Origin of the sequence: Nocardioides sp. Root151 (assembly GCF_001427925.1) — a bacterium.
Lineage (GTDB): Bacteria > Actinomycetota > Actinomycetes > Propionibacteriales > Nocardioidaceae > Nocardioides.
Genome location: NZ_LMGG01000005.1, coordinates 232452 through 290122, shown reverse-complemented (window position 1 = coordinate 290122; position 57671 = coordinate 232452). Strand labels below are relative to the sequence as shown.

The 57671-nt window shown below is 68.8% G+C and carries 49 protein-coding genes; 38 read left to right on the top strand and 11 right to left on the bottom strand.

The annotated features are described in order from the left end of the window. Positions 1–382: 382 nt before the first annotated feature. Together ASD66_RS16435 and ASD66_RS16430 are read right to left on the bottom strand one after the other, a co-directional pair. Entirely contained in the window at positions 383–2542 is a 2160-nt protein-coding gene (locus tag ASD66_RS16435) for an aryl-sulfate sulfotransferase (protein WP_156388749.1), read from the bottom strand. Positions 2543–2594: 52 nt separating this feature from the next. Further along, positions 2595–4112: an SDR family NAD(P)-dependent oxidoreductase gene (locus ASD66_RS16430; RefSeq protein ID WP_056683653.1), complete on the bottom strand. Its 1518-nt coding sequence runs from the start codon at positions 4110–4112 to the stop codon at positions 2595–2597. A gap of 150 nt (positions 4113–4262) precedes the next feature. On the opposite strand from ASD66_RS16430, the gene ASD66_RS16425 reads away from it, so the two are divergent. From ASD66_RS16425 to ASD66_RS16380, 10 genes are all read left to right on the top strand, one after another. Then, entirely contained in the window at positions 4263–5531 is a 1269-nt protein-coding gene (locus ASD66_RS16425; RefSeq protein ID WP_235530139.1) for an MFS transporter, read from the top strand. Positions 5532–5758: 227 nt separating this feature from the next. Beyond that, the gene (locus ASD66_RS16420; protein WP_056891617.1) at positions 5759–6970 is read left to right on the top strand and encodes an acetyl-CoA C-acetyltransferase; all 1212 of its coding nucleotides are present in this window, start codon (positions 5759–5761) and stop codon (positions 6968–6970) included. A 41-nt stretch (positions 6971–7011) separates the two neighbouring features. Next, positions 7012–9192: a 3-hydroxyacyl-CoA dehydrogenase NAD-binding domain-containing protein gene (locus ASD66_RS16415; protein WP_235530138.1), complete on the top strand. Its 2181-nt coding sequence runs from the start codon at positions 7012–7014 to the stop codon at positions 9190–9192. Continuing rightward, complete coding sequence (locus ASD66_RS16410) at positions 9189–10223, top strand: TIGR03617 family F420-dependent LLM class oxidoreductase (protein ID WP_056683642.1); 1035 nt, start codon at positions 9189–9191, stop codon at positions 10221–10223. Before ASD66_RS16415 ends, ASD66_RS16410 begins: the two co-directional genes overlap by 4 nt. Positions 10224–10239: 16 nt before the next feature. Next, complete coding sequence (locus ASD66_RS16405) at positions 10240–11394, top strand: acyl-CoA dehydrogenase family protein (protein WP_056891616.1); 1155 nt, start codon at positions 10240–10242, stop codon at positions 11392–11394. Between the two features lie 220 nt (positions 11395–11614). Further along, a complete protein-coding gene (locus ASD66_RS16400) occupies positions 11615–13159 on the top strand; it encodes an acyl-CoA synthetase (RefSeq protein WP_056683635.1) in 1545 nt (514 codons plus the stop codon). Then, complete coding sequence (locus ASD66_RS16395) at positions 13156–15393, top strand: glycerol-3-phosphate 1-O-acyltransferase (protein ID WP_056891615.1); 2238 nt, start codon at positions 13156–13158, stop codon at positions 15391–15393. The genes ASD66_RS16400 and ASD66_RS16395 overlap by 4 nt, the downstream gene beginning before the upstream one ends. Further along, entirely contained in the window at positions 15393–16883 is a 1491-nt protein-coding gene (locus ASD66_RS16390; RefSeq protein WP_156388748.1) for an HAD-IB family hydrolase, read from the top strand. The genes ASD66_RS16395 and ASD66_RS16390 overlap by 1 nt, the downstream gene beginning before the upstream one ends. After that, entirely contained in the window at positions 16880–18304 is a 1425-nt protein-coding gene (locus ASD66_RS16385; RefSeq protein WP_200950088.1) for a wax ester/triacylglycerol synthase domain-containing protein, read from the top strand. Before ASD66_RS16390 ends, ASD66_RS16385 begins: the two co-directional genes overlap by 4 nt. Further along, entirely contained in the window at positions 18301–19137 is an 837-nt protein-coding gene (locus ASD66_RS16380; protein WP_056683627.1) for an alpha/beta fold hydrolase, read from the top strand. The genes ASD66_RS16385 and ASD66_RS16380 overlap by 4 nt, the downstream gene beginning before the upstream one ends. An 11-nt stretch (positions 19138–19148) precedes the next feature. Here ASD66_RS16380 and ASD66_RS16375 read toward each other — a convergent pair whose 3' ends face one another. The 6 genes from ASD66_RS16375 to ASD66_RS16355 form a co-directional block, all read right to left on the bottom strand. Then, positions 19149–19532, bottom strand: coding sequence for a VOC family protein (locus ASD66_RS16375; protein ID WP_056891612.1), 384 nt, complete (start codon positions 19530–19532; stop codon positions 19149–19151). Between the two features lie 45 nt (positions 19533–19577). Then, on the bottom strand, positions 19578–19934 hold the full coding sequence (locus ASD66_RS16370) for a DMT family transporter (RefSeq protein ID WP_235530137.1): 357 nt from the start codon (positions 19932–19934) through the stop codon (positions 19578–19580). Beyond that, positions 19912–20076, bottom strand: a complete 165-nt coding sequence (locus ASD66_RS24515; RefSeq protein ID WP_156388747.1) for a hypothetical protein — start codon at positions 20074–20076, stop codon at positions 19912–19914. The genes ASD66_RS16370 and ASD66_RS24515 overlap by 23 nt, the downstream gene beginning before the upstream one ends. Next, entirely contained in the window at positions 20073–20279 is a 207-nt protein-coding gene (locus ASD66_RS16365) for a hypothetical protein (protein WP_156388746.1), read from the bottom strand. The genes ASD66_RS24515 and ASD66_RS16365 overlap by 4 nt, the downstream gene beginning before the upstream one ends. Positions 20280–20471: 192 nt before the next feature. Next, on the bottom strand, positions 20472–21707 hold the full coding sequence (locus ASD66_RS16360) for an acyl-CoA dehydrogenase family protein (RefSeq protein ID WP_056891611.1): 1236 nt from the start codon (positions 21705–21707) through the stop codon (positions 20472–20474). A gap of 50 nt (positions 21708–21757) precedes the next feature. Then, on the bottom strand, positions 21758–22234 hold the full coding sequence (locus ASD66_RS16355) for an SCP2 sterol-binding domain-containing protein (protein ID WP_235530136.1): 477 nt from the start codon (positions 22232–22234) through the stop codon (positions 21758–21760). A gap of 245 nt (positions 22235–22479) precedes the next feature. On the opposite strand from ASD66_RS16355, the gene ASD66_RS16350 reads away from it, so the two are divergent. From ASD66_RS16350 to ASD66_RS16230, 25 genes are all read left to right on the top strand, one after another. Further along, the gene (locus tag ASD66_RS16350) at positions 22480–22941 is read left to right on the top strand and encodes a nuclear transport factor 2 family protein (protein WP_056683609.1); all 462 of its coding nucleotides are present in this window, start codon (positions 22480–22482) and stop codon (positions 22939–22941) included. Positions 22942–22952: 11 nt separating this feature from the next. Then, positions 22953–23438: a hypothetical protein gene (locus ASD66_RS16345; RefSeq protein WP_056683606.1), complete on the top strand. Its 486-nt coding sequence runs from the start codon at positions 22953–22955 to the stop codon at positions 23436–23438. A 78-nt stretch (positions 23439–23516) separates the two neighbouring features. Beyond that, positions 23517–24356, top strand: a complete 840-nt coding sequence (locus ASD66_RS16340; RefSeq protein ID WP_056683603.1) for a hypothetical protein — start codon at positions 23517–23519, stop codon at positions 24354–24356. A gap of 185 nt (positions 24357–24541) precedes the next feature. After that, positions 24542–26089, top strand: coding sequence for an acyl-CoA synthetase (locus tag ASD66_RS16335; protein ID WP_235530135.1), 1548 nt, complete (start codon positions 24542–24544; stop codon positions 26087–26089). A gap of 43 nt (positions 26090–26132) precedes the next feature. Beyond that, positions 26133–27638, top strand: coding sequence for an aldehyde dehydrogenase family protein (locus ASD66_RS16330; protein WP_056683597.1), 1506 nt, complete (start codon positions 26133–26135; stop codon positions 27636–27638). 39 nt (positions 27639–27677) lie between these two features. Continuing rightward, the gene (locus tag ASD66_RS16325; RefSeq protein ID WP_056683594.1) at positions 27678–28973 is read left to right on the top strand and encodes a bifunctional 3,4-dihydroxy-2-butanone-4-phosphate synthase/GTP cyclohydrolase II; all 1296 of its coding nucleotides are present in this window, start codon (positions 27678–27680) and stop codon (positions 28971–28973) included. Then, positions 28970–29491 carry a flavin reductase family protein gene (locus ASD66_RS16320; protein ID WP_200950087.1) on the top strand — a complete coding sequence of 174 codons (522 nt, stop codon included), beginning with the start codon at positions 28970–28972 and terminating at the stop codon, positions 29489–29491. Before ASD66_RS16325 ends, ASD66_RS16320 begins: the two co-directional genes overlap by 4 nt. Further along, positions 29488–30360: an MlaE family ABC transporter permease gene (locus ASD66_RS16315; RefSeq protein ID WP_235530134.1), complete on the top strand. Its 873-nt coding sequence runs from the start codon at positions 29488–29490 to the stop codon at positions 30358–30360. The genes ASD66_RS16320 and ASD66_RS16315 overlap by 4 nt, the downstream gene beginning before the upstream one ends. An 8-nt stretch (positions 30361–30368) precedes the next feature. Next, positions 30369–31244 carry an ABC transporter permease gene (locus ASD66_RS16310; RefSeq protein WP_056683591.1) on the top strand — a complete coding sequence of 292 codons (876 nt, stop codon included), beginning with the start codon at positions 30369–30371 and terminating at the stop codon, positions 31242–31244. A gap of 44 nt (positions 31245–31288) precedes the next feature. Next, positions 31289–32134, top strand: coding sequence for an ABC transporter ATP-binding protein (locus ASD66_RS16305; RefSeq protein ID WP_082563881.1), 846 nt, complete (start codon positions 31289–31291; stop codon positions 32132–32134). 5 nt (positions 32135–32139) lie between these two features. After that, the gene (locus ASD66_RS16300) at positions 32140–33363 is read left to right on the top strand and encodes an MlaD family protein (protein ID WP_056683588.1); all 1224 of its coding nucleotides are present in this window, start codon (positions 32140–32142) and stop codon (positions 33361–33363) included. After that, the gene (locus ASD66_RS16295) at positions 33360–34739 is read left to right on the top strand and encodes an MlaD family protein (protein WP_056683585.1); all 1380 of its coding nucleotides are present in this window, start codon (positions 33360–33362) and stop codon (positions 34737–34739) included. Before ASD66_RS16300 ends, ASD66_RS16295 begins: the two co-directional genes overlap by 4 nt. Continuing rightward, the gene (locus ASD66_RS16290; protein WP_056683582.1) at positions 34736–36031 is read left to right on the top strand and encodes an MlaD family protein; all 1296 of its coding nucleotides are present in this window, start codon (positions 34736–34738) and stop codon (positions 36029–36031) included. The genes ASD66_RS16295 and ASD66_RS16290 overlap by 4 nt, the downstream gene beginning before the upstream one ends. After that, positions 36028–37476 (top strand): MlaD family protein, encoded by a 1449-nt coding sequence (locus tag ASD66_RS16285; RefSeq protein ID WP_056891610.1) that lies wholly within the window; start codon positions 36028–36030, stop codon positions 37474–37476. The genes ASD66_RS16290 and ASD66_RS16285 overlap by 4 nt, the downstream gene beginning before the upstream one ends. Beyond that, on the top strand, positions 37473–38726 hold the full coding sequence (locus ASD66_RS16280; protein WP_056891609.1) for an MlaD family protein: 1254 nt from the start codon (positions 37473–37475) through the stop codon (positions 38724–38726). The genes ASD66_RS16285 and ASD66_RS16280 overlap by 4 nt, the downstream gene beginning before the upstream one ends. Beyond that, positions 38726–40024 carry an MlaD family protein gene (locus ASD66_RS16275; RefSeq protein ID WP_056683572.1) on the top strand — a complete coding sequence of 433 codons (1299 nt, stop codon included), beginning with the start codon at positions 38726–38728 and terminating at the stop codon, positions 40022–40024. Before ASD66_RS16280 ends, ASD66_RS16275 begins: the two co-directional genes overlap by 1 nt. Positions 40025–40026: 2 nt before the next feature. Beyond that, on the top strand, positions 40027–42315 hold the full coding sequence (locus ASD66_RS16270; protein WP_082599564.1) for an RND transporter: 2289 nt from the start codon (positions 40027–40029) through the stop codon (positions 42313–42315). Next, positions 42312–43364 carry a peptidyl-prolyl cis-trans isomerase gene (locus ASD66_RS16265; RefSeq protein WP_056891608.1) on the top strand — a complete coding sequence of 351 codons (1053 nt, stop codon included), beginning with the start codon at positions 42312–42314 and terminating at the stop codon, positions 43362–43364. Before ASD66_RS16270 ends, ASD66_RS16265 begins: the two co-directional genes overlap by 4 nt. After that, positions 43361–43588: a hypothetical protein gene (locus tag ASD66_RS16260; protein ID WP_056683566.1), complete on the top strand. Its 228-nt coding sequence runs from the start codon at positions 43361–43363 to the stop codon at positions 43586–43588. Before ASD66_RS16265 ends, ASD66_RS16260 begins: the two co-directional genes overlap by 4 nt. A 121-nt stretch (positions 43589–43709) precedes the next feature. Beyond that, on the top strand, positions 43710–45308 hold the full coding sequence (locus ASD66_RS16255; RefSeq protein ID WP_056891607.1) for an acyl-CoA carboxylase subunit beta: 1599 nt from the start codon (positions 43710–43712) through the stop codon (positions 45306–45308). Between the two features lie 11 nt (positions 45309–45319). Further along, positions 45320–47317, top strand: a complete 1998-nt coding sequence (locus ASD66_RS16250) for a biotin carboxylase N-terminal domain-containing protein (RefSeq protein WP_056891606.1) — start codon at positions 45320–45322, stop codon at positions 47315–47317. After that, complete coding sequence (locus ASD66_RS16245) at positions 47314–48072, top strand: enoyl-CoA hydratase/isomerase family protein (protein ID WP_056891605.1); 759 nt, start codon at positions 47314–47316, stop codon at positions 48070–48072. The genes ASD66_RS16250 and ASD66_RS16245 overlap by 4 nt, the downstream gene beginning before the upstream one ends. Beyond that, positions 48069–48878 (top strand): TIGR03084 family metal-binding protein, encoded by an 810-nt coding sequence (locus ASD66_RS16240; protein WP_156388745.1) that lies wholly within the window; start codon positions 48069–48071, stop codon positions 48876–48878. Before ASD66_RS16245 ends, ASD66_RS16240 begins: the two co-directional genes overlap by 4 nt. Continuing rightward, on the top strand, positions 48875–50662 hold the full coding sequence (locus ASD66_RS16235; RefSeq protein WP_056891604.1) for an acyclic terpene utilization AtuA family protein: 1788 nt from the start codon (positions 48875–48877) through the stop codon (positions 50660–50662). The genes ASD66_RS16240 and ASD66_RS16235 overlap by 4 nt, the downstream gene beginning before the upstream one ends. Further along, on the top strand, positions 50659–51426 hold the full coding sequence (locus tag ASD66_RS16230) for an enoyl-CoA hydratase/isomerase family protein (protein ID WP_056683548.1): 768 nt from the start codon (positions 50659–50661) through the stop codon (positions 51424–51426). Before ASD66_RS16235 ends, ASD66_RS16230 begins: the two co-directional genes overlap by 4 nt. A gap of 32 nt (positions 51427–51458) precedes the next feature. Here the strand turns inward: ASD66_RS16230 and ASD66_RS16225 are convergent, their stop codons facing one another. Then, positions 51459–52655: a TetR/AcrR family transcriptional regulator gene (locus ASD66_RS16225; protein WP_056683544.1), complete on the bottom strand. Its 1197-nt coding sequence runs from the start codon at positions 52653–52655 to the stop codon at positions 51459–51461. Positions 52656–52810: 155 nt separating this feature from the next. Between ASD66_RS16225 and ASD66_RS16220 the strand changes: the two genes are divergently transcribed. After that, positions 52811–53737 (top strand): NAD(P)H-dependent flavin oxidoreductase, encoded by a 927-nt coding sequence (locus ASD66_RS16220; protein WP_056683541.1) that lies wholly within the window; start codon positions 52811–52813, stop codon positions 53735–53737. 5 nt (positions 53738–53742) lie between these two features. Here the strand turns inward: ASD66_RS16220 and ASD66_RS16215 are convergent, their stop codons facing one another. After that, positions 53743–54255, bottom strand: a complete 513-nt coding sequence (locus ASD66_RS16215) for a hypothetical protein (RefSeq protein ID WP_056683538.1) — start codon at positions 54253–54255, stop codon at positions 53743–53745. Next, positions 54252–54785, bottom strand: coding sequence for a hypothetical protein (locus ASD66_RS16210; RefSeq protein ID WP_156388744.1), 534 nt, complete (start codon positions 54783–54785; stop codon positions 54252–54254). The genes ASD66_RS16215 and ASD66_RS16210 overlap by 4 nt, the downstream gene beginning before the upstream one ends. Before the next feature lie 306 nt (positions 54786–55091). Here ASD66_RS16210 and ASD66_RS25645 point away from each other — a divergent pair, with 306 nt between their 5' ends. Together ASD66_RS25645 and ASD66_RS25355 are read left to right on the top strand one after the other, a co-directional pair. Further along, positions 55092–56198, top strand: a complete 1107-nt coding sequence (locus ASD66_RS25645) for a LuxR C-terminal-related transcriptional regulator (protein ID WP_082563877.1) — start codon at positions 55092–55094, stop codon at positions 56196–56198. Between the two features lie 23 nt (positions 56199–56221). Beyond that, the gene (locus tag ASD66_RS25355) at positions 56222–57358 is read left to right on the top strand and encodes a helix-turn-helix domain-containing protein (protein ID WP_235530133.1); all 1137 of its coding nucleotides are present in this window, start codon (positions 56222–56224) and stop codon (positions 57356–57358) included. The last annotated feature ends 313 nt before the right edge of the window (positions 57359–57671 follow it).

The following is a 57671-nucleotide window of genomic DNA, read 5'->3' as shown; positions in this document are numbered from 1 at the left end:
TCCTCGGCGCTTGGCGGCGGAGCGGGTCTCACGCGCGAACATCGTGCATACCTCACTGTCAAGGGGTGGGGGTCGGCGTGGTGCCGGCCCGCCATCCCGGGCTGAGAACACCTTTTCCATCCCCAAACCAGGCCGCAGGTCACAACCTGGTCGACTGCTTCAGTGAGGCCCTCGCAGCAATCTCGGGCGAGTCGCTCCTCTTCGAAAGCATTATGACTGCCGCAGACGGATGTCCTCGTCGCCAGGTGATTCATCATTCTCACCAGGGGCGGGGGCTTGAAGTCCTTCACGAAGTAGTCGAAGAGGTCCTCGCCCGACCCCGCCGAGCACGATCGGGTTGTAGACCCGCGCCGTCAACCAGGTCGAGCCGCGCGTGTCACCCTCAGCGAGTGGTCGCAATGACTCCGATCGTATCGCTTCGCGGGTACGGCGCCACCGAGGTGCCGCGCACCGTGAACGTGCGGTGGTCGCCGGGCCGGGCGTACGCCGTCCGCGTGATCCGGACCTTCACCACGAACCCCTGGCCCGGCCGCAGCCAGGGCGTCGTCAACGTGCCGGCCACTGCCGCGGGGGTGACCCGGCGCGAACCCACGTAGTAGTCCACGGCGAACCGCTTGCTGCCCGCGGTTCCGCGCAGCCGGAACCGGTAGGCCTTGGCACCGTCGTTGACCAGTCGCACCTGGCTGATGCCCGTCCGTCCCGCCTTGAGCAGCCGGTGGGTGATCGACTGCCGCTCCGCGCCGCCGTACACGTCGATGCCGGTGTAGCGGGCGGCGGTGCTCTTCTTCACCTGGGTGTCCGGTTGGGCGGCCTGCACGTCGTACCCGATGGTGCGGACGACGGTGTGCCCGGCGCCGTCGACCGCGGTGAGCCGCACGGTGTGGTGGCCGGCCGTGGAGGTCGCGAGCAGTACGTCCGAGGCCCCGGTGACCCGGCAGGTGACCAGCGACGAGCCGCCGCGGTCGGTGCAGTCGGTCGTGACCGGGACCCGCTGCCCCTGCACGTACGTCGACCCCTCGACCGGACCACGCAGGGTCGCCACGGGTGCCTCGGTGTCGGCGATCGTGGCCAGGTGCGCGCGATAGGTGAAGAGCCGGTCGTTCGGCACGGAGTTGGTGTCGCGGAGCTCCCAGATCTTCTGGCCGGTCGCGGAGAGCTCGGTGGCGGTCACCGCACGTGACGACGCCCAGCCGATCAGCCTGTTCCCGTTGGGAAGCTGGGCGACGCCGCCGGCGAAGAGCGCCCCGCGATCGGGCTCGGTGAAGGAGGAGATCAACCGGGCCGTCCCGGCGGTCTCGTCGATCTCGTACTCGGTGATCCGGGTGAAGGGCCGCGCGACCTCCGGGCCTGCGGGGTCGTCGGGGTTGATGCAGAAGTCGTCGAAGCCGCCGCCGTACGAGCCGTTGTCGAAGATCAGGATGTTCCCGTTCGGCAGCTCGCTCGCCGTGTGCTGGGCGCAGGGCCCGTAGTAGGGGTCATCGACGAAGTCGAGGTCGCTGCGGTGGCCGCCGAGCCGCCACAGCACGTCGCCCTGCGCGTGGCCGTCCTCGGTCTCGAGCGCGATCTTGAAGACCGAGCTGAAGTGCCGGAACGACGCCAGCAGGTTGCCGTCCGCGGTGAGCACGATCGAGTTGATGTGGGCGTAGTCGGCCTTCTCGCCGGCGTCGTGCTCGACGGTCTCGGCGGCGATGTCGACGTGGTCGGCGGAGTTCCAGTCGAACATCAGCTCGCCGTCGGGGGCGAAGCCCTGGATCACGGCGTCGGTCATCTGGGTGGCCGGGTTCTGCTCGTAGGCGAGCAGGTAGGTGCTGCCGTCGGCGGCCAGGATCGAGTCGTGCGGGTCGGTGTTGACCAGGCCCTCGGTCTCGTGGGTGCGCATCGGCTGCAGCGCCTCGTCGAGCTCGACCAGCGCCTGCCCGTTGCGGCCGGGGGAGACCGCCGAGGCCCGCGACGACGACAGGCTGCCGTTGGGCTGCCGCTTGAAGTCGATCGAGGAGGTGGTCTCGGTGTGCACGTGCACCGGGACGCCGTTGCGGTCGACCGCGGTCTCGAAGAAGGGCCCGCTGGTGAACCGGGAGAGCGTCAGCAGCACGTGCCCGGGAGTCACCTGGTCGCTGACCGGTGTGGTCCGCTCCAGCGTCGGGAAGCCCGCGGGGAGGTGGATGAGCGAGTGGACGGCGTGGCCGGCGGAGTCGTCGATGATCACCGAGATCTCGTCGCCCTCGGCCAGGCCGGTGATGGTGCGGCTGCCCGTGGTCGGACGGCCGTTCACCAGCACCGTTCCGCGCGGGTCGGAGGTGGTCGCGGTGACCGTGACCCGTCCCTCGGTGCCGGCGGTCGTGGTCACGCCGTAGCGCTCGACCGACGGATCGAACGCGGGATACATCGCCACGCCCGTGCCGTCGACGGACACCGAGTGGACGGGTGCCGCGGCAGGCGTCGTTGCGACTGCTGAAGCCGGTGCCGCGTGGCCGCCGGGCAACAATGGGCCGGCGCCCGAGAGGGCCACGGCCAGGGCGAGGACGACGCACGAACGGAGCACTCCCGAACCGTACGGGAGTCGGACTCGATCGTCAGGCGATCGAGCGGAAGCCTCACCAGGGGCTGGGCTTGAAGTCCTTCACGAAGCAGCCGTAGAGGTCCTCGCCGGACTCGCCCAGCACGATCGGGTCGTAGACCCGGGCCGCGCCGTCGACCAGGTCGAGCGGTGCGTGCCATCCCTCGGCGGCGATGCGCAGCTTCTCCTGGTGCGGCCGCTCATCGGTGATCCAGCCGGTGTCGACCGCGGTCATCAGGATCTTGTCCGTCTCGAACATCTCGCCCGCGCTGGTGCGGGTCATCATGTTCAGCGCCGCCTTGGCCATGTTGGTGTGCGGGTGACCGGCGCCCTTGTAGCGGCGGGAGAACTGCCCCTCCATCGCCGACACGTTGACGACGTACGCCCTCCGGGCACCGGCCTGTACGGCGGCACGCATCGCCGGCCGCAGCCGTGAGACCAGCAGGAACGGCGCGATCGAGTTGCAGAACTGCACCTCGAGCAGCTCCAGCGGGTCGACCTCGTCGACGACCTGGGTCCAGGAGTTGTTGGTCTGCGTGTCAGGCAGCAGCCCGCCGGCGTCGACCGCGGTGCCGGCCAGGTGCGCCTCGAGGGAGGCGTTCCCGGCGGAGAGGGCGAGCGACGTGAGGCTGGCCGCGGTGTGGGCGGCCCTCGCGTGCTCGAGGGTCTCGCCTTCGTGGTGCGCGACCGCGTCGCTGCTCAACGCGCCGGCGATGGCTGCCGGGTGCGCCTCGGAGATGTGGTCGAACCTGACCATCTCGGGCAGCTCGAGGTCGGTCGGGAGTGGTGCGGACTCCATCTCGACGAGTTGGCTGTAGGCGCCGGGCGAGCGGCGTACGGTCTGGCAGGCGTTGTTGATGATGATGTCGAGCGGACCGTCGGCGGCGACGTCGTCGGCCAGCGAGATCACCTGGGTGGGGTCGCGCAGGTCGATGCCGACGACCTTGAGCCGGTGCAGCCAGTCGCCACTGTCCTCGAGCGAGGCGAAGCGGCGTACGGCGTCCTTCGGGAAGCGGGTCGTGATCGTGGTGTGCGCGCCGTCGCGCAGCAGCCGCAAGGCGATGTACATGCCGATCTTGGCGCGGCCGCCGGTGAGCAGCGCGCGCTTGCCGGTCAGGTCCGTGCGCTGGTCGCGCTTGGCGTGCGACATGGCGGCGCAGGCGGGGCACAGCCAGTGGTAGAAGGCGTCGACCAGCGTGTAGTCGGTCTTGCAGATGTAGCAGCCGCGCGGCTTGAGCAGCTCGCCCGCGAAGGCGCCGGCGGCGTTCGAGACCAGCGGGATGCCCTGGGTCTCGTCGTCGATCCGCATCCGCGACCCGGTGGCGGTGGCCTCGATGACGGCCCGGTCGGCCGCGGCCTCGGCCTCGCGCTTGCGGAGTCGCCGGGCCTGCTTGAGCGCCTTGTACATGTGGGAGGCGGCGTGCTTGACCGTGGTCACGTCGGGGTGGTCCGTGGGCAGCTCGTGCAGCTGGCCGAGCACCTTCACCGCGGTCGCCAGCTCGTCCGGGTCGATCCGGTCGAGGGTGGGGTCGGAGGGAGCGGGCGGCTTGGTCACCGGCAGATTCTAGGCCCTGATCGACCTGTCGCTACTTTCGATCGACCTGTCGCCAGTTTCGGCTCTGGCGCAGAACTGGCGACGGGTCGCTCAAGACTGGCGACGGGTCGACAAGAACTGGCGACGGGTCGGCGGGTAGCGTCGTCACTCGTGCTGAGGGGACTGATGGCCGACACCGCGCCACTGCGCAACGACCACTTCCGTCGGCTCTGGATCGCCAACATCATCACCGTCATCGGTGCCCAGCTCACCGTGGTCGTCGTACCGGCCCAGATCTACGCGATCACCGGCTCCTCGGCGTACGTCGGCCTGACCGGAGTCTTCGGCCTCGTGCCCCTGGTCGTCTTCGGGCTCTGGGGTGGCGCGCTCGCCGACGCGATGGACCGGCGGACGCTCCTGCTCTGCACGACGATCGGGCTGATCGTCACCAGTGGGCTCTTCTGCGTGCAGGCCGCCCTCGGCAACGAGAACGTGTGGCTCCTGCTCGGCCTCTTCGCCGTGCAGCAGGCCTTCTTCGCGATCAACCAGCCGACCCGCAGCGCCGTGCTGCCCAAGATCCTGCCGATGCGGCTGCTCCCGGCGGCCAACTCCCTGAACATGACCGTGATGATGGCCGGCGCGATCGCCGGTCCGATGATCGGCGGCGCGCTGATCCCGGTGCTCGGCTACGCCTGGCTCTACCTGGCCGACACCATGACCCTCTTCGCCACCCTCTCGGCGGTGGTCGCCCTGCCGGCGCTGCCGATCGAGGGAGTGACCAGCACCCCGGGCCTGCGCTCGGTCATCGACGGGCTGGCCTACCTGCGCGGCCACCCGGTGCTGATGATGTCGTTCGTCGTCGACATCATCGCGATGGTCTTCGGCATGCCGCGCGCCCTCTTCCCCGAGATGGCGGACAGCGACTTCGGCGGCCCGAGCAACGGTGGCATCGCCTTCGCACTGCTCTTCGCGGCCATCCCCGCCGGCGCGGTGATCGGCGGCGTCTTCTCCGGCTGGGTCTCCCGCGTCGAACGGCAGGGGCGGGCAGTGATCATCGCGATTCTCGTGTGGGGGCTGGCGATTGCATTCTTCGGCCTCTTCGTCGGATTCGCCAACGGGAGCGGCGGCGTGATGCTCGGCGCCGCGGTCGCGATGCTGATGGTCGGAGGTGCCGCCGACATGGTCTCGGCGGCGTTCCGGCAGAGCATGCTGCAGAGCGCCGCCTCCGACGAGGTGCGCGGACGGCTCCAGGGCGTCTTCATCGTGGTGGTCGCCGGCGGCCCGCGCATCGCGGACGTCGCCCACGGGGGCGCCGCGGCCATGGCCGGTACGGCGACCGCGGCGGCAGGTGGGGGCGTACTCGTCGTGGTGCTGACCATCGCAGCGGCGATCGCCGCACCCGCGTTCATGCGCTACCGGCTGGCGAGGGCCGACGGATGAGGACCGACCCGCAGCTCCCCCCGGTTCCGGGGCACGGACGATCCGGTCGCCGCCGTCGGAGGTCGTGCTCCCCGCGCCCGCGGCCTGCCTGACCCGAGCTCGGTCGCTCTGGGCCCTCCTTCCGGCAAGCTCCCACCCGGCGGGTGCCGCAACCTCCCCCCGGAGGGTGATGCCGTCGCGCAGGCCGCCTTCTAGCGTCGTTCGGGCCGACCGACGAAGGAGCACGCATGACGCACGAGGCGATGATCTACGAGGCGATCCGGACGCCCCGTGGGCGTGGCAAGAAGGGCGCACTTCACGGAACGAAGCCGGTCGACCTGGTGGCCGGACTCGTCGATGAACTGCGGAGCCGTATGCCCGAGCTGGATCCTTCCGTGATCGACGACATCGTTCTTGGTGTCGTCACCCCGGTCGGCGAGCAGGGCGGTGACATCGCCAAGGCGGTTGCGCAGGTGTCGGGCCTTCCGGAGACCGTTGCTGGTGTCCAGATCAACCGTTATTGCGCCTCGGGCCTGGAGGCCACAAACATCGCTGCGGCGAAGGTTCGTTCCGGCTGGGACCGGATGGTCCTGGCGGGTGGAGTGGAGTCGATGTCGCGCGTGCCGATGATGTCGGACGGCGGGGCGCTCTTCACCGACCCGACCACGACCTACGACCACCACTTCGTGCCCCAGGGCATCGGCGCCGACCTGATCGCGACCCTCGAGGGCTTCAGCAGGGAAGACGTCGACGGTTTTGCGGTGACGTCCCAGCAGCGCGCCGAGGCGGCGTGGTCCCAAGGCCGGTTCAAGCGCTCCGTCGTACCCGTCGTGGATCAGAACGGTGTGCTCGTTCTCGATCACGACGAGCACCGGCGCCCGGAGTCGACGGTCGCCTCGCTCGGTGAACTGGCGCCGTCCTTCGAGGTCCCGGGGACCAAACTGGGGTTCGACGCGGTCGCCCTGCAGAAGTACCACACGGTGGATCGGATCAACCACGTGCACACAGGCGCCAACTCGTCAGGGATCGTCGACGGGGCCGCGCTGGTGCTCCTGGGCAGCGAGCAGGTCGGTCGGGATCTCGGCCTGGAGCCGCGGGGTCGTGTGGTGGCCACGGCGATCACTGCCGCCGACCCGACGATCATGCTGACCGGCCCGAAGCCGGCCACCGAGAAGGTCCTGGCGACCGCGGGCCTCACGCTCGCCGACATCGATCTCTTCGAGCTCAACGAGGCCTTCGCGTCGGTGGTGCTGAAGTGGATGAAGGACCTCAAGATCCCGGCCGAGAAGGTCAACGTCAATGGCGGTGCCATCGCGATGGGGCACCCCCTAGGGGCGACCGGAGCGATGCTCGTCTCGACCGTCCTCGACGAGCTCGAGCTTCGGCAGGAGCGACGTGCCCTGGTGACCCTGTGCGTGGGCGGCGGCATGGGGATCGCCACCATCATCGAGCGCCTGTGACCCGGCCGGACCCCACTCCAGAAACCACTGAGGAGAAGCACGTGACCAGCGTTCCGACATCCGGCGATCAGCCGATCTTCACCTGGCGCAAGGAGGACGACGGCATTGTCGTCCTCACCATCGACGACCCCACCCAGGGCGTGAACACCGTCCACGCGCGCTTCGTCGCGGAGCTGGCGGAGACGGTGGAGCGCCTGCGGGCGGAACGGGACTCGATCTCCGGAGTCGTCATCACCTCAGGCAAGTCCACCTTCGTGGCGGGAGGTGACCTCGAGGAGATCGTGGCCCTCGGGCCCGAGGACGCCACCCGATTCACCCAGCACCTCAACCACCTCAAGGGCCAGCTGAGATTGCTCGAAGGTCTCGGCCGCCCGGTCGTCGCTGCGATCAACGGATCCGCGCTCGGCGGAGGCCTCGAGCTGGCACTCGCGACCCACCACCGGGTGGTGCTGGACTCGCCGAGGGTGCAACTGGGTCTGCCGGAGGTGGGTCTGGGCCTCCTGCCCGCCAGCGGCGGCATCATTCGAACTGTGCGGCTCCTCGGAGTGCGCAAGGCGCTCGACGACGTCCTGCTGTCGGGCAGGCGGTTCCGTCCGCAGCAGGCGCAGGAGCTCGGTCTCGTCGACGAGCTGGTGAAGTCGGCGGACGAGCTGCTGTCGAGAGCCAGGCAATGGATCGTCGAGAACCCCGACGCCGCGCAACCGTGGGACGCCAAGGGTTTCGCCATCCCGGGCGGCACTCCGACCAGGGGCGCCCTGAGTGCGGATCTTCCCTTCCTCGCCTCCACGCTCCGGGCCAGGACCGGAGGTGCTCCGGCCCCCGCCCAGCGCGCCATCCTGGCCGCGGCGGTCGAGGGTGCCCAGGTCGACATCGACACGGCAGGCCTGATCGAGACCCGCTACTTCGTGGAGCTCGCCACGGCCCAGATCTCGAAGAACCTGATCAACCTGAACTTCTTCGACCTCCAGGCGATCAAGGGGGGTGCCAGCCGGCCGAACGATCAGCCGTCGTACCGGGCGAGGCGGATCGGCGTGGTCGGCGCCGGAATGATGGGCGCCGGAATCGCCTACGCATCGGCGAAGGTCGGCATCGACGTGGTCCTGGTCGACACGACACTGGCCGGCGCGCAGAAGGGGCGCGCCCATGCGGAGAAGGTCGAGGCCAAGGCCGTGAGTCGTGGACAGCGCACCCAGGCTGACCAGGACGCGCTGCTGAACCGGATCACCGTCTCTGACCGCGTGGAGGATCTCGCTGACGTGGACTTCGTCATCGAGGCAGTCTTCGAGAACGCGGAGCTGAAGGCCGAGGTCTTCGGCAGGGTCGAGGGCGTGGTCGGGCAGGACACGGTTCTCGGTTCGAACACGTCCACCCTCCCGATCACCTCACTCGCCGCCTCGGTGCGGCGCCCGGAGGACTTCGTAGGCGTGCACTTCTTCTCTCCCGTGGATCGCATGCCGCTGGTGGAGATCATTCGCGGGGAAGCCACCTCCGACGCCACTCTCGCCAAGGCCTTTGACCTGGTGCTGCAGCTGGGGAAGACGCCGATCGTGGTCAATGACACCCGTGGCTTCTTCACCAGCCGCGTGATCATCTCTCGACTCAACGAGGCCGTTGCCATGGTGGGTGAGGGGGTCGCCCCGGCCAGCATCGAGCAGGCCTCCCTGCAGGCGGGCTACCCCGCGGGGGCCCTCCAGCTCCTCGACGAGCTGACCCTGACGCTGCCGCGGGACGTACGCGAGGAGGCGCGGTCTGCTGCGACGGTCGCCGGTCAGGAATGGGAGGCCCATCCCGGCCACACGACCTTCGACCGGCTCATCGACCTCGGACGCGTGGGGCGCGCGGGCGGTGGTGGTTTCTACGACTACGACGAGAAGGGACGACGTACCGGGTTCTGGCCCGGCCTCACGGAGGCCTTCCCCCCGGGTGACGACATTCCGACGGTGGGGGACCTGGCCGACAGGCTTCTCTTCGCCGAGGTTCTCGAGGCGTGGGCCGCCCACTCCGAGGGCGTGATCGAGGCGCCGTCGGATGCCAACGTCGGTTCCCTTCTCGGCATCGGCTTCCCTGCGTGGACGGGTGGGGTCCTCCGGTTCCTCGACCAGTTCGACGGCGGACGTCCCGGGTTCGTGGCGCGCGCTGAGCAGTTGGCCGAGCAGTACGGCTCCCGCTTCCGCCCGCCGGCCTCCCTGGCCGAGACCGTCTCCGAGGGATCGGGAGCATGAAGGTCGACGCCAACATCGGCGGCCAGATCGACGGCTCCGAGGGTGGCGACCTGCCGACTCTCATCGACCAACTGTCCACTGCGGAGGCGTGCGGTTTCAACGGTGTCTGGAGCACCGAGGTCGGACGGGACCCGTTCTTTCCGCCGTTGATCGCTGCCGAGCACACCCGGGAGATGACGGTGGGGACCGCGGTGGCGGTCGCGTTCGGACGCAGCCCGATGACGGTTGCCTCGTCCGCCCACGACCTTCAGGGTTTCAGCGGTGGACGATTCGTCCTCGGGCTCGGCACACAGGTCAAGGCACACATCGAGCGGCGCTACGGAATGCCTTGGTCGAGGCCGACCGCGCGAATGGCCGAATTCATCGGCGCACTGCATGCGATCTGGGACAGCTGGGAGTCGGGTGACCGCCTCGACTTCCGCGGCGACTTCTACAACCACACGTTGATGACCCCGATGTTCACTCCGGCACACCACCCGTGGGGGAGACCGCCGGTGTTCCTGGCAGCCGTGGGCCCGCGGATGACTGAGGTCGCTGCTTCCGTCGCCGACGGGATCTTCATCCACGGCTTCACGACAGAGCGCTACCTGCGTGAGACCACGCTGCCCCTGATCGAGGGCACGCTCGATGCCAACCGGCGTGACCGGGCCTCCTTCGTGATCGCCTACCCGGGCATGGTGGCAACCGGCGCATCCGAGGAGGAGCTGCTCGCGGGGATCGCGGCGGTGCGGCACCAGATCGCGTTCTACGGTGCGACCCCGGCGTACCGATCGGTCCTCCAGCTGCACGGCTGGGAGGGGCTCCACGAGGAGCTGCACCAACTTTCCGTCGCGGGCAGGTGGGCCGAGATGGACGATCTGGTCGACGACGACGTGCTGAACGCCTTCGCCGTCGTCGGTGGTCCCAGTGAGGTCGCTGCCGAGATCAGCCGTCGCTTCGGAGAGGTCATCGACCGCTTCACCCTCTACACGCCGTACCCGCTCAGCGCGGCCGCCCGCGCGACCGTCGTGGCCGGCATCGCTGCCGGCTGAACCCCAGGAGCACTCGATGGACTTCCAGACCAGCGAAGAGCACCGTGCACTGCGGGCAGCAGTGGCGGGAATCAGTGGCAGCTTCGGCAACGACTACTACACGAAGAAGGCAGAGGCAAGGGAGTTCACCGAGGAGCTGTGGCTCGCGCTGGGTGAGCGCGGGTTCATCGGCATCAACATCCCGGAGGAGTACGGCGGGGGCGGGGCCGGTCTCGCCGAGTTGTCCGTCGTGGTGGAGGAGACCGCTGCGGCGGGGTGTCCACTGCTCCTGCTGCTCGTGGCCAGTGCCATCAGCGGGGAGGTGATCGCCGAGTTCGGCACACCACAGCAACGTCGTCAATGGTTGCCGCGGCTCGCCAGCGGCCAGGGCCGTGTCGTCTTCGCGATCACCGAGCCCGAGGCCGGTTCGAACGCGCATGACCTCGCCACCACGGCCCGACGCGACGGCGACGAGTACGTCCTCAGCGGAACGAAGCACTACATCTCCGGCATCGACGTCGCCGACGCCGTGCTGGTCGTGGCAAGCACCGGTACCGATCCGGAGACCGGTGCCGCGGAGCTCTCCCTCTTCGTGGTCGACACGGATGCTCCGGGTCTGGTGGCGCAACCGTTGCCGGTCGCGGTCAGCCTGCCCGAGCGTCAGTTCACCCTGTTCTTCGACGACGTGCGCGTCCCGGCCGATCGCCTCATCGGCGTCGAGGGCGCCGGATTCAAGCAGGTGTTCCACGGCCTCAATCCCGAACGGGTGACCGGTGCGGCACTCCTGGTCGGCATCGGTCGGTATGCGCTCGCCCGCGCCGCCGAGTATGCGAACAGCCGGTCCGTCTGGGGGGTGCCCATCGGCTCCCACCAGGCAGTGGCGCACGCGCTGGCCGCCGCCCGGATCGACATCGACGCTGCTGCCCTGATGACGGCACGGGCAGCCTGGCTCCATGACCAGAAGCTGCCCGCCGGTGAGGCGTCCAACATGGCGAAGTACCTCGCGGCCGAGGCGGCGCTGGCCGCGCTCGACGCGGCAATCCAGTGCCACGGGGGCAACGGGGTGGCGACCGAATACGGACTCATCCCGCTGTGGGGCCTGGCTCGCGTGTTGCGCATTGCCCCGGTGAACCGGGAGATGATTCTCAACTACGTCGCGCAGCACTCGCTGGGGCTGCCGAGGTCCTACTGACGCATTCCCGGCTGACGCGACCGACCGCCGCGATTCCGGTGAAGCCGACCCTGTCCCAGCCGTTCCTCGCCCGGCCCGGCGGGAGGAGGCATTTGCTTCCTGGGGGTGATCCGCCCGCCCCAGTCGGTGCTCCATCGTTGGTCTCGCTGCACCTGCCGGGAGGTCCGCGAGCGCCGGCCGAGGACCTCCCGGCAGCCTTGTCACCCAGGCAGGAGAGAGCGTGTACCCAGGAACCTTCGCCACGTCCACCCCGGACAAGACCGCCATCGTCGTCGCCGACACGGGTGCCTCACTCACCTACGCCGAGCTCGACGAGGCCACTGCGCGGTTGGCCCGGGTCTTCCACGACTCAGGCCTGCGACGAGGAGACCACGTCGCCTTCCTGACGCCGAACTCCCTCGAGCTCTTCGTGACCTACTGGGCCGCACTGCGCTCCGGGCTGTACGTGACCGGGGTCAACTACAACCTGTCGGCCGACGAGGCCGGCTACATCGTGCGGGACTGCGGTGCCCGTGCCCTCGTCGCATCGGCTGAGGTGTCCGACCTGGCCGAGGCGTTGGTCGCGCAGAGCCCGGGCATCGAGCTGCGGCTCGCGTTCGGCGGCGCCATCCGCGGACACGACTCCTTCGAGGACGCGCTGGCCAAGGTGTCTGCCGAGCCGCTCGCCGATCAGCGCCGCGGCGCCGACATGCTCTACTCCTCGGGCACGACCGGCCAGCCGAAGGGCGTCAAGCCACCGCTGCCGGAGCACCTCGTCAGCGAGCCCGGCGACCCCTTCGCCGGGGTCTTCGGTCCGATGTACGGCTTCGGCCCCGACACCGTCTACTACTCACCGGCACCCGGCTACCACGCGGCGCCGCTTCGCTTCGGCGGCATCGTCCACTACTTCGGCGGCACCCTGGTGCTCGGCAAGAAGTTCGACGCGGTGCGGTCCCTGGAGGCCGTCGAGAAGTACGGCGTCACCCACAGCCAATGGGTGCCCACCATGTTCGTGCGCATGTTGAAGCTCGACCCCGACGTGCGTGCGTCGTACGACGTCTCGACGCTGGCCTGCGCGATCCACGCGGCCGCGCCCTGCCCGGTGGACGTGAAGCAGCAGATGATCGACTGGTGGGGTCCGGTCCTGCACGAGTACTACGGCGGCACCGAGGGCAACGGCCTGACGCTGATCAACTCCGAGCAGTGGCTCGAGAGGCCCGGTTCGGTCGGCAAGGCGGGCCTGGGAACCCTGCGGATCTGCGGTGAGGACGGCGAGGTGCTGGACGCCGGCCGGGTCGGCTCCGTCTACTTCGAGCGCGACACGATGCCGTTCGCCTATCACAACGACCCCGACAAGACCCGGGCCTCCCAGCACCCTGACCACGAGACGTGGACGACCATCGGTGACATCGGCTACGTCGACGAGGACGGCTACCTGTTCCTCACCGATCGCAAGGCGTTCATGATCATCTCGGGTGGTGTGAACATCTACCCGCAAGAGGTCGAGGACTGCCTGGCCCTGCACCCGAAGGTGCTCGACCTCGCGGTCTTCGGCATTCCCGACGACGAGATGGGGGAGCAGGTCAAGGCCGTCGTCCAACCGGCTCCGGGTGTCGAGACCGGGCCCGCACTCGAGCAGGAGCTTCTCGCGTTCGTGCGTGACCGGATGGCGCACTTCAAGGTGCCGAGGAGCATCGACTTCTCCGAGAGCCTCCCGAGAACGCCAACAGGCAAGCTCGTCAAGGGGATCCTGCGCGATGCGTACGTGAAGGCGGCCAAGGGATGACCGTCACGACGCGGCCGGTCGTCGTGCTCCACGACGTGCGCTCACGCACCGAGCGACGACTCGTCACCGAGTGGGCACGGGAGACGCATCCCGGCTCGTGCGTCCGGGGAGTCGACGACGGGTGGCTGGCGGAGCAGTTCGACGAAGAGGCCCTGCTGGTGCCGGCGCGGGTGGCCTGGGTCGCCGCGCCGGGCAGCAGCACCCGCCGGGCCACCGACGTGCTCGGCCATCTCACACCGTTGCGACCCTGGCCCGTCGCCCAGCCGTTGCTGGCGCGACGTGTCCCCGGAGCGGTGACCATCGTCGTCGGGGAGGCGGCCACCCTGGCCGACCTGCGCAGGCGCTTCGCGGAGGAACACCAGGGCGGCGACTCGATGGAGGAATTCATCAGGCACGCGGCGATCCTGTCCAGCGATCGGGCCGAACGACGCCTGATCGGCGACCGCTACAAGGTGCCGCGTCGCGTCGCGGAGCAGATCGCCTCCTCGGCGCGACTGCGCGACAAGGTGCGCGCCTTCGCGGCCGAGACGGGCACGACGTACGACGCGGTCTTCGACGAGGTGCAGGACTGCCTGACCGAGTTGGTCGCCGTCCAGAGCCCGGCCGCCATCGACGCCTACCGAACGGTGCTCTCCCCGATGCACTCCCGTGCGTGGAAGGTCCACGTCGACCAGGACAGCCTCGAGCCGCTCCGGGCGCTGAACAAGAAGAGTGCCCTGATCTTCCTGCCCGCCCATCGTTCGTACGCCGACCCGCTGGTGCTCGGCGAGGTGCTGCACACCCACGACTTCCCGCGCAACCACACGCTGGGGGGCGCGAACATGGCGATCTGGCCGATCGGTCCGCTGGGCAAACGCGCCGGAATGGTCTTCATCCGCCGGGCCAACGCCAACGACGGCGCCTACAAGCTGGCGCTGCGTGAGTATCTGGCCCATCTGGCGGCCAAGCGGTTCAACCTCGAGTGGTACATCGAGGGCGGGCGGACCCGCACCGGGAAGCTGCGGCCGCCGAAGTTCGGGCTGCTCTCCTACCTGACCCGCGCGCTCCGGGAGAACCGGACCGACGACGTCCAGCTGGTCCCGGTGTCGATCGTCTACGACCACATGTCCGAGGTGGGCGCGCTCTCCGATGAGCAGGGTGGCGCCAAGAAGGCCGCCGAGGGCAGTCGTTGGCTGGCCCGCTACGTCCGTGGTCAGCTGAGGAACAGCGGCAATGCATGGGTGCAGTTCGGGGAACCGTTCTCACTGAGAGAGGCACTCGCCGACGCCGGCGAGGGAAATGCGCAGCTGGAGAAGGTGGCGTTCCGGATCTGCGACGGCATCAACCGCGCGACCCTGATGACTCCCACGGCCCTGGTCACGTTCGCACTTCTGGGTACGCATCACCGGGCCTTGACGCTGGCCGAGATCCGTCGGGTGGCACTCCCGCTCCTCGACTACCTGGACTCGCGCGGTCTCGCCGGGCCGGCCGACGTGCTCCGCTCGGACGACGCCGTCCTCGAGACGCTGGACAAGCTCGTGGAGTCGGGGGTCACCACGCTCTACTCGGGGGGCCCCGAGCCGGTCTGGTCGGTCTCGCCGGGTCAGCACCGGGTCGCCGCGTTCTACCGGAACGGGGCGATCCACCATCTCGTGACGCGGGCCATCGTCGAGCTCGCGCTGCTCCACGTGGGCGACGGCGAGGAAGGCACGAACCCGCGTGACGAGGCGTACGCCGAGGCGGTGCGGCTGCGCGACCTGCTGAAGTTCGAGTTCTTCTTCCCGACCACCAGGCAGTTCCGGGCTGACGTCGTCGCGGAGTGCGAGCTGTTCGATCCCGACTGGTTCGAGAGGGCCGGCACCGAGAGTGGGCTGGCGAACCTCCTAGCCTCCTCGAAGGTGCTGGTCGCCCACCGCGCGTTCCGTTCGTTCTTCGACGCCCAGCTCGTGGTCGCGGAGGCGCTGCTCAGCAAGGAGCCCGGCATCCCCCTGGACGAGGAGGCACTGCTGGTCGAGTGCCTCGGTCTCGGTCACCAGATGTGGCTGCAGGGGCGTCTGCACCGCGCCGACTCCGTTTCCCGAGAGCTCTACGCCACCGCGCTGAAACTGGCCAGGCACCGTGGCCTCGTCGAGGGCGACGCCGAGACTGTACGCCGGGCGCGGGTCGAGTTCGCCGCCACAGTGACGGACGTCCTCGCCCGGATGAGCCGGATCGCCGATCTCGAGGAAGAGATCCTGAAGGAGCGCGAGACGTGATGAGCCTCGACACCCTCCTCCGGAAGATCTACGCGGGCCCTGGAGGCCCCGAGATCGGCGCGTTCTTCGACTACGACGGCACCGTGATCACTGGATTCTCGGCGTCGGCGTTCTACGGACACCGGGTCCGTGGCCGCGAGATCGGCCTCAGCGAACTCGCCCAGACCGTGTGGGCCGGCTTCCGTGGCGTCAACACCGCTGCCGAGTTCCTCAGCCTGCTCGAGCTCAGCTGCCGGGCCTGGGCCGGCAAGACCGAGGTCGAGCTGATCGAGCTGGGCGAGACCCTGTTCAAGGAGAGCATTGCGGGTCGACTGCACCTCGAGGTGTGGGAGCTGGTGAAGGCGCACCACGACATGGGCCACACCGTCGTCCTTGCTTCCTCGGCGACCAGGTTCCAGGTGCAGCCGATGGCCGACGCACTCGACGCCCAGCACACCCTCTGCACCCGACTCGAGGTCGACGACGGGGTGATGACCGGGCGGGTCCTGGGCGCTCCGTTGTGGGGCAGGGGCAAGTCGGACGCCGTCACGGAACTGGCCGCCGTCGAGAACCTCGATCTGGCCCGCTCCCACGCCTACAGCAACGGAACCGAGGACATCCCCTTCCTCTCCGCCGTCGGCAACGCCGTCGCGGTCTCTCCCGAGCCGGGCCTGCACGCCGAGGCCGGCGAGCGCGGCTGGGCGGTCCTGGACTGCGTGCCCCGCACTGGTCGCCCGAGCGTGAAGGACATCGCACGGACCGCTGGCTTCTACGGCGCCTTCGCCACCGCGTTCGGGGCCGGCATCGGGCTGGGCTTGCTGAACCGGTCCCGCTCGCAGGTCTTCGACATCACCGGCAGCGTCGGGTCCGACGTCGGCCTCGCGCTGGCCGGCGTGACCGTCGACGTGATCGAGGGACACGAGCACCTCTGGGGCGCACGGCCCTGCGTGTTCGTCTTCAATCACCAGAGCAAGCTCGACCCGGTCATCGTGATGAAGCTGCTCCGCCAGCGCTGGACCGGGGTCGCCAAGGCGGAGGCGAGGAAGATCCCCGGCTTCGGCCAGCTGTTCCAGATCGCCGGCGTCGCGTTCGTCGAGCGCACGGGCGACGTCGAGAAGGCCAAGCGGGCGCTCGCCCCGGCGATTGCGAAGATCCGCGACGAGGGGGTCTCGTTGGCGCTCTCCCCCGAGGGCACGCGGTCGCCGACACCGCGCCTCGGTCCATTCAAGAAGGGCGCCTTCCACATCGCCATGCAGGCAGGGGTGCCGATGGTGCCGATCGTGTTGCGTGGTGCCGGCGACGTCATGTGGCGCGGAGCCCAGACGCTGCGCCCCGGGGTCGTCGAAGTCGTCGTACTCCCGCCGGTGCAGACGACCGACTGGAGAGTCGAGTCGATCGAGCGACACGTCAGCGACGTACGCGACCAGTTCGTCCAGACCCTCGCCCATTGGCCGGGTCGACCGGACCTGCCGGCCCTTCCGTCGGGCCGTGCACAAGGAGAGACCTCGTGAACGCCACGGCCATCGCCCAGGACGGATGGGGCCAGGACCCTGCGATGAACCCCATCGAGACAGTCATGTGGCGGGCCGAGGCGGATCCCGCATTGAAGTCCACCATGATCGCGCTCGAGGTGCTCGACCGGGCCCCCGACTGGGCCGACTTCGTGGCCACGCACCAGCACGCGCTCGTGGGGGTGCCGCGACTGCGGCACCGCGTGGTCGAACCGCCGTTCGGCCTGGCCGCACCGCGCTGGTCGCCGGATCCCCAGTTCGACCTGCACTTCCACCTGCGACGCTCGACCCTCCGCTCGGGTGCCACCTGGAAGGACCTGTTCTCCGCGGCCGAGCAGATCGCGATGAGCCCGTTCGACCGCAGTCGTCCGCCGTGGGAGGCAACGCTGTTCGAAGGCCTGCCCGACGGTCGGGCGGCGTACGTTCTGAAGCTGCACCACGCCTCGACCGACGGGGTCGGAACGCTGCAGCTGATGAAGATGCTGCACTCCTCTCTGCCGACTACCAAGCGCGCAGGTCCCCGCCCGGAACGGGGCGGGATGACCGCATGGGGCGCTCTCGGTGCACAGGCCCTCGACTCGGCCCGCTCCGCACCCTCGGTCGTACGCCGGGCCGGTGCCGCGGCACGACGGGTCGTCGCCGATCCGGGGAAGTCCCTGCTCGACGGCGTCCGCTACGGGCTCTCCCTGCAGCGGGTCCTCTCGCCGCCACCCGCCGCCCCCTCGCCCCTGCTGGCCGGGCGAAGCGTGAACTGGCGCTATGCCGCCCTGGACGTCGACCTGGCCTCCCTCCGGGCCGCGGCCAAGGCGGCAGGTGGCTCGCTGAACGATGCCTACATCGCCGCCCTCCTCGGCGGCTACCGCCGTTACCACGAGGGGTTCGGCGCACCGGTCGACGCGATCCCGATGGCGATCCCGATCTCGGTACGCCGCGACGGCGACGGCGGTGGCGGCAACCGCTTCGCCACCGCGCGCCTCGCCGGGCCGGTGGGCGTGACTGACCCCCGGGAGCGGATCGAGGCGATCGGTGAGCTGGTCCGGACCGCACGGCAGGAGCCAGCGCTCGACAACATCAGGGTGCTGGCCCCGCTGCTGGCCCGGCTGCCGGCCTCGGTGATCGCGCAGATCGCCGGTGACATGGCCAGGAGCAGCGACCTCCAGGCGAGCAACGTTCCCGGTGCCCGCGAGGAGGTCCACTTCGCAGGCACCAGGGTCGAACGCCTCTATCCCTTCGCGCCGCTGCCGGGCTGCCCCGCGATGATCACTCTCGTGTCGCACCTGGCGACCTGCTGCATCGGGGTCAACTACGACGCGGCCGCGTTCACCGACGGTGACTTGTTCCTGTCCTCCCTCGAGGACGGCTTCACCGAGGTGTTGGCCCTCGCCGGACCGGATGCCGGAGCCGCCAGGTGGCTGCGGTGACCGCGACGCCCGAGTCACCTGGGCTCGAGATGCACCGGGGCGGGGGCGGAAGCCCGTTGGTCCTGCTCCACGGCATCAACATGACCTGGAAGATCTGGCGACCGGTGGTGCCCGCCCTGGAGGAGCAGCACACCGTCCTCGCGCCAACCCTGGCCGGTCACCTCGGAGGCCCCGGCCTCGTCGCGGGAGCCCATGGGATCGGACCCGTCGCGGACGCGGTGGAGGAGATGCTCGACCGGCAGGGGATCGACCGTGCCCACCTGGTCGGGAACTCCCTGGGCGGCTGGGTCGCCTGTGAGCTGGCCCAGCGAGGCCGGGCCATGTCGGTGGTCGCGTTCTCGCCGGCGGGAGCCTGGGACACCCGGGCCGCCCAGCAGCGGATCGTCCGGCTGATGCGGTTGACCCGGCGGAGTGCGCAGTGGTCGTCGACCCGGAACCTCATGTCACGGCCCGGACTGCGACGTGCCGCCCTCGGCCTGGCACTCGAGCGAGGGGACCTGATCCCGAACGACGTCGCGTTGCAGATGGTGGAGGAGACGCGCGCCTGTCTGCTGCTCGAGGGGCTGCTCAGGTGGATCGACCAGCACGGATCGATCGACAGGTTCGACATCGACAGCGCCTGTCCGGTGCGACTGGTCTGGCCGGTGGCCGACCGGACCATTCCCTACGAACCTTACGGGCGCGTCTACAGGGACCTCATCCCGCACGCCGAGCTGGTGCCACTTCGCGGGGTCGGTCACGTGCCGATGTACGACGATCCCCGGCTGGTGAGCCGGACGATCCTCGAGTTCACCGCCCGCGTCCCGGCGGCGTCCGCGGGCACCACGACCTGACCGGTCGTCGGCTACCGGGTGTCCTTGCGAAGAGGATGGTCCGCCGGAACCTCGACCAGCACGAGGCGGACGCCGTCGGGGTCCTGGATCCACATCTCCTGCAGTCCCCAAGGCTCCCGACGGGATTCACGAACGATGCGAACTCCGGCGTCCCGCAACCGCCGCTGCTCGGCCTCGAGGTCGCGGACCTGGATCCAGACGGCGATGCCCTGCGGCGGCTCGTTTGCCTGGCCACTGACCTCGAGCAGGCCGTTGCCCAGGAAGAACACCACGCCGGGGTTGCCCGGAGTCCCGAACTCCCGGTGGATGGCCAGGCCGAGCGTGTCGCGATAGAACGCGTGGCTCCGTGGCGGGTTCGTGGGGTGCAGCAGGATCCGACTGCTCAGGACGTCCATGCGTTCAGCCTCGCACGCACGCCGTGACGGGCGCCCGGTCCGGACTCAGGCCTGGGCCGTGGTGGCGCCCAACTGCAACGCGATGATGCCGACCACGATCAGGGCGAGCCCGGCCACCTGGGTGAGGCTGAGCTGCTCCTTGAAGAGCAGGGTGCCGAGTGCGGCGATCACGAACATGCCCATCCCCGACCAGACGGCGTACGCCGTCGCGACGGTCATGCCGTTCGTGAGGGCCTTCGAGAGCGCGTAGAAGGCGATTGCGTAACCGATCGTCACGAAGACCGACGGCACCAAACGGGTGAAGGACTCCGAGGCCCGCAGCGACAGAGTCGCGGCGACCTCGCTCGCAATGGCCAGGGCCAACCACCACCACATCGCGTCACACCACGTACGTGAGGACATAGCCGTCCGCCGTACGGCGACTGCCGGTGATGACCGCGCCGTTCCGGCGCAGGCGTTCGACCTCGCGGGAGAGCCCCTCGACGGGCAGCGTGACCGTGTGCCAGACAGACCTCGTCCCACGCACGGTAGCGGTCGCACTCATGCGGCGGTCCCGCCGATCCGGCTCGCGTTCTCGCGAAGCAGGGTCGCCGCGGCGCGGTGCGCGATTGCGGAGAGCGGCGAGGGCTCCCAGTAGTGCACGTTCGCGGACTCGGAGAGAGCGATCTCCTCCTCGGCCTTGGCCAGACGAAGCAGCTCACGACGGAGCCGATCGAGCAGGACCTCCGGAGCGGTTTCTGTCTCCATCTTGATCACCACCTGTTGAGGATGTTTGGGCTTATGACGCTACGGATCCGGGGGGCCGGCCACATCGTCCCGGGGAGGTGGGTGTGTCCTCCCTTGGGGTTGAGCCGGCTTGGGACGGGGCCGGAAATGGAGAACGCCCGGCCGTCGCAGAGTCGGGAGCGGTTGCGACGGCCGGGCGGATCGGGGGGCGGATCAGTCCTCGAGCTCCTCCGGGGCGAGCAGCTGCTCACCGATGAACGTGCGCGACTGGTCCGCGTTCAGCGGCTGGAACATGGAGGCGGCCGAGTCGCGGTAGAGGCGCTCGAAGATGGCGCCCTTCTTGAAGGACGAGCCACCGACCATGCTCATGGCGTGCCGGCTCATGTGCATGACGTTGTCCGCGATGAAGGTCTTGGCCAAGCCGATGTAGGGGAACCGGAGCTCCATGGGCCAGTTGTCGTCGTACCCCTCGGTGACCTCGGTGCAGGTGCGGTAGAGCACTCGGCGGGACAGTTCATAGCGCGAGGCCATGTCACCGATGCCGTCGATGATGTGCCCGACACCGGCCACCTTGACGTCCGCGGCGACCGTGGCACCGAAGACGGCACCCAGGGTCTTCTTGGACAGGACCGCACGGGACTCCTCCAGGATGCGCGACTGCATGCCGAGGTAGATGCTGGCGAACATCAGCGACGCCCACTCGAGTACGCCGAACGCGCCGGAGCGCCACTCGCAGATGAAGCCGTCCTCGGGCACGTAGTAGCCGTCGAAGACGATGGTCTGGGTGCCCGTGGCGTGCATGCCCAGGGCGTCCCAGGTCTTCACGATGCTGATGCCGTCGCCCTGGCCGTTCTCGTCTACCTGGAACTCACCGATGAAGAAGGACTCGGCGTTGACCCGGTCCTCGAAGTTCTCCGGGAGGTTGCCGTCGGCGTCGGTGATGGTCGCGTTGGTGGTGATGATGTCGGCGGCCTCGCACAGCGTGCCCCAGACCTTCTTGCCGTAGAGCCTCCAGCCGCCGCCCTCCTGGGGGATGGCCTTCATGTCGGCCAGGCCGCTGAAGCCGGCGCGCTGCTCGGAGAACGGACCGAACATGATGTCGCCGTCGGCGACCCGGCCCAGCCAGTACTTGTTCTGGGTCTCGCTCATCAGGCCCATCGTCATGCCGACCATGATGTAGTGCATGTTGTAGGCGAGGGTGATCGCGGAGTCGCCCTTGGACAGTTCGCTGACCACCTTCGACGTGGCGAGCAGGTCGCCGCCCAGGCCGCCGTACTGCTTGGGCACGGGGAGGGCCCCGAGGCCGCTCTTCTTGAACGCCTCGATGGACGGGTAGGCGAACGTGTTCTCGGTGTCGTACTTCGGGCCGATCTCTCGGAAGAACTCCGAGAGCTTCTCGGCCTCTGCGAAGACCTTGTCGAACTCGGCTTCGGTGATTGATTCAGTCATGGTGGCTCCAGTCGTGTCGTTGCCGTGTGGCAGGGGGAGAGGAACGGCCGTCAGCCGACGAGCAGGTCCTCGCGGCCGGCCTCGGTGAGGATGGCCTTGTAGGTCTCGAAGATCGGCCCGGTCAGGGGCAGCAGGCCCATGGCGGTGGTGCGCTTGCCGTCGAGCTTGACCTTGCGCTGCGCCATGGCAAGGGTGAAGTTGAGCTTCCCCTGCCAGAACCGGTTCGCGTTGTCCGAGCTCATCCGCAGCTGCACGGTCGAGGACGCGGCTGCTGCCGCATCCCCCACGAGCACCTTCTGGCCGGGGAAGTCGACCAGGATGTAGGACTCCGGGTCGGTCTGCTTGATCAGGACGACGAGCGTGCCGTCCTTGGTTGCCTCGACGAATTTCGGGTCGGAGACACAGGCCTCCATGGCCTTGCCGATGTAGGCATAGACCTCGTCAGCGTCCTTGAACGTGCTCAACGTCGTACCTCCAGGTGTGGGCCCCAGCGGTGCTGCTCGGGCGGTGCCGGTGGGTCTGGTCACGACCCGGATCGACGGTAGGACGGCACGAGTGGCGGGCGCCTCACCCGCTAGTGGGGTCTTGCATCTCCCAAGGGGTGCAACCGCGCTGTCTCGTCGCTCTGCCGGACCGGGCGCCCCTCCGAAGAGCGGTAGGGATCCTCCCGCGGGGGGAAGTCCGCCAGCGCGGTCGCTCCTACGGTCGATGTCGTGTGGTTCGTCTCACATGGACCGACGGACCCAGCAGCTGGACCAGACAAGGAGAAACCATGAACTACGCATTTGCCGTCAAGTGGTTGAAGGCGTTCCGTGACAGCTCGGAGGCGATCTGTGCGATGTACGCCGACGACTTCGTGTTCGAGGACCCGATCCTCGACCAGTACCAGATCCGTGACAAGGGCGACCTCGGCCGGATCTTCACGCTGTACGCCAACAAGGACCGCACGAACGGTCTCGGTGTGCACAACTTCCGCATCCGCGGCTACATCGGTGACCACAAGAGCGGCCTGATCCGTTGGGAGTGGTCCCCGGAGGACTGCACCAACTTCATCGGCTTCGATGTCGAGGACAAGCCCTTCTTCGCCCAGGGCCACACCTTCCACCAGTACGACGACGACGGACGCATCGTCCGTGAGTCGTCGTGGTGGGACTCCGGTTCGATCCTGGCCGACGTCGGCGTACCGGGTGCGAGCAAGGTCGCATTCGCCGCCAAGACCCCCGCGAACGTCTGAGAGGCGCTGACATGACGAACCTTGAATTCGCCAAGAAGTGGGCCGAGACCCGCCACAACGACCTGAGCGCCCACCGCGAGCTGTACGCCGGTTCCGAGGAGTTCTGCATCGAGACCCGGATGGTCGTCGACCATCTGGGCGACACGATCTCCCAGGACTCGGAGTTCACCGAGCAGTTGGCGATCTTCACCAACAAGGACCTCGACAACGGTCTGGGCGTCCAGTCCGTCACCGTGACCGACGCCTTCGAGGGCAACGGTCACCTGTTCTTCCACTGGGACTGGAAGGTCGAGGGCGCCGACACCTACCGAGGGTTCCCCGTCGAGGGAAAGACGCTGACCAGCAAGGGCTCCACGTTCCTGGAGTTCAACGAGGACGGCAAGATCATCCTGGACTCGTCGTTCGTGAACGAGAACCCGGTCTTCCAGCAGCTGGGCCTTCCGTTGATCACCCCGCACTACTGGGAAGAGGGCTTCGACCCGGCTTCCCTCGGCTGACACCGCCGCCAGCCGACGGCCGGAGACATCTCTGTCTTCGGCCGTTCGGCATCCCCCGACCTGTCAGAAGGAAAGCCCATGCTCCTCTCCGTCAGCGTTCCCCAACCCCCCTCGCCGCCGTACGACCTGCCCCTGAACACGACCATGCAGACGGTCGCGACGCTGGTGCTCTGGGCCGGCACTGCGATCCTCCTGGCCTACGCGGTCAGGATCGCGCGTGACGAACGCTCCATCCTGCCGGTCGTCCTGGTCCTGGCCGTTGCCACGGGCAGCCTCATCGAGCCGATGTACGACATCGCCTACCACCTGCACTGGCTGGACAACGGCGACCAGTGGACGCTCTTCACCAGCTTCGGCCTGCCACAACCGGTCTGGGTCATGCCGGCGTACGTCATGGTGTTCGGCCTTCCGGCCCTCGTCCTCTACCGCTCGCTGAGCAGGGGAACGACCAGGGCGCGGATCTTCAGGATCGCGGCACTGACCACGTGCACGACCGCCGCTTTCGAGATCACCGCAATCAACCTCGACCTCTACGTCTACTACGGCGAGTCGCCGTGGCGAGTGCTGGACTACCCACTCTTCATCGCCTTCATGGAGGGAACCCAGATCACCGGGTTCGCGGTGCTGGCCGCGGTGCTGAGCCTCAAGGCCACCCGCCAGGTGCACCACCTTGCGCTGTTCGCGCTCTTCCCGTGCAACTTCGCATTCGACGTCCTGGGTGCGGGGTTCCCGACGGTGATCCTGCAGAACTCCTCGGCGAACCCGAGCGACTGGCTGCTCTTCCTCAGCGCATTCGCAAGCGTCGGGCTGGCGGCCACTGCCCTGTGGTGGGCCTCTCAGCTCCTGCTGACCCAGCAGCCGCGCATGGGCGCGCCCAAGGAGGCCGAGACGACCACCTCTCCCGGGGCAGTTCGGTAGCCCGTTCCGGGGAGGAGAGGGGCCTCACCCCAAGGGGGCAGGGGCTTCATCCTCGGGAAGGTCGTGACCGTCCTCACCCCCGTTTTAGGTTCGTGGCACACATCACAGAACCGCGGAGATTGCCGACACCGGATGCGCGTCGACCGCCCGCGAATCGCAGGAAAGCAGGAGTCATGTGGGGCACAATGCCGGACGTCCTTGACAGGGCGTGCACGAACTACCAGGACCGCACCGCCGTCGTCGACGGTGACCGCTCCGTCACCTACACCGAGTTGCGCGACCTCTCCGACAGGATCGGCTCGGCGCTCGTCTCGCTCGGCGTCGAGAAGGGCGACCGGGTCGGACTCCTGCTGCCCAACAGCCTGGAGTTCATCCCGTCGCAGCACGGCATCTGGAAGGCAGGCGCCGTGCTGGTGCAGATGCCGACCAGAGCCTCGGCATCGGTGCAGCAGGCCAACCTGGACCAGACCGAGGCGACCACGCTCATCTACCACGCCTCCTTCGACGACGTGGTGGCGCAGCTGCGGGACGACCTGCCGCAACTGACCACCTACGTCCGGGTCGGCGGAGACCCCTCCGACTCCGCCGACCACGACTTCGGCACGCTCGTCGAGAAGCAGCCCGCGGGCCGCCCCGACGTCGAGATCGACGAGCACGACGAGTGCTACGTGCTCTTCACCTCGGGCAGCACCGGTGAGCCCAAGGGTGTCGTGCAGTCGCACTTCACCTGGGCCCACTACAGCATCACCTCCAGCCTCGACATCGGCGACACCCGCTACGGCGAGGTGTTCGCGCACGGTGCGCCGCTGACCCACTTCACCCAGATCTTCGTGATGCCGACGTTCATCCGAGGTGGCACCAACGTGATGCTGCCGGGCCTCGAGGTGGACGGACTGCTGAAGGCGATCTCCACCCACCGGGTCACCGCCACCGCAGTGGTGCCCACGATCATCTACCTGCTGGTCGACCACCCGAACCGGGACGACTACGACCTGTCGTCGCTGAACACGATGATCTACGCGGGCTCCCCGATCGCACCCGAGCGGCTCAAGGATGCGCTGGAGGTCTTCGGGCAGATCTTCATCCAGACGTACGCCGGCACGGAGCCCGGCTACGTGTCGTGCATGCGCAAGGTCGACCACCGCGTCGACACCGAGGAAGACGTGCGCCGGCTCGCCTCCGGTGGACGCCCGATCCCGTTCGTCGACGTGAGCATCCAGGACGATGACGACAACCAGCTGCCCATCGGCGAGGTCGGCGAGGTCTGCTCGCGCCAGCTCGGACAGATGCTCGGGTACGTCGACTCCTCGCGCAACGCCGAGGCACTGCGCGACGGCTGGGTCCACACCGGCGACATCGGGCGGCTCGACGAGGACGGCTTCCTCTACATCGTCGACCGCAAGAAGGACCTGGTCGTCAGCGGCGGGTTCAACGTCTTCCCGCGGCAGGTCGAGGATGTCATCCTCGCCCACCCGGCGGTGGCCGGCTCGGCGGTCATCGGCGTGCCCCATCCCAAGTGGGGCGAGGCCGTCCACGCCTTCGTCGTGACCAAGCCCGGTCAGACCGTCACGACCGAGGAGATCCAGGCCCACGTGAAGGCCGAGCTCGGATCGATCCCGTCGCCCAAGACGGTCGACTTCATCGACCAGCTGCCGGTGAACCCGGCCGGCAAGGTCGACAAGAAGACGCTGCGCCTCCCGTTCTGGGAAGGCCGCGACCGCCAGGTCGGCTGACCCGCACGACAAACCCCGCAACTTCGAAAACAGGAGCAGTCCCATGAGCACTCCGCACTACAACCTCCACATCAACGGCGAGTGGGTCGACACCGCCGACAAGTACGAGATCCGCAGCCCCGCCACCGGCGAGCTGGTGGCCACGGTCGCCAAGGGCGGGGTGGCCGAGGTCGACGCCGCGGTCGCAGCAGCCAAGGCAGCGCACGCCGAGGGCACCTGGCGCAACACCCCGCCGGCAGAGCGGGCCGCGCTGATCAACGACACGGCGCTGCGCATGGGTGCCCGGCTGGAGGAGCTGGCCGCGCTGCAGACCCGTGAGAACGGGGCCACCATCCGCATCACCGGTGCCCTGCACATCGGCCTCTCCGTGGCGCAGATGCAGTACATCGCGGCCCAGGCGGCTGACTACGAGTTCGAGAAGGCCGGCCCGGCGATCGGCCCGGTCCCTGCGGAGGGCATCTTGCGGCGCGAGCCGCTCGGCGTCGTCGGCGCGATCGTGCCGTGGAACATCCCGATGCTCACCATTGTCTGGAAGGTCGCACCCGCGCTCCTGGCCGGCAACACCGTCGTACTCAAGCCCGACGAGCACGCACCGCTCATCGCGCTCGAGCTGATGAAGGAGTTCGAGGCGGCCGGTCTGCCCAAGGGTGTACTGAACGTGGTCGTCGGCGACGGCGAGGACGCCGGTGCCCGGCTGAGCGCCCACCCCGACGTACGCAAGGTCGCCTTCACCGGCTCGACGTCCGTGGGCCAGAGCATCCTGGCCGCATCGGCCGACACGGTGAAGCAGGTGACCCTCGAGCTCGGCGGCAAGGGCCCGAACATCATCCTCGACGACGCCGACCTCTCGGTCGCCATCGACGGTTCCATCTACGCCTGCATGGCCAACAACGGCCAGGCCTGCGAGGCGGGCACCCGCCTGCTGGTGCCCTCGTCGAAGCGTGACGAGATCATCGAGCGGTTGGTCGCCAGGGTCAGCACGATGACCATCGGCGACCCGCTGGACCCGGCCACCGACATCGGGCCGCTGATCACCGGGGACCAGCGGGACCGCGTGCTCGCCCACATCGAGGCCGCTGAGTCCCAGGGCGCCAAGGTGGCCGTCGGCGGTGGCGCGCCCAGTGGAGCGGAGTTCGCGAACGGCAACTTCGTCGAGCCGACCGTGATCGTCGATGTCACCAACGACATGAAGATCGCCCGCGAGGAGGTCTTCGGTCCGGTCCTGACGGTGCTCACCTACGACACCGTCGAAGAGGCCGTCGCCATCGCCAACGACACCGACTACGGCTTGTCGGCCGGAGTGTGGGGCACCGATGAGGCCCGGACGCTCGATGTGGCCCGCCAGCTCGAGGCCGGAATGGTCTTCGTCAACGACTGGCACGTGCTGCACCCGGCGTACCCCTTCGGCGGCTACAAGCAGAGCGGCCTTGGTCGCGAGGGCGGCCCCGACGCACTCGACGAGTACACCGAGCAGAAGTACATCTCCGTCGACCGCTCCGGCGGCGTGGAGAACAAGGCCTACGCGATCGTGCTCAGCACGCCGGCCTGACCGTCCCTTCCACCAGGAGAGCGAACGAGGCGAAGAACCATGGATCCCCACACCGACGAGCAGTACGACGGCCAGGTGCGCGTCGAGGCTGCACTGGAAGAGCTGCGGCTCGGACGCGGCGTGGTCGTCTTCGACGACAGCGACCGTGAGAACGAAGGCGACCTCATCTATGCGGCCGAGCACATGACGGCCGAGTCGATGGCCTTCGTGATCCGCCACACCAGTGGGCTCGTCTGTGTGGGGATGGCCGGCGATCGTCTCGACGAGCTGGACCTGCCTCCCATGGTCGAGGCGGCCAGCGATCCCCGGGGGACTGCGTTCAGCGTCTCGGTGGACCTCAAGGGCGTGACCACCACGGGCATCTCGGCTGCGGATCGCGCGATCACGTCGCGGGCCCTGGCCACCCCGGGAGTCGGCGCCGAGCAGTTCAGCAGGCCCGGACACGTCTTTCCTCTCCGTGCCCGCCCCGGCGGCGTCCTGCAGCGTTCGGGACACACCGAGGCCGCAGTTGACCTCTGCCGGCTGGCCGGGCTGCAGCCGGCCGGCGTGCTCGCCGAGATCACGAACCCCGACGGCACCATGGCACGGATGCCGGACCTCCTGGAGTTCGCCCGCGAGCACCAGATGGTGTTGCTCTCGGTGGCGGACCTGGTCCGCCACCGGATGCGCCGGGAGACCCTCGTCAAGCGCACGGCCACCGCCGCCGTGCCCACGCCGTACGGCGTCTTCCGGGCCAGCACGTACCGCTCGGACGTGGACGGGACCGAGCATGTCGCATTCGTCCACGGCAACCCCGACGGGATGCGCGACGTGCTGGTCCGGGTGCACTCGGAATGCCTGACCGGCGACGTGTTCGGCGCCCGCCGGTGCGACTGCGGTGAGCAGCTGAACCTGGCGTTGGAGCGGATCGGACAGCACGGCACCGGCGTCGTGGTCTACCTGCGAGGGCACGAGGGCCGCGGCATCGGCCTGAGCCACAAGCTGCAGGCCTACCAGCTGCAGGACGAGGAGGGCCTCGACACCCTCGACGCGAACCTGGCGCTCGGACTGCCGGTCGACAGCAGGGAGTACGGCGTCGGCGCCCAGATCCTCCGCGACCTGGGCATCACGTCGGTGCGCCTCATGACCAACAACCCGGCCAAGTTCTACGGGCTCTCCGACTACGGCGTGACCATCTCCGAGCGAGTGCCCCTCCAGGTCGCGCCCAACGAGCACAACCTCGGCTACCTGCGTGCCAAGGCCGCACGACTCGATCACGAGCTGGCCGACGAGCCACTCAACGCCATCCCCCATGACGAGCAGGCCCTGCCCGCCCACGAACGGAGCGCATCGTGACCAGCACCGCCACCCCTGTCAGCAACATCCCCGAGAAGTTCCGTGAGGCGATGTCGGCCTTCCCGAGCGGCGTCACCCTCATGACGACGACCGGGCCGGACGGCGAGCCCCGCGGCTTCGCGGCGAGCTCCTTCTGCTCGCTCTCACTCGACCCGGCCCTCGTCCTGGTCTGCCTCGCGAAGACGGCCCAGTGCCACGACGCGTTCCTCCAGAACGACCAGTGGTCGATCCAGATCGCCGGCGCCGCCCACATCGACCTGATCAACCGGTTCTCCACCAAGGGGGTCGACAAGTTCGGTGGCGGCGAGTTCCTGCCGGACCACCGCGGTGTGCCTGTTCTGCTGGACGCCGCCGTACTGATCGAGTGCGAGGCGCACGAGCGCTACGACGGCGGTGACCACACCATCCTGGTCGCCCGAGTGATCGAGGTGGACCTGGACGACCGCCCGGCCGTCCTCTACTTCCAGCGTGAGTTCCGGCACCTCGACCACCAGATGGCCGAGGGAGACTTCCGGTGAGTGTCGACACCGAGGCACGCCCGGCGTCCGAGGACAACTCCGACATCACCCGGCCGCTGACCCTCAGCGGACGGGTGATGCACAAGTCGCCGTCGGGCGTACGTCGGGTCCTGGTCGACGTCGGCGAGGGAGGGCAGCTGCTGGGCTACCTCGTCAAGACCGCGATCAAGGAGCCCCGCGGCTACTGGGGGGCCACCCGCGACGAGATGTACCACATGCTGCGGTTCTGCTGGCTCCCCGTGACCCTGGCCGTGGGTGGCTTCTCGTTCCTGATCGCCAACTACGCCTACGACCTGGTCAGCCTGCTGGGCGCGGGCAACCGGCTCGGCACCTACTTCGTGTTCGCCAGTCTGCGCGAGATCTCCCCCTTCGCGACCGGCATGGCCGTCGCAGGTGTGATGGGGACGGCCATGACCGCTGACCTGGGCGCGCGCAAGATCCGCGAGGAGCTCGACGCCTTCACGGTGCTCGGCATCGACGCCATCCGCACTCTGGTGCTGCCGCGCGTCATCGCCATCACCGTGATGATGGTGGGCTTCAACATCCTCGGCAGCCTCCTCGGCATGTCGATGGCGATGATCTCCGCCACCACGCTGGGCACGACCTCGCCGGGCGCCTTCCTGGGCAACCTGCTCGGTTCCATGACGGTTCCCGAACTGGTCGGCACGAACGTCAAGTGCATGCTGATCGGCTTGTTCATCGGGATCGTCTCCGCCCAGAAGGGACTCACCGCCAAGGGCGGCGCCGAGGGCGTCGGCCGGGCCGTTAACGAGGCCGTCGTGCTCTCGTTCGCCGCGGTCTGGGTCTTCAACTTCATCGTCAACGCCACGATGCTCGGGCTCAACCCCGAGATGCTGATCAGTAGGTAGGGGCTCCCATGACAACCACGACACACGATGCCACGCACCGGTCCGACGAGGGCGAGGACGAGGACGACAACCAGCCGAGCGCCGCCAGCGCCGGCGGCATGGGCGGATACAGCGACGGTTCCTCACTTCTTGCGGACCTCGGCAGCATCGCCACGTTCAGTTTCGGGGTGTTCAAGAGCCTCCCCGACGTCCGCCACTACGGCACCGAGGTGCTGCGCCAGGCCGGCATCATCATCCTGAAGAGCACCTTCATCATCTGGTTCATGATGTGCATGCTCGCCGCGGAGATCGCGCTCGAGGCGCACTACCTGCTCGCCCAGCTCGGCGCCGGTGGCTACACCGCGGTGTTCAGCTCGACCGGCGACTACACCGTGGCCCCGGAGATGTGGGGCTGGATCCTGTCGGCCAAGGTCGGCTGCGGCCTGGTCGCCGAGCTGGGGTCGATGCGAATCAGCGAGGAGATCGACGCGCTCGAGGTGATGGGCCTCGACTCCCGGGCCTACCTGGTCACCACCAGGATCCTGGCAATCGTCATCGTGACCCCGTTCATGTTCGTCACCGGCACCGGCTTGATGTACATCCTGGGGTACTACCTGAACGTCCATGTGTTCCACAGCGTCTCGGCCGGAGGCTACCTGTCGGTGTTCTGGTCGTTCACCACCCAACAGGACCTCATCCTCTCGCTCCTGCAGGGCTCGATCATGGGCATCCTGATCATCCTGGTGGCCTGTTACTACGGCTACAACGCCAGCGGTGGACCCGTGGGTGTCGGCAAGGCCACCGCCAAGTCGATGGTGATCAACCTCGTCATCGTCAGTGTGCTCGGTGCGGTCTTCCAGCAGCTCTTCTTCGGCGCCCTCTCCCGCGCGCCCATCAGCTTCTAGCGCGCCGGCCCCGGCACCCACGTCTTCCCGAAAGGAATCTCGTCATGTCCCACCAGCAGCTCACTCTCGAGGGTGAGACCAGGTCCTATGAGGACATCTACAGCAACGGCATCGTGGCAGACCACGCGGACGGTGTGACGCACAGCGTCAACATCAAGAACGTCAAGAAGTCGTTCGGCTCCTTCGACGTGCTGACCGGGCTGAACATCGACTTCGCTGACGACGCGATCACCACGGTCCTCGGCCCGTCGGGCACCGGCAAGAGCGTGCTGCTCAAGCACATCGTCGGCCTGCTCGAACCCGACTCGGGTGTGGTCGAGGTGTTCGGCCAGGACATCTGGGGCATCTCTGCCAAGGAGCGGCAGGAGATCCGAAAGCGTTTCGGCGTGCTGTTCCAGGACGGCGCCCTGTTCGGGTCGATGAACATCTACGACAACGTGGCGTTCCCGCTGCGCAAGCACACCGACAAGCGTGAGTCGGAGATCCGCAAGATCGTGATGGGCCACCTCGAGGAGGTCGGCCTGACCCGAGCGGTCGGCAAGTATCCAGGTGAGGTCTCCGGCGGCATGAAGAAGCGAGCCGGATTCGCTCGCGCACTGGTGCTGAACCCCAGCGTCGTGATGTTCGACGAGCCCGACTCGGGTCTGGACCCGGTCCGCACCAGCCTGCTCAACGACCTGATCCTCAAGATGCACGCCGAGCACGGTGGCACCTACGTCCTGGTCACCCACGACATCCGCACCGCCCGCAAGGTCAGCGACTACGTGGGTGTCGTGTGGGGCGGGAAGCTGATCCACTACGGCGAGACCGAGGAAGCCTTCAACTCCGACATGCCGTTCGTGCGTCAGTTCCTCTCCGGCGACTCCGTCGGCCCGCTCGGGATGGACTGATGGCAATGCGTGCGAAACCTCTTCTGGGCGCCCTCGCGGTGGCTGCCGTCGTCGTCGGCGGCGTGACCATGGCGGGCGACGACGACTACGAGGTGAAGATGGTGATGCCCTCGGCCGCCCAGGTGTCCGAGCGCACTCCGGTGTGGATCAACGGCCACCACGCCGGCCAGGTCGAGGACCTCGCGGTGAAGGACGGCAAGGCCGTGGTGACGATCTCCCTGGATGACGACTTCGGCCCCATCCATGAGGGCACCACCTCACGCGTGGAGTGGGTCTCCGCCGTCGGCGAGCGGGTCCTCACCCTCTACCCGGGACCCGAGAAGAACTCCCGTGTCCCCGACGGCTCCTACCTGGAGGCGAAGTCGCACCAGGTCGAGGTCGACCAGGTCCTGTCCACCCTCGATGCCCCGACCCGCAAGCGGCTGACCTCGTTGATCGGGCAGCTGGACAAGAGCGTCGACGGGCACGAGGACGACCTGCGGCGCACCATCCGTGGTGCGGCCGGCACCGTCGACGCCCTCGGTGAGGTGCTCCGCGCGGTCGGCAAGGACGGCCCGGCGATCAGGTCGCTGGTCAAGGAGCTCAGCCGGATGACCGACGTCGCCGCCTCGCGCCGGGAGTCGATCGCGTCGACGGTCTCCGACCTGGATGCTGCCACGGGTGCGATCGCCGGGCACCAGGAAGACCTCTCGAGCACGCTGAACAAGCTGCCCGGGACCCTGAGGACCGCGCAGAACACGCTGGACAAGGTGCCCGGTGCGTCCACCGAGACCGTCGCCCTGCTCGAGGACCTGCGCCCGGCTGTCAGTCACCTGCCCGGCGTCAGCAAGAACCTGGCGCCGACCCTCGTCGACCTTCGGCCGACCGTGGCGCAGCTGCGTCCCCTGCTGTCCTCGGCCGACGAGCTGCTCGAGCAGACGCCCGAGCTCCTGGATACCAGTCACGCAGTCCTCCCCACTGCCGACGACCTCGTCGGCGACCTCGGACCGGCCATCTCGTTCCTCCGCCCCTACACCCCCGAGGCGGTCGGCGGCCTCTTCAACTGGGGCCAGGCCTTCGCGCCCTACGACGGTGCGGGCCACACCTGGGCCGGTCTCCTGGCCCCCGGGACCAGCGCCCTCAACGAGACCCCTGTTCCCCTGCCCACCGCACGTCAGAACCCGCGCCCGGCACCCGGCCAACCGGTCAACCAGCCGTGGACCGACGCGAACGGAAGTGAGATCCGATGAAGCCGAACCCCAAGAAGCTGGCCGCCGTCGGCGTGGGTGTGGTCGGCCTGGCCATGGTCGGAAACCACTTCGTCAGTGACGACGTGGCCGACGACCAGGTCCGGGTGACCGCGGTGTTCAGCGACGCCAGCCCCTTGGTGGCCGGCAACGTGGTGAAGGCCGCCGGCGTCCAGGTCGGCAGCATCACCGACATCGACCTCGAGAACGGCAAGGCCGAGGTCGAGATGGTGCTGGACCGTTCCGTCCTCCCGCTGCACGAGGACGTCACCGCCACGATCACCACCCAGGACCTCCTCGGCGAGCGGTTCATCGCGCTCGACCGGGGCAGCCCCGACTCTCCGGAGCTCGAGGACCCGATGGTGATCTCGCAGAAGCACACGGCACGCGTCGTCGACCTGCAGGACGTGCTCGGCTCACTCGACACACCGACCTCGGCGGCACTCGCTGCCCTGGTGACGGAGTCCGGAGAGGCCCTGAAGGGCCAGGGGGAGCAGACCGACGCCGCCATCGCCGCGCTCGGGCCGGCGATGACCCAGAGCCGCGACCTCGCCGCGATCCTGTCGGGTCAGAACGAGCTGCTCGGCCAGTTGGTCGACAACGTCCAACCCGTCGCCTCGGCCCTCGGCACCGAGAAGGGTCGCAGCCTGGACCACCTGGTCAGCTCGACCACCGATGCCCTGGGCATCGTCGCCGCCGAACGCGAGACCTTGCAGAGCGCCCTGGAGCGTCTGCCCGGCACGATCTCCAGCTCCCGGGCGGCCTTGGCCGAGCTGGCCGGCGTCGCCGACCCGGCGACCCGCACCCTTGGCTCCCTCCGTCCGGTGACTGACGACCTGGTCGACATCAGTGGTGAGCTACAGCGCTTCGCGGACGCGGCCGATCCGGCCCTCGCGTCGCTGCCCCCGGTGCTCAAGAAGGCCGACGAGCTGCTCGCCCAGGCCGGCCCGGTCGCCGCGGCCCTCCGCCCGACGGCGCGGGACCTGGTGCCCACCAGCGCCGCGGCGGAGCGACTCACCACGGGGGCGGTCAGCGGCCAGCACCTGACCGACCTCCTCGAGTTCGTCAAGGGCTGGTCGATGGCGACCAGCGACTACGACGCCATCAGCCACTACTTCAAGGCGATGGTCCCGCTGTCGCCGAACGCGCTGGGCGACACCGCCGCCGGTCTCGTGCCGGCCCTTCCGGACGACATCCTGCACGGACTGCCCGTGCCCGCGGCACCCGAGGTCCCGCTGCCGGGCCGCCCCGGCGCTCCGAAGAACACGGCACCACCGACCAGCGATTCGGCGCCGCCGAGCACGGAGAAGAGTGCCACCGGCCTCTCCCAGCCTCAGGAGAACGCGCTGCTCGAACAACTTCTCGGAGGTTTGAAGTGACTGTCAAGGTGACCCCCGACTTCCTGGCGCGATCGGTCGCGTTCCGGGCAGGCATCGTCGTGCTCGTCGTGCTCGCCGGTGTCCTGTTCCTGACCTTCAAGGCACAGACCGGCATGCCGTTCGCGAAGACGACCGAGGTTCAGGCCCTCGTCTCCGACGTGCACTCCCTGCGTGCCAACGACGCCGTCCGCCAGAACAGCAAGAGGATCGGCCGGGTCAAGGCCGTCGAGTACAAGGACGACGCGGCCCTGGTGACGTTGGAGCTGGACGGCGACGTCGACGTCTACAAGGACGCCACCGCGGCGGTCTGGGACCTCTCCGCGTTGGCCACCAAGTTCGTCGAGTTCGACCCCGGCACCAGCAAGGCTGGTGGCTTGGCGGGCGAACCCATCCCGGTGACCCAGACCGAGGACTCGGCGGACCTGCACCAGCTGCTCAACGTGCTCGACCCCAAGACCCGCGCCGCCGCCACGCGGACCTTGCGCGAGGTCGGCGGGGGAGCGGCCGGCCACGGCACGGATCTCAAGGCGTTCCTTGCCGAGGCCCCTGACCTGCTGGGCGACGTGGGCGCCGTGTCGAAGGCCCTCGCCGACCCCGACGCGGATCTCGCGGAGCTGCTGCAGGGCGCCAACCTGCTGGCCACGCGCTTCCACGGGCGCGAGTCGGAGATCGCACAGCTGGTGCGGCAGTCGGACCAGACCCTGACCGCGATCTCCACCGACTCGGGAACGCCGCTGCGCGAGACCGTACGCCGCCTCCCCGGCACGCTCGACGACGTCGACCAGGCAATGGACAGCCTGCAGGCGCCCCTGTCTCGCACCCGGGAGGCGATGGTCGCCCTCGAACCCGGTGCCAAGGCACTCGGGAAGTCGGAGAAGGATCTTCGCGGCTTCCTGGTGGATGCCGTCCCGGTCGCCCACCAGGTGCCCGGTGTGTCCGAGCTGGCCCTGCCTGCAGTCGACGACCTGACCCGGACCCTGTCCGATGCCCGTCCCCTGGTGCCCGAGGTGCGGCAGGCGGTCGGCGACCTGCTCACGCCGTTGCGCGTGCTGTCGCGCTACTCCACCGACATGGCGCAGCTGTTCCTGCGCGGCGCCAGCTTCGTCTCGCAGGGACCCAACCCGGGTGTGCGCTACGCACGGCTCGGTGTCACACCCGGTGTGAACACTGTGACCGGCGGACTCCTCCGCTCCGGGAACCTTCCGCAGAACCAGTACCCGCGACCGGGTGTTGCCCAATACGACCGTGCCCAGGGCCTGCCCCCGGGCCTGCCCGAAGGGGTGACCCGATGAGTGCCCGATCATTTGCCTCCAGCCTCAAGCCACGTACGCCGAAGGCGGCCGGGGTGATGGTGATGGTGTTCCTGCTGGGATTCGCCCTGCTTGCCTTCAACCGGCCGAAGGTCGAGACCACCCTCGCCTCGGGGGAGAACCTGCAGGCGGAGTTCTCGGCGTCCTACAAGCTCGTGCCCTACCAGAGCGTCGTGAAGCTGGCCGGCGTCGAGGTCGGCACCGTGACAGGTGTCGAACGATCCGAGGGCGACCGGGCCGTCGTCGAGATGAAGCTCCACGACGGCACCCGCGACAAGCTCGGCACCGCGCCCAGCGCCAACGTGCGTCCCACCCTGGTCCTGGGCGGCACCTACTACGTCGAGCTGGTGCCCGGCGGCGAGGAAGGTGACGTCCGTGAGGGCAGCACCATCCCGGTGAAGCGCACGACGGTACCCGTCGAGCTGGACCGGGTCCTGAGCGCCGTCACGCCGGATGCTTCGGACGCGATCAAGGGGACGGTGAAGAACCTCGACCGGACCATGAACAGGACAGGTGACCGGGAGCTGCGCAGGCTGCTCACCAACGGTCCAGGAACGCTGGAACCCGCGAGCGAGGTGCTTTCGCACTTGCGCGGAACGGTTCCGGCCACGGACCTGACACGTGTGGTCGACGGGCTGCGCAACACCTCCGCCGCCCTCAACAGCGAGAGCGGACAGCTGGACTCGATCCTGACCGACCTCGGCACCGTGTCGTCCGCCCTGGCCGACTCGAGGACCCCTCTGGCAGAGACCCTGGACAACGGTCCCGAGACGATGCGGGTGACCCGGGCCGGGCTTGCCGACCTCGACAGCACGCTCGACAAGCTGGGCACCACCGCGAAGTCGTTCCGGCCGGCGGCCCGTGAGCTCGACCCGGTGCTGGCCGAGCTCGACACCGTGCTCGAGACCGCGCGTCCGGTGATCGCCGACGCCCGGGTGGTAGTCCGCGACGCCCGGCCCCTGGTCAAGGACCTCGTGCCGACCAGCATCGACGCGACCGGAGTCCTCAACGACTTCAAGGGGCCCGTCCTCAACCGGCTCAACGGGCCGGTCAAGAAGGCGGTCAACTCGTCCTGGAAGGGCAAGGGCCTCTACGAGGGTGGAGGAAACGACAATCTCCTCTACGAAGAGGTCGGCTACCTGCTCTCCGACACCGCCGACGTCTTCAAGTTCCACGACAAGAACGGTGCGATGGGACGACTGATGGCCGGTGTCGGCGTCAACACCCCGGGTGGCGTGATCAGCAAGTCGTTGATCCAGTACCTGGAGTCGGCGGGCTTCCTGCTGCCGGCCGGGCCTGAGGAGGGCGCCAACGACGGTGAGCCGAAGCCTCCGCTCGGTACGTCGCCCCCGTCCGCCGATCCCATCCTGCCCAACACCGGGCTGGACTCGCTCCAGCTTCCCCTCGTCTCGAGGAGCACACGATGAGCAAGCAAGGTCGATTCGCGGCCCACATCGAGCGCCTGAAGACCGTTCCCGGCCTGGGCCGCGACGTCGGTGCACTGACCGTGTTGATGATGCTGGGCGTCCTGTCCGCAGTGATCATCAAGTCCTACCTGGGCGGCAGCGCCCCGTGGAGTGACCAGACCATCGTCAAGGCGGAGTTCGCGCAGGTTCCCGGCCTGAACCCCGAGAGCCAGAACAGCGTGACCATCGCCGGGGTCAAGGTCGGCGCGGTGACGCAGACCGAGGCGACCGACGACGGCACGGCTGTCGTCACGATGAGGCTTGACGGCAACTACGACATCTACAAGAACGCCCAAGCGGTGCTCCGTCCGAAGAACCCGCTCAACGAGATGCAGCTGGAGCTGAACCCGGGCACCAAGTCGGCCGGCCGGATGACCGAACGTGACGTCCTGCCGGTCACCCAGACCAAGCGACCGATCCAGGCCGATGAGATCCTCGGCCACCTCGACGAGCGCTCTCAGTCAGCACTGACCGATCTGCTGCTCGAGTCCGACGTGGCCTTGGCACGGGCCCCGCAGAACCTTCCACCGGGACTTGGTGCCACCTCCGACACGCTGGACTCCCTGCAGCCGGTCGTCAAGGAACTGGCCACCCGCAAGGAGCGGATCGCGACGCTGGTCACGGCCCTGGGCGACATCTCCCAGGCCGTCGGATCCAACGACGAGCGGATCACCAGGCTCGCGTCGTCGACCGAGCAGACCCTGTCGGTCCTGGCTGGCAGCGACAAGGCGTTGCGCGCCAGCCTCAAGGAGGTCCCCGGGCTCACGGTCCAACTCCGTCGTGCCCTCGGCAGCACCCAGGAGCTCACCACACAGCTCGACCCGACGCTGGACAACCTGGACAAGGCCTCGAAGGACCTGCCGCCCGCCCTGACCCGCTTCCAGTCGACGATCGGCAACCTGGGCGACACGCTCGACTCCGCCAAGCCGGTGCTCGACCAGGCCACCGGCGTCATCGCCGACCTGCGACCGACCGTGGCCGACGCCGGCACGTCGCTGCGCACCCTGCGCACGGTGACCGGGCGCCTGGACCACGACACGCTGACCGTCATGAACTACCTGACCGACATCAACGCGTTCGTCTACAACACCTCGTCGGTCTTCGGTGCCGGTGACGCCAACGGCGGCATCATCCGCGGTCACCTGATGGTGCCGCTCCCCGGCGCCGCTGTCCTTCCCAACAAGCTCGACCAGGGCCGAGGAGACAACTGATGAGATTCGGAATCGGTGCGACTGCCGGGCGGACCCTGGCACTGGTCGCGTTCTTCGCGGCGGTCGCGATGATCATGTACTTCTTCTACTCCGGAACAGGTGCCAAGCGCCCCTTCATCGACTCCGGCGAGTACACCGCCACGGTGAAGATGAAGGACGTCGACAACCTGGTCATGGCCGGACAGGTGCAGATCGCGGGCGTCCGGGTCGGACAGGTCCGCTCGGTCGAGCGCCTCGACGGTGGCGGGCTGGAGGTCGAGTTCGCCCTGGACGACGAGCAGGCCCCCCTTCACGAGGGTGCCCAGCTCCGGCTCGCCGAACGCTCGCTCGTCGGCGAGACCTACCTCGCCCTGACCGACGGCAAGGGGGCCGAGCTGCCCTCCGGCACCGAGCTCCCGGAGGACGCCGTGGAGCCGAGTGTGCAGCTCCGTGACGTCCTGGCCAGCGTGGACGAGCAGACCCGCGGCGACCTGAGGAGCCTGCTCCGTTCGCTCGGTGAAGGCACCTCCGGGACCAAGTCCGACACGGCGGCGCTGTTGACCGGCATGGGCAACCTCGGCCGCGAGGGTCACACCGCCCTCGACGCCATCGCCGCCCAGTCCTCCGACCTGACGGCGCTGGCCCGCGAGACCACCCAGGTCCTCGCGGCACTGGACACCGGTCAGGGACAGATCGCCAGCCTGGTGAAGAACGCGAACCGGCTCACGGCCTCCACCGCGGGGCAGCGACAGGCGATCGAGGACACCCTGCGCCTGGCGCCCGGCGTCCTCGACACGGCATCGACGGCGTCCGGTTCGCTGGAATCGCTGGCAACGGCGCTCCTGCCGGTCGCCACCGACCTGCGGGCCGCCGGACCGGATCTCTCCCTCGCCCTGCGCGAGCTCCCGTCCACCACCACCGACCTGCGCCGCATGCTTCCCTCGATGTCGGGCGTGCTGGACAAGGCCCCGGCCACCTTGAAGCGGGTGCCGACGATCAGCAAGGACCTGCAGTCGATCATCCCGACGGCCCAGGCGACCCTGGCCGACGTCAACCCGATGCTCGCCTACGTCAAGCCCTACGGTCCGGAGCTGGCGGCGTACTTCGCCAACTTCAACGCGGTGCTCAACTACCGTGACGAGAGCGGCGCCTACTACCTGCGACTGACCCCGCTGGTGAACACCCACTCGCCGGGCCTGCCGATCTCGACCGACGGACTGCTGGGGAACTACACCAACCCCTACCCGGCACCCGGCACCGGAGCGACTCCCGGTCCGTTCAAGGGTGACTACCCGCGTGTGGAGAGGGACGGACGGTAACCGTGACTCCGCTGCGTCGCCTGCTCGGACTGGTGCTCATCGCGATGGCGATCGCGATGGTGGGCATCGGTCTGAGCCAGGTGCGCACGGACACCACCAGCGCCTCCTTCCTGTCGCTGGACGACCCGAGCCAGAAGGCGAGTCTCGAAGCCGCCCGTTCGTTCGGGGGTGACCCGATCGTCGTGGTTGCGGAGTCGAAGAAGTCCGGAGGACTGCTCGGTCGGGAACAGATCACCGCGCTGGTCGGGCTCGAGGGGGAACTCTCCCGCCTGCCCGACGTCGCCGTCGTCTACGGCCCCGGCACCGTGCTCAACCAGGTCGCCGGCCAGGCCCAGAACATGCTGGCCACGATCTCGGGCCGCCGCGACGGACTGCGAGCGGACGCCGAGCAACGTGCCCGGGCGGCCGGAGCGAGCAAGGCCGAGGCGACCAAGGCGGCGGACGCGGCGGTCGCGAAGTTCGACGTCCGTTACGGCAGCCTGCTCGCCAAGGGCCTGCCCGCGGGCCTGCCCACCTTGCGCAACCCCGGCTTCGTCCGCGCGGTCGTCTTCGACGAGGAGGGCGAGCCGCGTCAGCAGTGGCGCTTCGTCGTGCCCCGTCCCAATGCGATCGCCATCGTCGTCCGGCCCCGCGAGGGCCTCGACCAGGCGGCCACCGAACGACTCGTGGAGCGCACCAAGAAGGCGGTCGGGGACGCCGGGCTCCAGACCACCAAGGTGACCGTCACCGGCATGCCGGTGATCGCCTCGGGTCTCGGAGGGATGCTGCGGCACGAGATCCCGCTCCTGGGCTCGGTAGCCCTGGTCCTGATCGGGGCGTGCTACGCCTTCCTCCCGTGGCTCTCCCGTCGCCGGGCACGGCTCCTTCCGTTGGTGGCCACACTGGGCGCGACCGCGATCACGCTCGCGCTGTTCGGCTGGCTGGACCACCCCCTGTCCCTGGGCGTGGTGGCGTTCCTGCCGATCATCATGGGCACCGGCAGCGACTTCCCGGCGTACCTGCTCCGCGGCGCCGACCGTCGCCGGGTCATCGTGACTGCCGTCGCCGCAGCGGCGGGCTTCCTGTCGCTGGCGATCTCCCCGGTCCCCTTCGTCCGAGACCTCGGCATCGCACTGGCCACCGGCGTCCTCATCGCCGTGGCCCTCGGCCTGCTGATCAGCAAGCTGGCCCCGCGCTCCGCGGAACTGCCCGACGTGCCCGAGGCGACCCTCGAGCCGGCCGCTGTGCCGGTGCGCGGCAGGGCGTTGTCGCCGCTCGCACGGTTCGGCGTCCTGATGGGCGCAGGGGCGATCGGGCTGGTCGGGTGGCTGGCACTGCCGCACCTCGACATCGCGGCCCAGCCGGAGCAGCTGGCCCAGGGCGTCCCGGAGCTCGACGACGCGACGTACGCCGAAGGGGTGCTGGGCTCGGCCGGTGAGGTGCAGGTCTTCGTCCGCGGGGACGACGTGCTCACGCCCGCGAACCTGGCCTGGATGAACCGTGCACAGGAGATCACGCTGCGCCGCTTCGGGGATCGGCTGCACCCCGTGGCCAGCCCTCCCTCGCTCCTGGCCTTCCTCGGTGAGAACCCCACGGTCTCCCAGATCCAGGCCGGGCTCGACCAGATGCCTCACTACCTCCGCAGCTCCGTGATTCGCGACGACCGGCGCCAGGCCGTGCTCAGCTTCGGGATCGAGCTCGATGACGTGGGCGAGCAGCAGCAGTTGCTCCGGGACCTGCGCGAAGCGCTCCCGCCGCCACCGGACGGCACCACCGTTGATCTCGCCGGGCTCCCGGTCGTGACCGGACGCAGCTACGAGCTGGTGTCGCAGGACCGCTACCTGGCAAGCCTCGCCGGGATCGGTGCGGCCGGCCTGGTGCTGCTCATCGGACTCCGCCGACGGGCCGACGCCCTCCGTGCGGTCGGCGCCGCGTCACTGGCGACCGGCTGGGGCCTGGCGGGTGCCTGGTTCCTGGGAGTCTCACTCACGCCGTTGACGGTCACCCTCGGCTGCCTGGCCACCGCCACGGCCTGCGAGTTCAGTGTCCTGCTCGGCGCCGGGCGAGTCGGCCCACGGAGCACCGTCGTACGCCGTGCGGTCCTGGTCGCCGCCGCTGCCGCTGCGTCCGGCTACCTGGCACTGATCGTCTCGGGGCTGGCCGTGATTCGTGACTTCGGGCTCTTCCTCGCGGCCACCGTCGGGTTGTCGCTCCTGGCCGCACAGGTCATGCGACTGACCACCTCCCCGATGCCGGTGGCCGCGCCCGCAGTCAACCAGACCGAACCGACTCGAATGAAGGTGAAGCTGTGAAGATCCCCAAGCTCTCCCTGCCGCAACGCACGCGAACCCGGGTCGGGGCACTCGTCGCCCTGGTGGCGGTGGTCGCCGTCGGCGCGGGTGCCGGCTACCGCATGTTCACCGGCCTGCCCGACGACGCCGTCCTCGAGTACGACGGCCAGGTGATCACCCAGCACGACCTCGACGAGCGGGTCGACGCGCTCGGTGCCCTGTACGGAATCCAGAAGCCCGCCGCGGCCGACGACCAGGACACCTTCCAGCGAGACGCCGCCAAGGCCGTCGCGGTCAGCCTCATCCTCGACGATGCCGCCGAGGAGCACGACATCGTGATCTCCGACAAGTCCGCCCGTGACACGCTCGCCGCGATGCTCGAGGAGCAGCTGGCCGACCCGCGCAAGGACTTCAACCAGCTGCTGGCGAAGTTCGGGATCAGCGAGGACGACGTACTCGAGGAGATCAAGCGCCAGCAGGCGATCGCCCTGCTCTTCCGGGAGATCACCCAGGACGCGGTCGACGGAGTCGGCGCCGACGACGTGCGGTCCTACTTCGACGACGACCCGTCGAGGTTCGCCCTCCCGGAGCAGCGTCGCCTGAGCAACATCGTGGTGAGCAACCGCAAGGACGCCCGCACGGTGGTTGCCGCAGTACGAGGCGGGACGGACTTCGCGACCGTGGCACGCAAGGTCTCGCTCGACGACGCGACCCGCGACAAGGGCGGTGACCTGGGCACTGTCACCGCGGCGGAGCTCGACGAGGCGTTCGCCGAGCCGGCGTTCGCAGCGGGCAAGGGCCGCGTCTTCGGACCCGTGAAGACGCCCTACGGCTGGAACGTCGGCCGGGTCGTCGCGGTGACTCCCGGGCGGGCCATGCCCTTCGCCAGGGTCAAGGACCAGGTCGCGGACGCAGCCCGCTCGGAGGCAGCACTCAAGGCCTGGCGACAGTGGCTCAAGGACGAGATCAAGGACGCCGACGTCGAGTACGCCGACGACTACCGCCCGAAGAACGCCGACGAGCCGCCGGCCGACGCCGGTGTCAACCCCGGGACCCTGGAAGACCGATGACCCCGGTCCTGATCAGTGCCCTCGTCGCAGCCGGCTTCGTGTCACTGAGCCTGTGGGGCTTGCGCAACGTCGAGGAGCTCGTCCCCGAACGACCGTCCATGGCCCGACGGGACAAGGAGCTCCGCTCACTGAAGCGGGGCGCCAGGTCGTGCTTCCTGATCGGCCTGCTCTTCGCCACGTGGGCCGTCGTGTTGGCGGTCAACCTCGTGCTGGACAGCCGCTGATCCCCCCCTTTGGGAGGGGTAACAACCTCCCCGACGACGACGCCGACGTTCGGCGAAATCGAGACCATTTCCAGTGTGAGGCCGACCGGTTCCGGTGGCCGTACAGCAGGAGGAAAAGACGTTGACGACATTGCGTACGGCCGTGGACCCCCGCGGCGATCAGTTTCAGGAGAACCGCGCCGTCCAGGAGGCGGCTCTCGCGGAGCTCGATCAGCAACTCGACCTGGCGCGCGCCGGTGGCGGGGCCAAGTACGGCGACCGGCACCGCGCCCGTGGAAAGATGCTGGCCCGGGAGCGGATCGAGCTGCTGCTCGACCGTGACGCGCCGTTCCTCGAATTCTCGTCGTTGGCGGCCTGGGGAACCCAGTTCACCGTCGGCGCCAGCATCGTCACCGGCCTCGGCGTCGTCTCCGGTGTCGAGTGCGTGATCATTGCCCACGACCCGACGGTCCGCGGCGGAACGATGAACCCCTACACGCTGCGCAAGAACCTCCGCGCCCTCGACATCGCCAAGACCAACCGGCTGCCGGTGATCAACCTGGTCGAGTCCGGTGGTGCCGACCTGCCGACCCAGTCCGAGCTCTTCGTGGCCGCGGGCAAGATCTTCCAGGGTCTCTCCGAGCTCTCCGGCATGGGTGTTCCGACCCTCGCCCTCGTGTTCGGCAACTCGACCGCCGGTGGCGCCTACGTGCCCGGCATGTGCGACTACGCCGTGCTCGTGGACAACGCCGCGAAGGTCTTCCTCGGTGGCCCGCCCTTGGTCAAGATGGCGACCGGCGAGGAGTCCGACGACGAGGAGCTCGGCGGTGCGGACATGCACGCTCGGGTCTCCGGCCTGGCCGACCACTTCGCGGTCGACGAACGCGATGCCCTGCGGATCGGGCGACAGATCATGTCGGAGATCAACTGGCGCAAGCACGGCCCGGCTCCCAGCCACGAGCCGGACGCGCCGTTGTACGACGAGGACGAGCTGCTCGGCATCGCCGCCGCGGACTTCCGTGTGCCGGTGGACCCGAAGGAGGTCCTGGCCCGCGTGGTCGACGGCTCCCGCTTCAGCGAGTACAAACCGCTCTACGGCAGCAGCCTGGTCACCGGCTGGGCGTCGATCCACGGCTACCCGGTGGGCATCCTGGCCAACGCGCGTGGTGTGTTGTTCAGCGAGGAGGCCCAGAAGGGCACAGAGTTCATCATGCTGGCCAACCAGCTCGACATCCCGCTGGTCTTCCTGCAGAACTGCACCGGCTTCATGGTCGGCAAGGACTACGAGCAGGGCGGCATCATCAAGGACGGCGCGAAGATGATCAACGCCGTCACCAACAGCACTGTGCCGCACCTGACGATCAACATCGGGGCCTCCTTCGGCGCCGGCAACTACGGCATGTCCGGCCGCGCCTACGACCCGCGCTTCATGTTCACGTGGGTCAACGCGAAGCTCGCCGTGATGGGTGGGTCACAGCTCGCCGGCGTGCTGTCGATCGTGGGGAAACAGGCTGCTGAGGCCGCCGGCCGTGAGTTCGACCTCGAGGCCGACGCCATCAAGACCAAGCAGATCGAGGAGCAGATCACCGCCGAGTCGCACTCGTTCTTCACCAGCGCCCGGCTGTACGACGACGGCGTGATCGACCCGCGCGACACCCGCACAGTGCTTGGAATGGCGCTCTCCGCGGTGCACACCCAGGTCATCGAGGGCAGACGCGGCTACGGCGTCTTCCGAATGTGAGAACGGAACCCATGGCAACCATCAGCAAGCTGCTCATCGCGAACCGGGGCGAGATCGCCTCGCGCATCATTCGCACGGCCCGCAACCTGGACATCGCGTGCGTCGCCGTCTATTCGGACGCCGACGCCGACGCGCCGTGGGTGCACGAGGCGGACGAGGCCGTCCATCTCCCCGGCACCTCGCCCGGTGACACCTATCTCCGCTCCGATCTCGTCCTGGCGGCGGCCAGGGCGACCGGCGCCGACGCGATCCATCCGGGCTACGGCTTCCTCTCCGAGAACGCCGACTTCGCTCGCGAGTGCGCCAAGGCCGGTGTGATCTTCGTCGGTCCTCCCCCCGAGGCGATCGACAGCATGGGCTCGAAGATCGAGGCCAAGAAGATCATGGCGGACGCCGGCGTACCGGTTCTTCCGCAGGTCACCATCTCCGACGACGCGTCGATCGATGGCGAAGCCCTGGCCGCCAGGGTGGCCTCCGACATCGGCTACCCGGTGCTCGTCAAGGCGGCGTACGGCGGTGGTGGCCGCGGCATGCGGATCGTCAACGACGCCGACGGACTGCTGGAAGCCGTCGAGGGCGCGCGTCGCGAGGCCGTGACCTCGTTCGGCAACGGCACCATCTTCCTGGAGCGCTTCCTGGACTCGCCTCGCCACATCGAGGTGCAGATCTTCGCCGACACCCAGGGCAACGTGGTCCACCTGTTCGAGCGTGAGTGCTCGATCCAGCGTCGCTACCAGAAGATCATCGAAGAGGCGCCGTCACCGGTCGTCGACGAGGCGCTCCGTGAGGAGCTCGGCACTGCGGCCATCGCCGCAGGCAAGGCGATCGGGTACGTCGGCGCCGGCACCGCCGAGTTCGTCATGGGCTCCGACGGCCGGTTCTACTTCCTCGAGGTCAACACGCGTCTCCAAGTGGAGCACCCGGTCACCGAGATGATCACCGGCCTCGACCTGGTCCGTCTGCAGCTGCTGGTCGCCGAGGGCAATCCCCTGCCCGAGGAGGCCCTCGACGCCACCATCAACGGGCACGCGATCGAGGTGCGTCTCTACGCCGAGGACGTTGCCGCAGGCTTCCTGCCCGCCACCGGCACGGTGCACGGATTCTCGGTGCCCGACCTCCCCGGCATCCGGGTCGACGCCGGAGTGGTCGACGGCTCGGTGATCAGCGTGCACTACGACGCCATGCTGGCCAAGGTGATCGCACACGGACCCAGCCGCGACGACGCCCGGCGTACCCTCGCCCGGGCGTTGGCCGACAGCCGCCTCCACGGGGTCGTCACGAACCGTGAGCTCCTGGTCGGCATCCTCCGCGAGCCCGAGTTCGCGGCCGGGACCATCGACACCGGCTACCTCGGTCGGCACGACCCGATGACGCTCGCGCAGTCCTGGCGGGCTCCCGAGACGGTCACCGTCCACGCGATCGCCGCTGCCCTGGCCGACCAGGCCTCCCGCCGTGAGACCGCGCGCGTCCTCGGACAGGTGCCGAGCGGCTGGCGCAATGTGCCGAGCGGCTTCCAGGAGGCCGTCTACGGCTTCGACGGCGATGAGTACGACGTGCGCTACCGCTACTCGCGGGGTGCGATCGAGGTCAGTGTCAACGGCGAGGCCCAGCCCGGGACGACCGTGCTCAGTGCATCGCCGGACGTGGTGGACCTCAAGGTCGGCGGCGTGCGCCGTACCTGCACCGTGCGTCGCGTCGACGACATCGCGTTCGTCGACAGTGTGCTTGGTGCAACGACGCTCATCGAGTCGCCCCGGTTCCCGGAACCGGGTTCGCAGAGTGCCCCCGGATCCCTGCTCGCGCCGATGCCCGGCACCGTCGTCAGGATCGCGGTCGAGACAGGTGACACCGTCAAGGCGGGCGAGACCGTCGTCGTGCTCGAGGCGATGAAGATGGAGCACAGCGTCTCTGCCCCGGTCGACGGCAGCGTCTCCGAGATCGACGTCTCGGTCGGACAGGCCGTCGAGCTCGGCACCGTTCTCGCGGTGGTGGAGGAGCAGGAGTCGTGAGCGTCACCTACGAAGTTCGCAACGGCGTCGCCTGGCTGACCATCGACCGTCCGGATGCCCGCAACGCGCTGAACAAGGAGGTCCGCGACGGCCTCTTCGACGGCGTCAGGCGCTTCAATGCCGACGATGCCGCCAAGGTGCTCGTGCTGACCGGCGCCGGGGACAAGGCGTTCTGCGCCGGCGGCGACCTCAAAGAGATGGCCGACAACGCGTTGACGGTCCCGCCGATCGACTTCGTGCCTCAGTTCGGCCGCAACATCGAGGTCTCCAAGCCGACCATCGCCGCCGTCAACGGGGTGGCCCTGGCCGGTGGCTTCCTGCTCGCCCAGACCGCTGACCTGTGCATTGCCTCTGACACCGCGAGGTTCGCGATCAGTGAGGTCAAGGTCGGTCGCGGTGCCCCGTGGGCCGCTCCGCTCTCCTGGCTGGTGCCGCCGCGGGTGGCCATGGAGATCCTTCTGACCGGCGACATGATGAGTGCCGAGCGCGCCCGCGAGGTCGGCCTCGTCAACAAGGTGGTCGCCGCGGACGACCTGGTCGAGGAGACCCAGAAGCTCGCCGAGCGGATCGCCGCCAATGCGCCGCTCTCGGTGATGGCCGGCAAGCGCACCGTCCGGCTGATCGCAGAGATGCCCCTCGCGGAAGCCTTTGACGAGGCGGAGCGCATCTGGGAACCCGTCTACTTGAGCGCCGACGCCCAGGAGGGCCCGGCGGCCTTCCGCGACAAGCGAGCACCCCAATGGGAGGGACGATGACCGCCGTGACCCTGAATGACATGGTGACCGACCTGGCGGCCGAGACCACCGACCTGGCCGGGCTCCTTCTGGGCCTGAGCGCCTCCGAGTGGGAGCTGGCCACACCGGCAGCCGGCTGGGCGGTGCGTGACCAGGTGAGCCACCTGGCGTTCTTCGACGAGGCGGCCATCATCGCGATCACCGAGCCTGACCGGTTCCGACGCGAGGCCGAGACACTGATGGCCCTCGGGCCGGACTTCCCCGATCGGGTGGCCGAGCGCTTCCGCGAGACACCGGTCGTGGACCTGGCGGACTGGTTCGCCGACTCCCGTGCGACGTTGTTGAAGGTCCTCGGTGAGGCCGAAGCGCGCGATCGGGTGCCGTGGTACGGCCCGGACATGAGCGTGATGAGCTGCGCGACGGCACGCCTCATGGAGACCTGGGCGCACGGTCTCGACATCTCCGACACGTTCGGCGTGGAGTGCGTGCCCACCAGCCGGCTTCGACACATCGCTCACCTGGGGGTGAGGACACGCGCCTTCAGCTACGTGCTCCGCGCAAGGCCCGCGCCCGAGGCGGAGGTCCGCATCGACCTGGCGGCGCCCGACGGGGACCGGTGGACCTGGGGTCCGCCTGATGCCGCCCAGTCCGTGACGGGCACCGCGCTCGACTTCTGCTTCGTGGTCACCCAGCGCCGCCACGTGGCGGACACCGACCTGGTCGTCCGCGGGCACGCGGCGGCCGAATGGATGTCCATCGCCCAGGCGTTCGCCGGAGCACCTTCCGACGGGCGGCCGCCCTCACTGCTGGCCAAGGAGATCTCGTGAACAATCGTCGTCCGGTCCGCATCGCCAACTGCTCGGGGTTCTACGGCGACAGGGTCGCCGCCGCCTGGGAGGTGCTCGAGGGTGGCGATGTCGACGTGCTCACCGGCGACTACCTCGCCGAGCTGACCATGCTGATCCTCTGGAAGGCGCGGCAGAAGGACGCCTCGGGTGGCTACGCGAAGACCTTCCTCTCCCAGATGGAGCGGGTGATGGGGACCTGCCTCGATCGCGGGATCAAGGTCGTCAGCAACGCAGGGGGGCTCAACCCGGAGGGCCTGACCGATCGGCTGCACGAGCTGGCCGCCACCTTGGGGCTGTCCCCGCGGATCGCGTGGATCGAGGGAGACGACCTCACCGACCGGTTGCCGGAGCTGGTCGCGGCCGGACATCCCTTGACCCATCTCGACACCGGCAAGGCGCTGGCCGACTCGAACACCAAGGCCGTGACCGCCAACGCCTACTTGGGCGCGTGGGGCATCGTCGACGCCCTCCGGGCCGACGCCGACATCGTGGTGTGCCCCCGGGTCACCGACGCCTCTCTGGTCGTCGGGCCGGCCGCGTGGTGGCACGGCTGGGACCGGAGCGACTACGACGCCCTCGCCGGCGCGGTGGCGGCCGGCCACGTCATAGAGTGCGGGCCCCAGGCGACGGGTGGCAACTACTCGCGCCTGCCGGCCGTCCCCGACAAACGCCGTCCCGGGTTCCCGATCGCGGAGGTGGCTGCCGATGGTCAGGTCGTGATCACCAAGCAGGTCGGCAGCGGCGGCCATGTCTCTCCGGGCACGGTCACGGCCCAGCTGCTCTACGAGATCCAGTCCCCGGCGTACGCAAACCCCGACGTGGTCGCACACTTCGACACCCTCCGCCTCGAGCAGCAGGGCCCCGACCGCGTGCTCATCTCCGGAGCCACCGGCACCGCGCCACCGCCCGACCTCAAGGTCGCGATCAACCAGCTCGGTGGCTACCGGAACACCATGACGCTCGTGCTCACCGGCCTCGACATCGAGGCGAAGGCGGACTGGGCGCGCGCGCAGCTGTTCGACGTCCTCGGTGGGGAGGACACGTTCGACGAGGTCGACGTACGGCTCCTGCGGTTCGACCGCCCCGACGCGGAGACCAACGAGCAGGCCACCGCCCACCTCCGGGTGACCGTCAAGTCGGCGGACAAGAACAAGGTGGGGCGACGGTTCGCCAACGCGACCATGGAGCTCGCGGTCGGCGGGTACGCCGGGTTCCACACCACGACACCGCCCGCCGACGCCAGCGCGTACGGCGTCTACTGGCCGACGCTCGTGCCTCTCGACGTGGTGACGCACAGCGTGGTGCTGCCCGACGGCACCAGACGAGTGGTGCCGCACGGACCCACCGCCACCCCCGTGGAGTCCCAGCCGGTGTCGGCCCTCGGGACCGACGTCACAGCGATCGCGGGTGAGACCCGCAGGGTCCCGCTCGGCACGGTGTGCAGTGCGCGCTCGGGCGACAAGGGGGGCAACGCCAACGTCGGCATCTGGACCGAGGACGAGCGCGGTTTCGCCTGGCTCGACGCCCACCTCACCGTGGAGCGGTTCCGCGAGCTGCTGCCGGAGGCCGCAGACCTCGAGATCCGGCGATGGGCGCTGCCCCGGCTCAACGCCCTCAACTTCGTCGTCGTGGGCCTCCTGGGCGCCGGCGTCGCCGAGACCGCCCGACCCGACCCGCAGGCCAAGGGCCTGGGGGAGTACTTGCGCTCGCGACACGTCGACGTGCCGGTGGCGCTGATCGAGTTGGAAGAGAGCCGACGATGAGCACCGAGATCCTGGTCCGTGACGACGGCCCGGTGAGGGTGCTCACCATGTCCGGACCCTCGCGGATCAACTCGATCGGTGCCTCCACGGCGGAGCAGCTGTGCGACGAGGTGGTGGCAGCGGAGCGGGACGACCGGGTGCACGCCATGGTCCTGACCGGCGAGGGCGAGCACTTCTCCTCCGGTGGCGACGCGGAAGGAGTCCTCGAGGCGGGACTGAGCCGCGACGACGACGCGATGATCCGTTTCATGCGCTCCTACCAGCGTGCTGCCCTCACCATCTGGAACAGTCCGCTGCCGGTGGTCGCCAGCGTGGCCGGCATCGCCTACGGCGGCGCGTTCAACCTGGCCCTCTCGTGCGACCTCATCGTGTGCTCCGAGAACGCCCGCTTCTGCCAGGTCTTCCTGCGGCGCGGTGTGGTCCCCGACTTCGGTGGTGCCTATCTGCTGCCGCGGCTCGTGGGCATGCAGAAGGCGAAGGAGCTGATGTTGCTCGCGGACGAGATCGATGCCGGCACGGCCGAGCGACTGGGCTTGGTCAACTTCGTGGTCCCCAGTGCCGAGGAGTCCCTGTCGACCGCGACCGGGCTCGCCCACCGCCTCGCTGCCCAGTCGCGGATGGCGATGTCGATGACCAAGCGGCTGCTCAACGCCAGCACGGGCGGGACCCTGCAGTCGTCCCTCGAGCTCGAGGCCCTCAGCCAGGCCTCCGTCCTGGGCTCCCAATCGGCGCAGAAGTCCTTCGAGGGCTTCCGCGAACGCTGACCCCCGCGTGCCCGGGCCGGACGAACAGGGCGTCAGAGCTCGACGGCGAGGATTCGCGTGGTGACCAGGCGCAGGTCCTCGGGAAGGCTCGGCCGTTCCCTGAGGTGTTGGGTGCGGCAGGTGTCGATGACCACGGTGAGCATCGCCTGGATGAGGTAGCGGGCCTGGGGCGTGCTGAGCTCGGGCCGGGTCTCGGTGAGCAGGCGCACCCACTCCGCGACGTAGTCGTGCTGAGACCGGCGCACGTCGTGGCGATGGTCGCTCGGGAGGTTGCCCACCTCGGAGACGAGGATGCCGAGCAGGTCGTGGTGGACCATGGCGAAGTCGACGTACGCGGCCAGGGCCTTGTGCAGCGCTTCCTCGGGGGTCGAGGCCGCGGCCAGGGCATTGTTCAGGCCCAGCTGCAGGGGCACGGAGGCGCGGGCGATGGTCGCCGAGAGCAGGTCGGCCTTGCTCGGGTAGTACTTGTAGACGGCCGTGCTCGTGATGCCGACCTCGGCGCCGATGTCGTCCATGGTCACCGATTGGTAGCCGTTCTCGTTGAAGAGCCGGGTGGCGACTGCGAGGATCGCCTCCTTGCGCGAGTGGGGCTGCAGGCCGGTTCGCACCCTGGCGCCCGCTGTGGCCGAGTCGATGGGCGTGGATTGGATCGGCGCGGACGCGACCGCCAGGGCGCTGCGCTGCAGGAGGTCCTTGACCCCGCTCTCCGACATCGGGGTGCGGTGGTACGAGGGGCTGGTCAGCACCGCGAGGACGCACCAGGAGAGCAGGTCCGCGTCATCGAGCGAGATCTCCGGCCGCCTGGCGTGCAGCTGTGCGGCGAACCGCGCCACGAACGCGAAGAAGCGCGCCCGCACCTCTGCTCGGCGCCCGCTCTCGAGGTGTCGGGTCTCCCTGCTCCACAGAACGCCCAGGTCGCGGCGTACGCCGGCCGTCGTGGCGAGTTCGGCGACCATGTCCTCGAGGGGCGGTGGCTCGCCATCCCCGACGGCGTCCGTGCCGCGTTCGAACGCGTCGGTCAGTGCGTGGGCCAGCAGGTCCTGCTTGCTCGAGAAGTGGCGGTAGAGGGCCCCGGCCGTGATGCCGACGGACTCCGCGATCTGGCCGGTGCTCACGTTGGCGTAGCCGTGGCGGTAGAAGAGGTCGCCCGCTGCGGCGATGATCTGCTGCTTGCGGTCTCGAGGACGTCGTCGAGGTGCGGCCGGCGCCGGCCGTGCTGTCACTACCATCTCCGGTCTCCCCTGATCATGCTCCGCAACCATCCAAACAGATGATCGTGAGGTTACTCAAGATTTACTTTTCGGTTAGGATGGGGAATCAACGGTACGGCGAGGCTCCTACTGTCATGCCGCCCACCATTTACTTCTGCTGCCTGGAGGTCCGCATGAGCACCGCCACCACCGACTTCGGACGTCGTCTGACCGTCCCCCTGGTCGCCGCCCCGATGACCGGGGTCTCCGGCCCCGAGCTGGTCGTCTCGGCGTGCCGCAACGGCGTGATCGGGTCCTTCCCGACGCACAACGCCCGCGACGTGGCGGAGCTGGACACGTGGCTGTCCGGCATGAGGCGCGACCTGGCTGACGCCCCGGCGGCACCCATCGCCCCGAACCTCGTCGTGCATCGGACCAACGCTCGCCTTCACGAGGACACCGCCTGCCTGGTGGAGCACGGAATCGAGCTCGTGATCACGAGTGTCGGCTCGCCGACCCCGGTGCTCGAGACCCTGCACGCCTCGGGATGTCAGGTCTATGCGGATGTCGCCACGCTGGCCCAGGCCCGCAAGGCTGCCGACGCCGGTGTGGACGGGCTCGTGCTGCTCTCGGCTGGCGCCGGGGGCCAGACCGGCGCGGCCAATCCCTTCGCCTTCGTGCGCGCCGTGCGTGAGTTCTTCGCCGGAACGGTGGTCCTTGCGGGTGGGGTCTCGGACGGCGTGGCGCTGCTCGCCGCCCGGGTGCTCGGTGCCGACCTCGCCTACATGGGCACCCCGTTCATCGCCACCCGTGAGAGCCTCGCGTCGCAGGAGTACCGCTCCGCCGTCGTGGAGGCGAGCATGGACGACGTCCGGCTCAGCGACCAGGTGGGCGGACTCCCGGCCAGCCTGCTCGCCCAGTGGCTGGAAGGCCGTGAGGCCGGGCCGGTGAGCGCAGGTGACTTCCAGCAGGAACGGCTCGTGGCCGACCCTAGTGTGTGGAGTGCGGGACACGGAGTCACCAGCATCCGTGAGGTCGTTGCCGTCGACGAGCTGGTGGCTCGGGTGCGCCGGGAGTACGACGAGGCGCTGATCGGGCTGTCGGCCCTCGGTGCGGGCTGACCCCCTCACAGCAGCTCGATCCCGGAGACCTTCCACGTTCCACCCTGCTGGACGACGTCGAGCTCGAAGCGGGCCTCGCCTGTCGTGCTCCGGCCGTCCGGCGAGGTGGCCGTCTGCTCGGCCAGCACGAGCAGGCGCCCGTCGTCACCGGTGAGTTCCACGACCCCGATGGCGCGAGGGGTGGTGGTGAGACTGAGTCCGCCCTTCCTGGCCTGGGCCAGGAAGGGCTTGTAGAGGCGGTCGTACTCGTTGATCGCCTCGTCAACGAGTGCAGCCTCGGCTGCGCGACGCGTGGTGCGCACGCGCTTGGGGTCGATCGAGAAGACCTGTTTCACGAGCTGCTCGACGTCCTGGATCACGAGCTCGGTCGTCCCGTCGTCGAGGAACGCCACGTTCTCCACCGACTCGGGATCGTCACCTCCCCTGACCGCGAGGGCCACCCCGAGCCCGGTGACCAGGAGGACGAGGATGGCGAGGACGGCGAGGGCGCCTGTCGACTGCGGGGGCCGGAACCTCACGACTGACCTCCCAGCCTCTGCATCGCCGACAGCTTCCAGCCGTCGGATCCACGCTCCACGAAGCACAGGAACTCGGTGACCCGTGTGGTCTTCTCGGTGCCCTTCTTCTTCGTTTGGATCGTGACGAGGGCCACCGCACGTGCCTCGCCCGCGTCGGCGTCGTACGAGCTGAGGGCGATGCGCCCGATCTCGGTGGTGGACACCGTGCGGGACCTCTTCAGGTCGCGCAACACGGCCTTCTCGCCCTTGCCGACCATCGCGTGCAGCTGCCCGGCGGTGACGTCGGACCACGTGTCGATCAACCCGTCGAGGTCGCGGTAGTCGATCGTGTGGAAGGCCTTCAACCCGTCGGTCGCGGCCTGGACGGCGGCGTCGCGTCCGGCCGCGCGGCCGTCCGTCGGCGAGGTCTCCTCACCCCGGGCCTGCCAGGCGAGCAAGGCGCTGGCCAGCACGCCCACGACCAGCAGAGCGGTGAGGGTGAGTCCGACCGCTCGACGTACGTCCACCCGGGAGAGGCCGGATAGGGACAAGTCCTTCTCGTCGGCCGTGACTTCGGGCTGTGGTGGGTCGTTGTGCTCTACGAACCCCGGATCTGGCGGGACAGACATCTGACTCCTCGGCTCCTTGATCACGCCGCCCAACGTCGTTCGGGGCGGCTGGGCGACCCTGTAAGTAAATACGGGGCTAACCATTTGGGAGAGATTCCCAATCTTCGCCGACGTAACCTAGTGTCGGGTTTTGGCGCCTTTACTGGTTGACAGTATGACCTTCCTCACTGAAACTGTAAACAGAAAGTAAACGGTAAGTAACTTCAGTGGCCTCGAAGGGTGCGACTCATGGCACGAACTGCGGACTCCCCTCCGGCGCTGTCGCCGGTGGACATCGACGAGCGCAGGGTCCGACTCTCGGCCACGATCCGCTCCCTCCTCGACGTCTCGCACCTGCCACCGGGCTCACCCGACGTCGAGGTCCTGGAGAGGGCCGCGGAACGTTGGGCCACGGACGCCCCGACGTCGTTGGCCGATTTGGCCGGTGAGGTCGCGGCAGTCACCGACACCGTCCAGCACCTGATGGCGCAGCCACTTCTGGCTGCCCGGCGGGTCAACGTAGCCCTCGAGCGGCTGCAGAACGCGCGGACCGTCGATGAGGTCCTGCGCTCGGCCGCTTCCGAGCTCGCCTGGGGGTGCGACTTCGACCGGGTGCTCGTGTCGCGGGTCGAGGACTCGTCGTGGCTCCCCGTCGCCTGGCACGCCACCGACTCGGGGAGCGACCAGAACCAGGCCATGGCCGAGTTGCTCCGCGGCAACCGGATCGCACTGGCCAGCGGCATGGTCGAGGCCGAGGCGCTGCGCCGCAGGGCACCGGCGCTGGTGCGCAACACCGCGGTCCAGTCGCGCACCTTCGCGCCGTTCCACGACGTCGGCGGCAGTGCGTCGTACATCGTGGCCCCGATCCTGACCGGAGACCGGGTCTTCGGGCTGCTCCACGTCGACACCGACGCCTCGGGGCGTTCCATCGTCGACAGCGACGTCGCCGCGGTGCGGGCATTCGCCAACGGAGTCGGGTTGATCCTCGAGCGACTTGCCCTCCTCGACAAGCTGATGGCCCAGAAGCAGCACATCAAGTCGGCCCTGGCTGCGGCCGAGCAGGCGGTGGAGGACCTGACGAGCTCTCCGGTGACCCTCGCCGTGCCCAGTCCGAGGAGCAACGCGCCCGCGACCGGGGAGTTGGGGCCGGCCCGGATCGAGGACCGGTTCACGACGCGGGAGCGCGAGGTGTTCGCGCTCCTGATCGGTGGGGCGACCAACGCCCAGATCGCCGACCGCCTGACAGTCTCGGAGACGACGGTGAAGTCGCACGTCAAGCACATCCTCCGCAAGATGAAGGCGACCAATCGTTCGCAGGCGATCGCCCAGTACCTCGCGGCAGGTGAGCGCCGATGATCCCGGGCGACCGTTCCCGAGCGGTGAGTTTCGCCCTGCCGCGTCGCGGCGGGCACACGCACTTCGACCGCGGGCTCCGCCGGCGTGCTGCCGAGCTGTGTGCTGACCTGACCGACGCACTGCACGCGGACCCCGACACCATGGTCCCCGACCCCGGTGTCACCGACCCCGGGTGCGACCGGACCTCGCCGGCGCGCCTGTCCAGGTTGGCCCGCTTCTGCACCGAACGGGCCGAGTTGTCGGCTCCCGTCGACGAGCTGACCGCGCGTCGACTCTACCTGCTGGCCCTGGACCTGCAGCAGCTGGTGCTCGAGCTCCAGCAGGAGGAGCTGCTCTCGAGCACCCGTCGCCTGGAGTCGGTCGGCGACGGACTCTCCCGGTTGCGCACCCTGCCGAACTCGGTCGACATGCTCGAGTCCGTCTGCGAGGAGATCGTCAACCGCTGCGACTTCGGGCGGGTGGTCCTCTCCCGGGTCGACCACGGTTCGTGGGTGCCCAGCACGGCGTTCTTCACCGAGAGCGACTCGTCGTGGTTCTCCGAGTGGATCGGAACCGGTATCGCGTTGCGCGGGGACACGCCCGAGACCCTGCTGCTGACGGAACGTCGGCCGGCAGCGGTCTACGACACCGGAAGCGCGACCGTGCACCGCCAGATCATCATCGAGTCGGGGCAGTCGACCTCCTACGTGGTGGCTCCTTTGATGGCTGCGGGGTCGGTCGGCGGATTCCTCCATGCCGACCACTTCCCCACGTCGCGGCGCGTGGACCAGGTCGATCGTGACGTCCTGTGGGCCTTTGCCGAGGGGCTCACCCGGATCCACGAACGGCTCGTGCTGCTCGAGCGGGTCCGGGACCAGCGCGCGCAGGTCGAGTCGGTGCTGGGGTCCGCACTCGACACGATGGACCCTGCCCCGGGCACCGACCTGCTGGGAGTCAGTGGCAGACTGCCGGCTGCTCCGGAGGTCCTTTCCGAGCTGACCACCCGCGAGGTCGAGGTCCTGCACCTGATCGTCGAGGGCTCCAGCAATCGAGCGATCGGCTCACGCCTGGTGATCACCGAGGACACGGTGAAGTCCCACGTCAAGCAGATCCTGCGCAAGCTGGGCGTGGCCAACCGGGCCCAGGCGATCGCGTGCGTGGCGGGCACGACCGTCAGCTGACCGGCGCCGGCCCTGCCTCTTCGGGTGAGGGATCTCCTCCTCCCGAGCGATGTGGCTCACACCACACTTCCGTGACGCTGAGAGTGCGGCAGCGAAAGGGAAGCAACTATGAGCAGGCACATCCAAGGACCTCGTCGGTCCGGAGCACGCACCATCACTCGACGGGCACGACGCCACGCAGATCGGGGCGCCGCTCTCGTGGTCCTCGGTGTCGTGTCGGCGGCGTGGACGGCGAGTCTCGTCAGCGCCGGTACCGGCGCGGCCAGCGTTGCGGCCCCGTCCACCAGCGACGAGGGCGCCGTCACCGTGCCGT

Bases quoted from the DNA above. Each gene is read 5' to 3' on its own strand.
- ASD66_RS16395 (WP_056891615.1), top strand. From the start codon at position 13,156: ATGACCGTCACGACGCGGCCGGTCGTCGTGCTCCACGACGTGCGCTCA.
- ASD66_RS16410 (WP_056683642.1), top strand. From the start codon at position 9,189: ATGAAGGTCGACGCCAACATCGGCGGCCAGATCGACGGCTCCGAGGGT.
- ASD66_RS16420 (WP_056891617.1), top strand. From the start codon at position 5,759: ATGACGCACGAGGCGATGATCTACGAGGCGATCCGGACGCCCCGTGGG.
- ASD66_RS16325 (WP_056683594.1), top strand. From the start codon at position 27,678: ATGGATCCCCACACCGACGAGCAGTACGACGGCCAGGTGCGCGTCGAG.
- ASD66_RS16310 (WP_056683591.1), top strand. From the start codon at position 30,369: ATGACAACCACGACACACGATGCCACGCACCGGTCCGACGAGGGCGAG.
- ASD66_RS16350 (WP_056683609.1), top strand. From the start codon at position 22,480: ATGAACTACGCATTTGCCGTCAAGTGGTTGAAGGCGTTCCGTGACAGC.
- ASD66_RS16285 (WP_056891610.1), top strand. From the start codon at position 36,028: ATGAGTGCCCGATCATTTGCCTCCAGCCTCAAGCCACGTACGCCGAAG.
- ASD66_RS16220 (WP_056683541.1), top strand. From the start codon at position 52,811: ATGAGCACCGCCACCACCGACTTCGGACGTCGTCTGACCGTCCCCCTG.
- ASD66_RS16340 (WP_056683603.1), top strand. From the start codon at position 23,517: ATGCTCCTCTCCGTCAGCGTTCCCCAACCCCCCTCGCCGCCGTACGAC.
- ASD66_RS16225 (WP_056683544.1), bottom strand. From the start codon at position 52,655: ATGGTAGTGACAGCACGGCCGGCGCCGGCCGCACCTCGACGACGTCCT.
- ASD66_RS16250 (WP_056891606.1), top strand. From the start codon at position 45,320: ATGGCAACCATCAGCAAGCTGCTCATCGCGAACCGGGGCGAGATCGCC.
- ASD66_RS16345 (WP_056683606.1), top strand. From the start codon at position 22,953: ATGACGAACCTTGAATTCGCCAAGAAGTGGGCCGAGACCCGCCACAAC.
- ASD66_RS16360 (WP_056891611.1), bottom strand. From the start codon at position 21,707: ATGACTGAATCAATCACCGAAGCCGAGTTCGACAAGGTCTTCGCAGAG.
- ASD66_RS25645 (WP_082563877.1), top strand. From the start codon at position 55,092: ATGGCACGAACTGCGGACTCCCCTCCGGCGCTGTCGCCGGTGGACATC.
- ASD66_RS16260 (WP_056683566.1), top strand. From the start codon at position 43,361: ATGACCCCGGTCCTGATCAGTGCCCTCGTCGCAGCCGGCTTCGTGTCA.
- ASD66_RS16375 (WP_056891612.1), bottom strand. From the start codon at position 19,532: ATGGACGTCCTGAGCAGTCGGATCCTGCTGCACCCCACGAACCCGCCA.
- ASD66_RS16300 (WP_056683588.1), top strand. From the start codon at position 32,140: ATGCGTGCGAAACCTCTTCTGGGCGCCCTCGCGGTGGCTGCCGTCGTC.
- ASD66_RS16390 (WP_156388748.1), top strand. From the start codon at position 15,393: ATGAGCCTCGACACCCTCCTCCGGAAGATCTACGCGGGCCCTGGAGGC.
- ASD66_RS16365 (WP_156388746.1), bottom strand. From the start codon at position 20,279: ATGGAGACAGAAACCGCTCCGGAGGTCCTGCTCGATCGGCTCCGTCGT.
- ASD66_RS16275 (WP_056683572.1), top strand. From the start codon at position 38,726: ATGAGATTCGGAATCGGTGCGACTGCCGGGCGGACCCTGGCACTGGTC.
- ASD66_RS16405 (WP_056891616.1), top strand. From the start codon at position 10,240: ATGGACTTCCAGACCAGCGAAGAGCACCGTGCACTGCGGGCAGCAGTG.
- ASD66_RS16230 (WP_056683548.1), top strand. From the start codon at position 50,659: ATGAGCACCGAGATCCTGGTCCGTGACGACGGCCCGGTGAGGGTGCTC.
- ASD66_RS24515 (WP_156388747.1), bottom strand. From the start codon at position 20,076: ATGAGTGCGACCGCTACCGTGCGTGGGACGAGGTCTGTCTGGCACACG.
- ASD66_RS16295 (WP_056683585.1), top strand. From the start codon at position 33,360: ATGAAGCCGAACCCCAAGAAGCTGGCCGCCGTCGGCGTGGGTGTGGTC.
- ASD66_RS16335 (WP_235530135.1), top strand. From the start codon at position 24,542: ATGCCGGACGTCCTTGACAGGGCGTGCACGAACTACCAGGACCGCACC.
- ASD66_RS16280 (WP_056891609.1), top strand. From the start codon at position 37,473: ATGAGCAAGCAAGGTCGATTCGCGGCCCACATCGAGCGCCTGAAGACC.
- ASD66_RS16370 (WP_235530137.1), bottom strand. From the start codon at position 19,934: ATGTCCTCACGTACGTGGTGTGACGCGATGTGGTGGTGGTTGGCCCTG.
- ASD66_RS16330 (WP_056683597.1), top strand. From the start codon at position 26,133: ATGAGCACTCCGCACTACAACCTCCACATCAACGGCGAGTGGGTCGAC.
- ASD66_RS16305 (WP_082563881.1), top strand. From the start codon at position 31,289: ATGTCCCACCAGCAGCTCACTCTCGAGGGTGAGACCAGGTCCTATGAG.
- ASD66_RS16240 (WP_156388745.1), top strand. From the start codon at position 48,069: ATGACCGCCGTGACCCTGAATGACATGGTGACCGACCTGGCGGCCGAG.